The organism is Halopseudomonas sp., assembly GCF_047631575.1.
Lineage (GTDB): Bacteria > Pseudomonadota > Gammaproteobacteria > Pseudomonadales > Pseudomonadaceae > Halopseudomonas.
The window spans coordinates 55,951-113,621 of record NZ_JBLIAB010000007.1 but is presented as its reverse complement, the minus strand read 5'-3'; the positions used below and the strand labels follow the sequence as shown (position 1 = coordinate 113,621).

General features: G+C 55.5%; 37 protein-coding genes, 2 tRNA genes, 1 other RNA gene and 1 pseudogene (1 of these 41 running past the window's edge). 33 read left to right on the top strand and 8 right to left on the bottom strand.

Annotated elements, in window-relative coordinates; genetic code table 11:
* Positions 1-16,538, top strand: partial view of a leukotoxin LktA family filamentous adhesin gene (locus ACJAXR_RS12990; RefSeq protein WP_415058695.1) — the 3' portion only. Its footprint begins 151 nt before the window's first position; only the last 16,538 of its 16,689 coding nucleotides appear in the window; its start codon lies off the left edge, out of view; it ends in the stop codon at positions 16,536-16,538.
* Between the two features lie 43 nt (positions 16,539-16,581).
* Positions 16,582-18,216: a ShlB/FhaC/HecB family hemolysin secretion/activation protein gene (locus ACJAXR_RS12985; RefSeq protein ID WP_415058694.1), complete on the top strand. Its 1,635-nt coding sequence runs from the start codon at positions 16,582-16,584 to the stop codon at positions 18,214-18,216.
* A gap of 353 nt (positions 18,217-18,569) precedes the next feature.
* Here the strand turns inward: ACJAXR_RS12985 and ssrA are convergent.
* Positions 18,570-18,957: a transfer-messenger RNA gene (gene ssrA, locus ACJAXR_RS12980) on the bottom strand.
* Positions 18,958-19,075: 118 nt separating this feature from the next.
* On the bottom strand, positions 19,076-19,558 hold the full coding sequence (gene smpB / locus ACJAXR_RS12975) for an SsrA-binding protein SmpB (RefSeq protein WP_415058693.1): 483 nt from the start codon (positions 19,556-19,558) through the stop codon (positions 19,076-19,078).
* A gap of 110 nt (positions 19,559-19,668) precedes the next feature.
* On the opposite strand from smpB, the pseudogene ACJAXR_RS12970 reads away from it, so the two are divergent.
* From ACJAXR_RS12970 to ACJAXR_RS12960, 3 genes and pseudogenes are all read left to right on the top strand, one after another.
* Positions 19,669-20,849 (top strand): annotated as a pseudogene (locus tag ACJAXR_RS12970) (sodium-dependent transporter).
* 20 nt (positions 20,850-20,869) lie between these two features.
* On the top strand, positions 20,870-21,304 hold the full coding sequence (locus ACJAXR_RS12965) for a type II toxin-antitoxin system RatA family toxin (RefSeq protein ID WP_415058692.1): 435 nt from the start codon (positions 20,870-20,872) through the stop codon (positions 21,302-21,304).
* A gap of 7 nt (positions 21,305-21,311) precedes the next feature.
* Positions 21,312-21,605, top strand: a complete 294-nt coding sequence (locus ACJAXR_RS12960; RefSeq protein ID WP_415058724.1) for an RnfH family protein — start codon at positions 21,312-21,314, stop codon at positions 21,603-21,605.
* 24 nt (positions 21,606-21,629) lie between these two features.
* Here ACJAXR_RS12960 and ACJAXR_RS12955 read toward each other — a convergent pair whose 3' ends face one another.
* Positions 21,630-22,070 carry an outer membrane protein assembly factor BamE gene (locus ACJAXR_RS12955; protein ID WP_415058691.1) on the bottom strand — a complete coding sequence of 147 codons (441 nt, stop codon included), beginning with the start codon at positions 22,068-22,070 and terminating at the stop codon, positions 21,630-21,632.
* A gap of 93 nt (positions 22,071-22,163) precedes the next feature.
* Here ACJAXR_RS12955 and fur point away from each other — a divergent pair, with 93 nt between their 5' ends.
* A complete protein-coding gene (gene fur / locus ACJAXR_RS12950; protein WP_415058690.1) occupies positions 22,164-22,568 on the top strand; it encodes a ferric iron uptake transcriptional regulator in 405 nt (134 codons plus the stop codon).
* 71 nt (positions 22,569-22,639) lie between these two features.
* On the opposite strand, the gene recN is transcribed toward fur, so the two are convergent.
* On the bottom strand, positions 22,640-24,313 hold the full coding sequence (recN, locus tag ACJAXR_RS12945) for a DNA repair protein RecN (RefSeq protein ID WP_415058689.1): 1,674 nt from the start codon (positions 24,311-24,313) through the stop codon (positions 22,640-22,642).
* A 177-nt stretch (positions 24,314-24,490) separates the two neighbouring features.
* On the opposite strand from recN, the gene grpE reads away from it, so the two are divergent.
* From grpE to dapB, 4 genes are all read left to right on the top strand, one after another.
* Positions 24,491-25,069, top strand: coding sequence for a nucleotide exchange factor GrpE (gene grpE / locus ACJAXR_RS12940; protein WP_415058688.1), 579 nt, complete (start codon positions 24,491-24,493; stop codon positions 25,067-25,069).
* A 90-nt stretch (positions 25,070-25,159) separates the two neighbouring features.
* Positions 25,160-27,082, top strand: coding sequence for a molecular chaperone DnaK (gene dnaK, locus ACJAXR_RS12935; protein WP_415058687.1), 1,923 nt, complete (start codon positions 25,160-25,162; stop codon positions 27,080-27,082).
* 132 nt (positions 27,083-27,214) lie between these two features.
* A complete protein-coding gene (dnaJ, locus tag ACJAXR_RS12930; protein WP_415058686.1) occupies positions 27,215-28,345 on the top strand; it encodes a molecular chaperone DnaJ in 1,131 nt (376 codons plus the stop codon).
* A gap of 11 nt (positions 28,346-28,356) precedes the next feature.
* Entirely contained in the window at positions 28,357-29,163 is an 807-nt protein-coding gene (gene dapB / locus ACJAXR_RS12925) for a 4-hydroxy-tetrahydrodipicolinate reductase (RefSeq protein WP_415058685.1), read from the top strand.
* Between the two features lie 84 nt (positions 29,164-29,247).
* On the opposite strand, the gene ACJAXR_RS12920 is transcribed toward dapB, so the two are convergent.
* Entirely contained in the window at positions 29,248-30,000 is a 753-nt protein-coding gene (locus ACJAXR_RS12920; protein WP_415058684.1) for a hypothetical protein, read from the bottom strand.
* Positions 30,001-30,347: 347 nt separating this feature from the next.
* Between ACJAXR_RS12920 and carA the strand changes: the two genes are divergently transcribed.
* The 4 genes from carA to ACJAXR_RS12900 are packed head-to-tail and all read left to right on the top strand — an operon-like array spanning position 30,348 to position 35,622.
* On the top strand, positions 30,348-31,484 hold the full coding sequence (gene carA, locus ACJAXR_RS12915; RefSeq protein ID WP_415058683.1) for a glutamine-hydrolyzing carbamoyl-phosphate synthase small subunit: 1,137 nt from the start codon (positions 30,348-30,350) through the stop codon (positions 31,482-31,484).
* A 33-nt stretch (positions 31,485-31,517) separates the two neighbouring features.
* Positions 31,518-34,733 (top strand): carbamoyl-phosphate synthase large subunit, encoded by a 3,216-nt coding sequence (carB, locus tag ACJAXR_RS12910; RefSeq protein WP_415058682.1) that lies wholly within the window; start codon positions 31,518-31,520, stop codon positions 34,731-34,733.
* A 2-nt stretch (positions 34,734-34,735) separates the two neighbouring features.
* The gene (greA, locus tag ACJAXR_RS12905; protein WP_415058681.1) at positions 34,736-35,209 is read left to right on the top strand and encodes a transcription elongation factor GreA; all 474 of its coding nucleotides are present in this window, start codon (positions 34,736-34,738) and stop codon (positions 35,207-35,209) included.
* Entirely contained in the window at positions 35,206-35,622 is a 417-nt protein-coding gene (locus ACJAXR_RS12900; protein WP_415058680.1) for a DUF4149 domain-containing protein, read from the top strand. The genes greA and ACJAXR_RS12900 overlap by 4 nt, the downstream gene beginning before the upstream one ends.
* Positions 35,623-35,652: 30 nt before the next feature.
* Here ACJAXR_RS12900 and yhbY read toward each other — a convergent pair whose 3' ends face one another.
* Positions 35,653-35,967 carry a ribosome assembly RNA-binding protein YhbY gene (gene yhbY / locus ACJAXR_RS12895; RefSeq protein ID WP_415058679.1) on the bottom strand — a complete coding sequence of 105 codons (315 nt, stop codon included), beginning with the start codon at positions 35,965-35,967 and terminating at the stop codon, positions 35,653-35,655.
* 110 nt (positions 35,968-36,077) lie between these two features.
* Between yhbY and rlmE the strand changes: the two genes are divergently transcribed.
* The 18 genes from rlmE to ACJAXR_RS12805 all read left to right on the top strand — a co-directional run bounded on the left by rlmE (position 36,078) and on the right by ACJAXR_RS12805 (position 53,131).
* Positions 36,078-36,704: a 23S rRNA (uridine(2552)-2'-O)-methyltransferase RlmE gene (gene rlmE, locus ACJAXR_RS12890; protein WP_415058678.1), complete on the top strand. Its 627-nt coding sequence runs from the start codon at positions 36,078-36,080 to the stop codon at positions 36,702-36,704.
* A gap of 165 nt (positions 36,705-36,869) precedes the next feature.
* Complete coding sequence (gene ftsH, locus ACJAXR_RS12885; RefSeq protein ID WP_415058677.1) at positions 36,870-38,813, top strand: ATP-dependent zinc metalloprotease FtsH; 1,944 nt, start codon at positions 36,870-36,872, stop codon at positions 38,811-38,813.
* Between the two features lie 7 nt (positions 38,814-38,820).
* Entirely contained in the window at positions 38,821-39,672 is an 852-nt protein-coding gene (gene folP / locus ACJAXR_RS12880) for a dihydropteroate synthase (RefSeq protein WP_415058676.1), read from the top strand.
* A gap of 75 nt (positions 39,673-39,747) precedes the next feature.
* Complete coding sequence (gene glmM, locus ACJAXR_RS12875; protein ID WP_415058675.1) at positions 39,748-41,088, top strand: phosphoglucosamine mutase; 1,341 nt, start codon at positions 39,748-39,750, stop codon at positions 41,086-41,088.
* Positions 41,089-41,170: 82 nt separating this feature from the next.
* A complete protein-coding gene (gene tpiA, locus ACJAXR_RS12870; protein ID WP_415058674.1) occupies positions 41,171-41,929 on the top strand; it encodes a triose-phosphate isomerase in 759 nt (252 codons plus the stop codon).
* Entirely contained in the window at positions 41,929-42,306 is a 378-nt protein-coding gene (gene secG, locus ACJAXR_RS12865) for a preprotein translocase subunit SecG (protein WP_415058673.1), read from the top strand. Before tpiA ends, secG begins: the two co-directional genes overlap by 1 nt.
* A gap of 12 nt (positions 42,307-42,318) precedes the next feature.
* Positions 42,319-42,403 (top strand) — tRNA-Leu (locus ACJAXR_RS12860).
* A gap of 101 nt (positions 42,404-42,504) precedes the next feature.
* Positions 42,505-42,581, top strand: a tRNA-Met gene (locus tag ACJAXR_RS12855).
* 125 nt (positions 42,582-42,706) lie between these two features.
* Positions 42,707-43,162: a ribosome maturation factor RimP gene (rimP, locus tag ACJAXR_RS12850; RefSeq protein WP_415058672.1), complete on the top strand. Its 456-nt coding sequence runs from the start codon at positions 42,707-42,709 to the stop codon at positions 43,160-43,162.
* A 53-nt stretch (positions 43,163-43,215) separates the two neighbouring features.
* Complete coding sequence (nusA, locus tag ACJAXR_RS12845; protein ID WP_415058671.1) at positions 43,216-44,697, top strand: transcription termination factor NusA; 1,482 nt, start codon at positions 43,216-43,218, stop codon at positions 44,695-44,697.
* 60 nt (positions 44,698-44,757) lie between these two features.
* Positions 44,758-47,295 carry a translation initiation factor IF-2 gene (infB, locus tag ACJAXR_RS12840; RefSeq protein WP_415058670.1) on the top strand — a complete coding sequence of 846 codons (2,538 nt, stop codon included), beginning with the start codon at positions 44,758-44,760 and terminating at the stop codon, positions 47,293-47,295.
* 123 nt (positions 47,296-47,418) lie between these two features.
* Positions 47,419-47,805 carry a 30S ribosome-binding factor RbfA gene (gene rbfA / locus ACJAXR_RS12835; RefSeq protein ID WP_415058669.1) on the top strand — a complete coding sequence of 129 codons (387 nt, stop codon included), beginning with the start codon at positions 47,419-47,421 and terminating at the stop codon, positions 47,803-47,805.
* Between the two features lie 4 nt (positions 47,806-47,809).
* Positions 47,810-48,730: a tRNA pseudouridine(55) synthase TruB gene (truB, locus tag ACJAXR_RS12830; protein WP_415058668.1), complete on the top strand. Its 921-nt coding sequence runs from the start codon at positions 47,810-47,812 to the stop codon at positions 48,728-48,730.
* 117 nt (positions 48,731-48,847) lie between these two features.
* On the top strand, positions 48,848-49,117 hold the full coding sequence (gene rpsO, locus ACJAXR_RS12825; RefSeq protein WP_339844495.1) for a 30S ribosomal protein S15: 270 nt from the start codon (positions 48,848-48,850) through the stop codon (positions 49,115-49,117).
* Positions 49,118-49,203: 86 nt separating this feature from the next.
* Positions 49,204-51,312, top strand: a complete 2,109-nt coding sequence (gene pnp, locus ACJAXR_RS12820; protein ID WP_415058667.1) for a polyribonucleotide nucleotidyltransferase — start codon at positions 49,204-49,206, stop codon at positions 51,310-51,312.
* 147 nt (positions 51,313-51,459) lie between these two features.
* Positions 51,460-52,137 carry a glutathione S-transferase family protein gene (locus ACJAXR_RS12815; protein ID WP_415058666.1) on the top strand — a complete coding sequence of 226 codons (678 nt, stop codon included), beginning with the start codon at positions 51,460-51,462 and terminating at the stop codon, positions 52,135-52,137.
* A gap of 5 nt (positions 52,138-52,142) precedes the next feature.
* The gene (locus ACJAXR_RS12810) at positions 52,143-52,421 is read left to right on the top strand and encodes a YkgJ family cysteine cluster protein (RefSeq protein ID WP_415058665.1); all 279 of its coding nucleotides are present in this window, start codon (positions 52,143-52,145) and stop codon (positions 52,419-52,421) included.
* Positions 52,422-52,495: 74 nt separating this feature from the next.
* Positions 52,496-53,131: an SOUL family heme-binding protein gene (locus ACJAXR_RS12805; protein ID WP_415058664.1), complete on the top strand. Its 636-nt coding sequence runs from the start codon at positions 52,496-52,498 to the stop codon at positions 53,129-53,131.
* A gap of 17 nt (positions 53,132-53,148) precedes the next feature.
* On the opposite strand, the gene ACJAXR_RS12800 is transcribed toward ACJAXR_RS12805, so the two are convergent.
* Positions 53,149-54,246 carry a histone deacetylase gene (locus ACJAXR_RS12800; RefSeq protein WP_415058663.1) on the bottom strand — a complete coding sequence of 366 codons (1,098 nt, stop codon included), beginning with the start codon at positions 54,244-54,246 and terminating at the stop codon, positions 53,149-53,151.
* 448 nt (positions 54,247-54,694) lie between these two features.
* On the opposite strand from ACJAXR_RS12800, the gene ACJAXR_RS12795 reads away from it, so the two are divergent.
* Positions 54,695-55,381 (top strand): nitroreductase, encoded by a 687-nt coding sequence (locus ACJAXR_RS12795; RefSeq protein ID WP_415058662.1) that lies wholly within the window; start codon positions 54,695-54,697, stop codon positions 55,379-55,381.
* Positions 55,382-55,393: 12 nt separating this feature from the next.
* On the opposite strand, the gene ACJAXR_RS12790 is transcribed toward ACJAXR_RS12795, so the two are convergent.
* Complete coding sequence (locus ACJAXR_RS12790; protein WP_415058661.1) at positions 55,394-57,583, bottom strand: EAL domain-containing protein; 2,190 nt, start codon at positions 57,581-57,583, stop codon at positions 55,394-55,396.
* Positions 57,584-57,671 lie beyond the last annotated feature (88 nt).

Sequence of the window (57,671 nt, the reverse complement as noted above, 5' to 3'; positions counted from 1 at the left end):
ACGCCAATACAGCGCTTAAAACCTCTGCCGGCCTAGTTGATGAAATCCGCAACAATAATCTTGTTGGCGGTGTTCCGGTCAACGTATTCAAGCATTTTGTTGTAGGCGAACTCAACACCGTCAACCTGATAGTGCCGAACAATGCTGCCAAGCTGGTCAATATTGTCAAGGGCAGTCAGCCTGAAATCCACGGCATTCTGAACAGCTATGAAAAAAATAGCCTGGGCGGCAACGTGGTATTCGCCAGTTCCCAAGGCTTTCTGGTCGGCCCTTCAGGGGTGGTCAATGTGGGCCAGTTGACGGTACGCACGCCCAGTAGCAGCGATGTCGACGCGCTGATCAGCGGGAGCAAGAGCATTGATGCAGTGTTGGCCGTCTCGCCAACCGGGCTGATTACCATTGAGGGCAAGATCAACGCCAAAGACGGTATTGACCTTCGAGGTGCCCAGGTCAATGTCAGCGACAGCGGTAAGCTGATTGCGGGTAACGCGCTGCAGGCAAACTATGTGGACGAGGCTGCAGTCAACACCGGTGATTACACTGCGCCCCGCGCCTTGATTCAGGATGGAGGCACCATTCACATAGTGGCGGACGGGGGCGTGTTGGGCACCGATGTCCTGATTGCCGGTGAGCTGTTGGCGGATGGCGGAATCACCATCGAGGCAAAAAACGACAATGGCCTCATTCTCGACGGAAGCAGTATAGACATTGCGGCTGGGGCTATCCTGGATACCAGGGACAAAGTCACTACCAACACCAGTGGAAATGTCACGCTTGCTGCGAGCACAACATCAGCGATTGGTTTCGGTATCGCGACGGCTGGCTCATCCGTCACCATTGCGGGCGAGATAAACGCCGGTGATGTTACCGCTACCGCCCTGAGCAAGGCGTCAGCCTCTTTCTATGAAGACCCCGCTGCGGGTCTGACCATCATGGAGTTGGGCCCCTTTACCGGTGCAGGTTTTTATCTGATGGCGGCTGATGCGCAAGCAACGGTCAATGTCGAAGGTGCGGCTAATGTGCAGGCCAGCGGTAATGTAACGCTGGGCTCGGAATCCCATGCGCTGAGCCAGGCTAGCCAAATCAACACCTCCGGTGGCAAGGGATCCCTCTCGGCCATCTATAGCGCCAGTGATGCGACCAGTTCGACCAGAATCAAAAGCGGTGCAACTGTGCAGTCAGGCGGTGATCTGACGGTAACGGCCCACAACGAAGCCTTTATAGCTGCCAGTGCGCTGGATGTGATTGCAGCGGATGCCAACAAGGTGGTTGTAGCCATTGCCGTTGGTGAGTCAGATGTGGATGCAACCGCCGTGATTGAGAGCGGTGCTGTGCTCGGCGCAAGCAGTTTAGTCTTGGCAGCAGAGAATCAGAACTACTACTCGGTCTCGGCCAGCGCCATGGGTCTGAAGGATACCGAGTACGGTATTGCCGTTGCGGTTGGCGATTTCAATACCAATGCCACCGCAGAAATGGGCGCATCACTGGGCTCCGACACCAAGAAGACCGGTGATGTAAGCATCACTGCCCTGGATCGCACCGTGCACCAGCAGGTGAAGTCGGGTGTCACTGTGGGTAGTAATACGCTTTTCCGTACCGTCGGTGCCAAGCCGATTGCGGGCCTCGCGGCTATGCAAAATGGCGTGAACAACCTCATCGATACGAAAAAGCCGGCGGGTACAGAGGTACCCAAAGACGGTGATGGCAAGATCTCCTTCAAGGGCGGGCTGGCCTTCACCATGAACCTGTCCGATCACGAAGCTTATGCCTTTCTGGGTAACAACATTGCTGGACAGGCCTCAGCGCCGAAAATCAACTCCACCGGCAATCTGTTGCTGGCCAGCGCCATTGATCTCGGTACGGATAACGCCTCAATTGCCGGCGGTAACGACAATGCAGCCCATGGCGATGACGAAGGCGCATGGCGCACGTCTGCTGAGGCCGCAGTGGCTTCGCCGAGTAGCCGCACCGAGGGTAGTAATAAGACAGGCTCGTCGGAAAAGAGCCTGGCAGTCGCCTTGAATTTCGCTATCAACAGTGGCGATGCCGTCGCCGAAATCAGCGACTACGTGGAAATTTCAGCGGCCAATGTTGGTGTTCTGGCCCGGCAAAAAGTGCCGATCAGCAGCAGCTATGACACGTGGGATTCTTTCTCTGATGTGCTGAACAAGTTCAACGGCATCGGTGGAATGCAGAACAATATTCTTTCTTCCTTTGCCAATGCGGGCACGTCAGCAGATAATTCTGCTACGGGTGGTTCGCTTAATGTGGTCGTGAACGATCTGGATACCAAGGCCTGGATTGGCGATAACGTCAAACTCACGACCACGGGCACGACTGGCTGGTCTGCAGGCCGGGTGGTTGCCGGTAATCTCGTAGCCCCCGCTATTTTTGATACCACGATCCCTTTCAAAACCATTGATTACAGCTTCGACTTCATCAGTTCGGTGGATGTGCAAGCCTACAACCTCAATGAAAGCGTTCATCTTGCCGGCAACCTGGGCACCCTTGGGCTCTTGCCGAACGGTAATGGCACCAATGAAAAGGGTAAATCCGTCGGCGGCAGTATCAGTTTTGTCCAGCAGACAGCGACTGCCGTTGCCGGGATCGGTGCTTCGACGCTGGCAACACAGGGTGATGTGCGTATTGCGGCGCGTACGGACGAGCGCCACTTTCTGATCACACCGTCTTCCGGTTCGGGCAAAGGTCTAGGCTTCAACGGCGTACTGGCGATTCTCAACAGCGAATCGCTCACCCACGCTTCGCTAAGCAATCAGGCAAGCGTCAATTCCAGAGGTCTGGAAGTACTGGCCGATCATGACTTTGGCAACTGGGCAGCGTCTGGCGCATTCAACAAGTCTGATGAGTCGGCCATGGGTCTGTCTGTGGCGATCAATATAGCCCAGGGCGATACCAAAGCGTTCATCGGCGACAACAGCGGCGAGCAGGCCAAAGTCAGCTTCAAAAATGGTTTTCACCCTGCTCCCGGCGCGCCGACAACGCCTGCGCCGCTTGCGCCGCAGCCCGGTATTCAGACTAACGAAGTTCGCGTACGGGCGCGCAGTGCAGGCACTAACGGCTCGCTGGCCGTGGCAGGTGCCGTCACCACAGAACCTAATAATAACCCAGGATTGGCCGAGAGATTTGAGAACTGGTATGGCACGTTAGGCGCGAAGTCAGCGGCAGGCGCCATAGAGGCAGTCGATGGCGCAGGTGCTGCCTCCATTGGCAGTGCTGCCGGCAATGGCTCGAACGATCAGGCTAGTCCTCCTGCAGGTGGTAGTGCGCCAGTCGATCCCAACAAGACAGGCCTTGCGGCTGCCGGTAGCTTGACAGTGTCGGTCAATAACCTGGATGCCAAGGCGTTTATCGATGGCGCCACGATCAGCGGTCGATCGGGTTCAGACGTTAATGTAACGGTACAGGCCTTGCAAAAAGTGATTTCAGCCTCGGCATCGGGTGGCGCAGCCATTGCCAAGCTGGGCGCTGATTCACCGTCCAATCAGAACACCATCGCCGGTGCAATTGCGTACCAGATCAGCTTCAATGACGCGCTGGCGCGTATCCAGAACAGCAATGTTAGCAATGCCAGAGACGTCAAAGTACAGGCGCTGCATGGCGGTGAACTCACGTCGGTGGCGCTGGCGCTGGCCGTCACCAGCTCGGCGCAGAATACCCAGAACAGCAACAACGGCGCACTGTCGATCTCCGGGGCGCAAATCTACGACGGCACCTCGGCGCGTATCGATAGCAGTTCGATCTCCGGCGGCTTCGGCGGTGGTAAAAGCCTTGAGGTATCTGCCTACAACAATGCCCAGATCGGCGTGGGTGGCGGCTCACTTTATTTGGGCGGCAAAAAAGGTGGCGGGCTGGCCATTACCTTTGCCGAGATCAATGACCCGAGCGCCATGCTGCCGGGGATCAATCCCGACTCAAACAATGTCCTGAGCACGGCCTACAACGAAGATGTCTACAGCGGCTCTGCGGTTGAGGCGGTCATCAGCGGTGACGGAGCACGCAGCACGCTGACCGGCCTCGACACTATTATCGTTTCTGCCAGTGCGGTGAACCGGATTGGTATTGGCGCTGCGGGCGGTGGCTACAATGGCGGCGTGGAAAACTCCCAGGGTTTCACCGGCAGTTTTGCCGTGGGTTCGATTGGTGCCGACACCAAGGCCTTGATCAGCAAGACCGACGTCAATGGCGTGGAGACTCTTAAAGTCAATGCCAGCGGTGAAGACGACGCTGCGCTGGATACGCAGCTCAGTAACCTGGGTAGCAGCACCATCAATGATGATTACGATTTCAGTGGTGCGGACGTCATTGATAATACCTACATATTCACGGCCGAGGATGGCAGCGAGTCAAGCTACAACTACAGCTCGGCCGGCAAGCGCATCATTGCTGTGGCCGGTGTAGTGCAGGCAGGCAAGAGCAATGCAGGCCTTTCCTATGCCCATGCCGATGTGAAGAGTGATACCTCGGCACGCATGGCGGACGTTAGCATTAATCAGGGCGAAGCCAGCACGGCCGATGTGGCCGTCAACGCGCGCGACAACTCCCTGTTATATACCGTGGCCATTGGCGTCGGCGTCAGTACCGGCAAATATGCAGGGGTGGGTTCGGTTGCGGTCAACCGCCTGAATAACCGCATCGTTGCAGAAATCGGCGACTGGGATGGCGCAGACAGCGGCAGCATCAATGCCGAGACGGTTACCGTCACCGCGACCAATGACATGGATATGATCAACGTCGCCGGTGCAGTGGCAGTGGGTACACCGGATTCTACTGGGCCAGCAGGCGGCCTGGCGGTCGCACTCAATTTGGTGGGCACCGACGAGCACTCAACCAAAGCCTATATTGCAAATACGGCGTTGCAGGCTTCGGGCAATGTACGGGTCAAGGCTACCAGTGGCGCCTCTGATGATCACAACCTGCTGGTTGGTAATGCTATTGCTATCGGCGCTACCGGTGGTTCCGGATTGGCCTTTGCCGGCGCATTCGGCGTTAACAATGTGGATCAGCTGGTCGAAGCGGGCATCAAGGATGTAGGGACTAATCGTAGTACCGATGCCAATGTCGACAGAGGCGGCAAGGTCACTGTGCAGGCGTATGATTTTACCGACAGCGTATCGACTGCCTGGATGGGTGCAGGTTCTGGCAGCGGTTCTGCCGGCGGTATCGCCGTGGCAACCAATCGGGTCGATTCGGATGTCAAAGCGGCCGTACTCGGCGACAACGTCTCGGTCGGTAGCACTACGTTGAAGGTGCAGGATCTGATTGTCGATGCCGCACGTGACAACTGGCTGCTGAGCATCAGCGCCGGGGTCGCGGCCTCACCCGAGCAGAGCGCACTCGCCGGGTCAGTGAGTACCGGCATTGTTGATGGTGATGTCAGCGCACGCATCGCAGAAGGTGCAAGCGTTAAGGCCTGGAACAGTGTCTTGGTCAATGCCGACGCGTACAGCGAAAACCTGGTAGGCAGTGGCGCGTTGGGTATTGGTCTGGGTAACGGGGCCGGGGCAGTGGCGATAGCGACTGCGCTGGAGTACGGCAACACCTCCGCGTCCGTCAACAATGCCAACGTCATTGCCGAAGGCAAAGGTGCGAGCATGACCGTAGACAGCGGAGCGCTGGCCAATTACGGCACGCTGCCGGATCTATCGACCTCGGGTCAGGCCGAGGACGACGGTGACGATACCAATGCCAGTCCGGTCGACCGCGACGCACTCACGACTGGTTTTTCCTTGCTCAATCTGGACAAATCCACGCAAAGCGTCGACGGGCTGGCGGTCAACGCTACCAGCCGCACCAAGCAGCAGGCTATTACCGTGGGTGGCGCGGGTGCCAAGTCGTTGGCAATCAGTGTCAATGTGGCGACCAACAGCTCGTCCAGTGAAACTACTGCCGAAATCAAGAACAGCACGATCAATGCCGGTGTCAGCAATCAGAGCGGTGCTGATGTGCTGGTGCGCGCCAGCGCCCATGAGGCCGGTCTCGCTGTATCGGCGGGCGTGGCCATTTCGGGCGGCAATTCAGGCGTCGGCGGTTTCGCCACAAACAGTCAGAAAAAGTCGGCCAAAGCCACTATCGCTAACAGCACAGTGATCGCTGATGCGGCCACAATCAGTGGCAATAGCTCGAAAGTAGCTCAGGCGGTTTCCGCCGGAGTGGGCGCCGGTGGGAACGGTTTGGGCGCCGCCGCCTCGGTAGTCATTACCGAGCAAATGGGCACCACACGAGCATGGTTGCGTGGCGGGACCCTGACCGCCAACAGTTTGAATGTCAGCTCGGATCGTCGCCAGGAAGCCAATGTGGTCGCTGGCGCCGTGGGCATCGGTAGCGGGGTTGGCATTGGTTTTGGCCTTGCCGTCAATATCATCGGCGGCGACAGTAAGGCGCTGATCGGTAACGACCTTGATGACGCAGCGGATACGCGTACCACTCTGGTCAATGTTGGCAGTCTGACAGTAGATGCCCAGCGTTTAGAGAACGTCAACAGCCATGCCTTTGGCGCAGGCATCAGTGCAGGTTTTGGCGCAGCGGCAATGATCGACGTTACCGAATTTCGTGGTGAGACGCGAGCCGGCATTTTTGGCAAGCCTGTTAGTGGTGGATTCAGCACCCGAATTCGCGGCAAGGACGGCGTCGCTGATGCGACCAGTGTGGTCCTCAGTGCGCAGGAAATACTTGATGCCAGACAGTTCGCGCTTGGGGTTGGTGTGGGTGCCAAGGTAGGTATTGGCGCCGTCGCCAACGTGGTGCTGGGACGCAGTCAGGTAGTCAGCGAAGTGGTGGGCAGTGATATCAAGGCGGGTCTGCTGGATATCGATGCCAACTCGCAGCGTCAGACTGATCTGACCAGTATCGCCGGTGCAGCGGGCAAATTCAGCGCAGCGGTCAGCATTGGTGTTGTGCTCTTTGGTCAAGGTGATACCACCGCGGATGATGGCACCAATGCCGAAGACGAATTTGACGTGTCACGGAACGTGGCAAACTCCGTTCTGCAGACGGATACAGCTAGCTTCAATACGCATTTGTCCAGCGATGATGTCGCCGCCATCGAGTCAGAGTCCGGCGCAACCCTCGAGCGCACTTCAGCACCGGCTACTCCCACGGCCACCGATGCCGGCAAGTCACTGAAGTTGTCGGGTGAAAGTGTCACCGCCGCGCGGATCTCCGGTGGCGTGATCGACGTCGATACCCTGAATGTGAACAGCCGTGCCTTGCTGCATAACAATCAATTGTTGGGCGCGGCGCAAATCTCGTTGGCAGGTATTGCCGGCGTGATAGGCATTACCCGCATGTATGACATGAGTGTAGCCACTGTTGACAGCAACCTGACGGCCGATAATGTGGTGGTGGGTGCCACGATCGAGAACGTGTCCGATGAAGATGCTGCCGGTGAATCCAAGTCGGTCGTCATTGGCCTGAGCGGCATCAGTGTGGTAGTTAACTATGCAGATATCCGTGCGGCCAACAGGGTCGTTGCCGGCGTCTCCGCGGCCAGCGGTTCAGATACGGGTGATTTGATCGTTACGGCTATGGATATCACGGAGCTGCGCGTTGGCGATGTCGATTCTGGCCGGCCGGACTCGGCCACTGACGGTTCGCTTAACGTCAATGTGGGTGGTGGCGCGTTCGGCGTGAGTTTTGGCTACGCTAAGAAGGCCAGCGAGGTGAATGCTTGGCTGGGCGAGACCGGCAAGCTGGTCGATGGCTATGACAACATGACCGTCAGCGCCAACAGTTCGGGTCTGGTCAAGAGCACGGCGTTTTCTCTAGCCGGTGGCATTGCTGCAGGTATCCAGGGCGTGATAACTGAAGCCCACGATAACTCCCATGTCAATGCCACTTTGTTCGGTACTATTGGCACCGGCAGCGGGCTGCTTAGCCTGTCTGCGCAGGTGGTGCCGGAGCTTTACTCCAGCGCTTACGGTGTCACGGTATCCGGCGGCTCCTCCATGGGAGGCTCATTCGCCTACGCCATGACCGAAGCCGAAGCACGGGCTACCGTGGCTGATGGTGTGACCTTCACCGGCAGCGGTGACGTGGTGGTTCGCAGTGAAGTCGGCGATGGATCTGATGCCGATTATGAGGCGGCGCATGCCGCCGCCTTCGCCGCCTCCGGCGGCATGATGCTGGGTGTGGCCGGCACCGAAGCTCGCGCGAGCAATAATGCGCAGTCAGTGGCCAGGGTTGGCAATTATGTTTCCATCCCGGATGCCGACTTCGAAGTGTACGCCCGGCATACTGGCGTACAGATCGCTGATGCCGATGGTTTCTTTGTCGGCGCCTTTGCTGGTGGCTATCAGGTTGGTCTGGCGGAGTCTTTCAGCTCGACCCGAGTTGAGTTCGGCAAAGATCCGAATGCCACTCTTGAGCGCACCGGTAATCTGATTCTGGATGCCAGCAGCCAGAATGAAAACCAGTCGTTCACGACCGCGGGTGGTGGCGGTTTTGTTTCCGGGAGCGCGGCGGAAGCCGTGGTCGAGGCGGGCGATCATGCCAACGGCAACTATGCGGCAGCGGTGCTGGTAGATGACTGGTTCAGCGGCTACCGCACAGTACCGATCGATGCCGGGAACGTGATCATTCGTGCCAGTAATGAAGTCAACTTTTTTGCCGGCACTGACTCGACCACGGTTTCTGTGGTGGGCGGTTCAGGCGCCGTTTCGGATGTTGAGGTCAACACCAACGTCAAGGTAGTGCTGGGCGAGAACGTCAGCCTGAATGCGCTGGATATTGATATTGATGCACTGAATCAGGCCCGGCAGATTCAAACGCCTTGGGATTCCAGTTACACCACCAGTGTGTATGGCGCCGGCGGCGGCGGTGCTAACGGTACGGCGGCCCTGTCCAGCCAGAACATCAAGCATTTGCTGGCGGCGGTAGAGGTTGGCGAGAGTGCGGTACTGAAAATTTCAGATCTGGCCTGGCTGTACGAAGGTTATCGCAATGGCATTAGTATGGATGCCGGCACCGAGTTTTTTGTTTATGACAAGGCTGTGATCGAAGTGGGTGGTGCCTTGCAGGGTGCTGGCGCGGAGTCGGATGTCGATGTGCTGGCACGTAACCAGGTTACCCTGGGTGACGGTGTGCAGTTGCGCAATGCCTGGGGCAAGATAGGACTGGGTACCTATTCACGGGGCAGTGCGGCGGCCGAGGCCGATGTCAGCGTATGGGCAGTGGCTGGTGTCGCCGGCGGCGTGTCGGACGTACATATCGATGTCGCCAACAGCGTAACGCTGGGCAACAATATTGTGATTGATGCTTACGATCAGATTAGCGTGTTTGCCGGTCGTGGCTCCGATGGCCTGAATCAGAACCAGCTGGTTGCCGATGCCCGCAGCAATATCTACAACTGGACAGCGGTGCCGATCCCTGCCGGTAATGACGCTGAAGGCGATATCGTTCTGAGCAACAATGTAACCTTCGGTGACAGCTTTGCGATCGGTAGCGATGGCCATGTTGCTATCGGCGCGATTGAGGGCGCACTCAGCGCCAGAGGGACTGGTGTCGAGAAGAATCCCTACCTTGAATTGTTCAGCACCGAGAACACATTTGGCTCCAGCAACAAGGCGGTGAGCAACGTCCTCAACTTTGCTGGCAGCGGCAGTGTTACCGCAGGTCAGTACGCCTATCAGTCAGTGAGTATCAATCAGGCCGGTGGTATTACCCGCCAACTCTATCGTTACGGCACTGCTGAGCAACAGGCGGCCAAGTACTCGTCGCGCGCCGAACTCCAGTTGTACATCGACGATCTGAATGCGCAGATCACCGAGCTGCAAGCCTGGAGCACGACGGAGGCGGTTACCGAGGGCACCACCCTGGGTGACGGCAACGGGGCAGGGACCGGTACCAGCACGGGCACAGACAGTACGGGCATAACCAGCGTCGGCAGCAATCCCTATGCGAACGAGATCAACGAGCTGCAGACTCAGGTGGTGCTTCTGTCGGCTATCGTCAATGACCTCTCGCCACAGGAAAACTTCGCTATCAAGGTGGCTGATGTCCGGGCTTCAGCGGGCAATGTCAGTCTGACAGCGGGTTCTATCACCATGGCAGCCGGTGTTACGCCCACATTTACCGCCAAGGGCAATGCGAATATCAGCATCGAAAACCTGTCCGACCGCCACCTAATGCTGGCGAATCTGGAGATAGCTAACCAGACCGGGGGCAATGTATTCGTCACCGGCGGCGCCAATTTGGGCAGTGCCTTTATCGATGAGCAGGCGGGCAGCCAGTCCGGCATTTACGTCACTCACGCACCGACCGGGGCGAATTTTAAGAGCGCCGACGTCATCGTCAATGGCAACATCACCAACCTGCTGTCGAGCGTGAATATCGCGGTAGCCGAAGGGGACCTGATTCAGCAATCGCTGATTCAGGCGAATGCGGTCAACCTCAATGTAGAGAACGGCAGCCTGCTGCTGAATAACCCGAACATTGAGCAAACCTATGGACGAGACCCCGATGCGCTGGTCAATTACACTCGTCGGTGGAAGCCTACAGACGCCACGGACTTCGTGCAGTTTTATCTGAACGACAAGTATTCCACGGCAATTAGCGCCACGGGTGCTTCTGCATTCAACGACTGGTTTACCGGTCGCGCCCTGAGCATCGGTGGTGTTCAGAATCCCTACTACCAGTCGTCGTCCTACGGCTACGACGAGATGAACATCTATTTCAACTGGGGCTTCAGTGATGCTGCGGAATATAACGGGGCGAATCCTGTGCTGTTCCTCATGGCCACCGACGACAGCTCCCGCGGTGGTCAATACTGGAAGTTCCAGCCGGTACTTGATTACCAGAACAGGCTAACGAAAACCGCAAGCTACGCTCAGGTGAAAAGTCAGCTCGGTTCGACCGGCACCTCGATCATCTCCAACAAGGTCATCATCAACGCCAAGCGGCTGGACATCAACGGCGCCATCGTGGTGGGTACGGACAACAGTTGGTCGGTCAACGTGGGCGCTGGCTTCGATGGCAAGATTCAGCAGTTTGTCAAAGATACAGGTCTGTCGGCAGGCGACACCATCAGCCTGACGCCCGGAGAAACCAAAACCCTGCGGGTGATCAATCCAGCTTATCAGCCGTATCCCTGGCTGGTGAACTTCAACCCGTATTTCTATGTGAACAAGACCTATACGTTCGATATTGCCAAAACCGCAGGTACTTCGGATATCAAGCTCAAGTACGACGTTGGCTCAGGGACGCTGGGAATTGATGATGTGCCGGTCAGCGGCGGCGGTTATGTAGCCATTCGTGCGGCTATCTCCTCGACCGGGGCGGACGGCAAGATCATCGTAAAGGATGGACTGGGCCAGATCGCCATCAACAACGACTCCAATACTCAGCTGAATATCGGCAGGCTGAGCGCTGGCGACGATGCCACGGGTGTGATCCGCATTACCGATCTGAACAAGTCGAGTACGGTATCGCAATGGTATATCCACAACCCGGGCAATCAGATCAGTCAGTATCAGACCGATGCCTGGGCGGTATCGCATCTCGATCCCAAATCGTCGATATTCAAGGGTAATTATGGCGGGACTGGCACCACGTCGAGCATGAACTACAACCCGCTTGCCGGGCAGCTGTACTATATTCGCGAAGGCGCCACTGTGGGTCGATCCTATACCCGCCCGGCAGACGGCTACCTGTCGAAGTATCCGACCACGGTCGGCGACTGGGCTTACACCACGGACTGGAATACCGAGACCAGTTACTTTACCAGTTGTGCCCTCAAACCCGAGGCCTGCTCTGGCGGCGTCGCCGCGCAATATCTGAAGCAGACCTATGACTATGGCAGCCAGTCGGTCACTGGTTTCGGCTGGAATATCAGCTACAGCGCCTATTACGGCACCGGGCTGACTAATGCTGACCCCTATGTACGCATCCCAACCCGAATGGACATGGATGCCCATACCTATGTCAAGGCGGACCACTCGATCCTCTTTCAATTCAACGGCGTGGCAGAGGGTAATATCGACGTCGACTCCCGTGCTCCGATCCAACTGACCGGCAATATCTACAATCCAAGCGGTACCAGCAGCATCTTTACCGATGCCGGTTTCAGCGCATCCAGTGCCTCATCGATCACCTCTGGCATCACCCGTATTCAGGCTAATGGCGATATCGGCAGCAGCGCAAATTCGTTGGCGATCACCACCAACGAGCTTTCCTTGCAGTCGGATAATGGCTCAGTGAATTTCAACGCTACGGCCATGGGCTCGGCTTTGGTCATCGATAAGCTCTCGGCCAGATACGGCATCGTAGGCACCGCAGACAGAAGCATTGTCGCCAAGAATAGCAACACGCTGATTTCGGCCAACACCATCGATCTCACCAGTCTGTCGGGCAGTATCGGTAGTCTGGGTGCCTTGGGTGACCCGGCAACCTACAACTTCGTCAATATCGCCTCTACTGGAGCGGTCTCCCTGAACGCAGCTAACGATATTGTGGTTTCCCAGGCTACGGGTGATCTGCAGGTTGAGCGCATCGAGGCTAATGACAATGTTGTTCTTCGATTGGGTAATGGCAGCCTGACCAATGCGCTTGGTCAGCAACAGAAGTCGGAGCAGGAATTGGCCTATGAGGCCTCGGTATGGGATTCCCTGAACCTGCTCAATGGCACTGCCGGCGAACGTGCCGTGACGGCCTATGAAAATCAATTCAACAGCAAGTACCACACCTACTGGATGCTCAAGCAGCGCTTGGCCGACGCCAGTGACAGTGGCTTTGCGATTGAGGCGGTTTATCTGGATGCGATGAAGATCCGTTACGACACGCCGGATGTCACTCAGCTGACAGCGCGGGTGAAGGCTGAGTACCAGGCACTGGATGCATGGTTCGTTGATCAGGTTGCCACGCCGGATATTTACGCCAATGTGGCCGATGCAATTGGTCAGGAACAAAAAGGCACCTTGGTTGGCTACGACTATGGCGTTCTTTTGACCAGCGCCTACGACGACAGCTTTCGGCTGGATATTGATGCTGCCAGCAGCTGGTATGCCAAGATGGTCGAAGGCTCGACCTGGAAGCAGAGCCAGCTGGATATCAGTATTTCCGCTGCGGCCTTGAGTGCCGATGCGGCGGGGCAGTTGACCGATCGTGAGGCCAATATCGTTTCCTCGAATGTTCATCTGCTGGCTAACAGCGGGAGCGTTGGCAAGAACCTGGCAGATGTGGTTTTCAGTGTGCCGCGTGACAATACGGCAACCATCACCAATCAACAAAAGTCTGCGCTGCTGTCGGCTGGACCGGGTGATATTTCCACTGTTGTTACCGACAGCGAGGTCACTCTGAGGGTCAAACAGGTTGATCCGATTAAGGTTGATACCACCGGCGTGCTCAATGTGGCCGCCCGTGATTCCATCTTTATCGAATCGGCCTCCTCATTGACGGTCGGTGAAATAGCCTCGGCCAATGATGATGTCCGTCTGATCGTGGATGGCGCAATAGCGGCGCAAACCGGGATGACCAATCTCAAGGCCCGTGATCTGTACCTGGCCAACACCCAGGGTGACATCGGTTCGGCTACCCAGGCCATGAGCGTGCAGCTTTCGGGGGCATTGCGTCAGGCAGGTGCCGCCGGTGACCTCTACCTCAGGCACAGTGGCGGCGACTTGCGGGTGGGCTCTGTCGCTGCGGGTGGCACCCTGTCGTTAACCAATGATCAGAATATTCTCGGCTACGACGCTAACCACTTCCTGCAGGGTTCCGGCATCGCGCTGGACGCAGGCTTGAATGATCTGGGCAGCCCGGCTAATTGGTTGAATCTGACGCTCTCCGGCACTGACGGGCTCAGCGTAACTGCCGCCAATGCCTGGCTGAATGTGCGAAATACCACATTCTTCACCCTAGGTGATGTGATGGTAGATCAGCGCTTTGATCTTAAGTCAGCCGGCGCTGTCGATCTTGCTGGCGATCTGACTGCCGCCAGTCTGCACCTCGATCTGGGTGGTGCGCTGAGCGCTAGTGGAGCGCCCCAGGTTATTGTGTCTGACGATCTGGAGATTTCAGCTTCCGCCATTCAGCTGTCTGCGGTGGCAATCAGCGCCGCAAGTGCAGCGCTGGAAGCGACTGGCGGTGCGCTAGGGTTGGGTGATCTGACTACCACCAATGGCGACTTGTCCTTGCTGGCTACTGGCGCACTGAGCACGTCGGGTGTAGTTGATATTCAGGGTGCGCTGATCGCCGATGCACAAAGCATCAGCATGAACAGCGGCTCTGTTTGGCAGGCAACAGGCAAGGGCACACTGACGGCTATCGACGACATGGCCTTGCAAGCGCTGACCTTTGGCGGTGATCTGGATATTGACTCGACGCAGGGCCGCATCATCCTTGATGGTCCTGTGAAAGCGCTGGCCATTGATGTGCTTGCGGCTACAGGTATAGAGGCGCGCTCAACGGTGACCGGTACTTCGCTGCTGCTGAATGCGGGTGGCGGTAATCTGCTGGTGGGCGATGTGTCTGCCACCAACGGCACTCTGACCCTGCTGGCAGGTGGTGCGCTGAGCACGGCAGGTTTGGTTGATGCCCAGGGTGAACTGATCGCCGATGCACAAAGCATCAGCATGAACAGCGGCTCTTCTTTGCAGGCGACAGGCAAGGGCACACTGACGGCTATCGACGACATGTCCCTGCAGGCGCTGAGCTTTGGCGGTGATCTGGATGTCGACTCGACACAGGGTCGCATCACCCTTGATGGTCCTGTGAAAGCGCTGGCCATTGATGTGCTTGCGGCTACAGGTATAGAGGCGCGCTCAACGGTGACCGGTACTTCGCTGCTGCTGAATGCGGGTGGCGGTAATCTGGCTGCCGGGGATGCTTCGAACCTGGCGTCCACTGTGGGCGCAATAACACTGATCGGAAACGGAGTTGCTCTGACCCGCAATTCTCAGTTGAACAGTGCAAGTGACCTTTTAGTGACCAGTAATATCGGCGATATTACCCTTGGCAAAGTCGACGCGAACGCTCGGGTGACGGTCAACAGTGCTGGTAACCTAGCATTCAACAACGCGGTGACCAGCGCAGGTGATCTGGATATTGATGCGGCGGACGAGGTCTCTATTGCTGCCACTACGATGATCGCATCCGGCGCAACAGTTGGTCTGGATGCCGCTAGTCTGACCATGGGCAGCGGCTCGCTTGTGCGCTCTGACAGCGCCATGCGCATGAACACCTCGGGTTCCATGGCGGTGGCTTCCATCGCAAGCGGCGCTGCCCTGACGCTCCAAGCTGGCGACGACATGCTGCTCGGCGGTGATATATCGGCAGTACAGCTGATCAAACTTGACGCAACCGACAGAGTGGCATTGGCTGATCTGGCGGGCATCAATGCCAGCTCTGCGTTGGCCATTAATGCCGCTAGCCTGGAAATGGGCTCTGCTTCGCGTATTGACGCGGCTGGTCAGGTGAGTATCAGTACCAAGGGCAACATGCAGTTGGCAGCATTGCAAACTGCATGGGATGGCGCTGATGCAGTCCGCCTCATCAGTGGCGGCAACATCGAGGGCCGCAGTGATACGCCTGTGCATCTGCGTGCCACCGGACCCAATGCCCAGGGCAGCATCAGCGCCGTGACCGGCATTGGTGATCCGCTGGTAGTTGATATGCCTTGGTTGTCGGCAGAAACTTTGAATGGCGATATCAATATTGTCGCAGAGCAAGGCCTCTATTCGCCCTTCCTGCGGGCTCGCAATGGCAATGTCAAATTGCGCGTCAATGGCAGCCTGACCTTTGGCGAACTGATCGGTAATCCCTACCTGTGGGTGGATGGCGTCATAGACGGCGATTTAATTGTCATGCAGCAAGGCAAGCTGGCATCCAGCCAGGGGCTGAATGTTCGGCAGATTGATTTGAATGGCGGCGGGCCTTTGATACTGGAGGCGCCCACCATCGATGTCGGGGTGGACAGCAAGGGAGCTGCTGACACCTATATGACCCTGAGCGGGTTTGAGGGGGTCAGTGCCGACCAGATCAATGTGCGGGTGGTCAACACCGGCAAGCTCAATGTGGATGGCTACAAGTCAAAAACGGGCTCGTTGAGCGTGGATGGCGAGCTGAATCTGGACGAGGCACTCGTGCTTGAAAGTCTGGCTATCCAAACGGCCAGCCTGACGCTGAACATGAACAATTACGATGCGCGCCCACTGAATGTGAACGGGCAGTTGATGTCGCCCGGTGCAGCGTTCTGGCTTGACACGCTGGGCTTTGAGTTGCGCACCAATGCACTGCCTACACGCTATGCTGATCCGCTGGTGATGTTCCTTTACAAGCCTGGTGTGCCGCAGGATCTGCAAGTGCTCGCCTACCAGCGACTCAGCGCAGAGTACAACATGCAGACACAGCTCGGTGATCCCCGACTTTGGGAGGCAGGCTTTGGTATGCCCGGGTATCCGAAGACAGCGACCTATTCGAGCCCTCTGAAATTCGACACTAATACCGTTAACACGGGTGAACAAAGCGCTAACGAGGACGCTGAGTTATCGCCGGCGGACGAGGAGTTGCTGGAAATTTCTTCCAGATAACCAGCTCGATCACGGACGGTAGTCCCACAACCAGGAATATTGAATGAATTATTGGCGTCTATGTCTGCAGGTGATTTTACTCAGCACGCTCATCCCGAGTGTTCAGGCTCAAACACTCCCGGGGGTGGCTGATCCCGCAGGACGGGAAAGAGAATTGCTGCGCCGGGAGCAGAATCTGCAGGAACGCAGGCAATTGCAGGAGCGTGAAGAGCCGTTGGTTGCTCCTGACGTAATTGAGGCGCCCGATGAGGGGCCTTCATTTGTCCTCAACAGTGTGCGTTTTACCAAATCTGAGTTGCTCTCCGCGCAGGAGCTGAAGTCGATTGTAATGCCCTATCTGGGCCAGCAAACGCGTTTATCTGACCTGAACCGAATGGTTACACAGATCAATACGGCCTATAAGGAAAAAGGCATTTATACGGCCACTGCCCTGCTGCCCAAGCAGGCCGTCACGGACGGTGTTGTGATTGTTCGACTAGTTGAAGGCAAGCTCGGCGAAATGGTTGTTGAGGGCAACAGCTACCTTGCTGAACCCTACGTGCGGGAGTGGGTGCCCTTCGCCGGGGGCAAGACGCTGGTTGATATGAACGCGCTGGAAAGCAATATCCTGGAGTTCAACCGGGTCAACGATGCCCGGTTGCAGGCCGAGTTACGCGCGGGCAAGGACTTTGGTCTAACGGATATTGTCGTGGTGGTTGACGAGCCGCTGCGCAATACAGTGCAGCTGTTTATCGATAACTATGGCTATACCAGCTCCGGTGAGGCGGAGGTGGGCGCGATTTATCGCCGCCAGGGTGTATTCACCGGGAATGACCGGGGGCTGTTGTATGCGCTGGCGTCGGACGGCAACCAGGCGTTCACGGCCATTTATAGCGCGCCAGTGAAGGCCAGCCGGTGGCGGCTTGGTGGCAGCCTTGCCATCAATCAGTCAGAGGTGACCGAGGGTGATTTCAAGGATCTGTCGGTGGAGGGGGACTCCACCAGCATGACGCTCGATGCGTCCTGGCTTGTCATGTCATCCAGTCATTTTTGGCTTAACGCGCTCGGCTCGGCAATGTACTCGAACTCCTCGACCTCGGTGCTTGGAGAGGACATCAGTGACTACACGATCAGCAAGTTGAGTTCTGGCGCTCAATTGACCTGGCTCGGCTCGGGCTGGCAAATATCCGCTCGGCAGCTGGTCGGTTGGGTCAACGCCCAGAATCAGGCCGCCACCGACGGAGACAAGAGCTTTGCGGTGCTGAATGGAGACGCCAGCGCCTATTACCGGCCCGCTCAATCCGATTGGTACGGGCTGATGCAGATGGACTATCAATACACCAATGAGGAAGCGCTTCCAGGCGCTGTAGCCTACTCCATTGGTGGGCCGACATCGGTTCGTGGCTATGCGCCAGGCCTTATCAGCGGTGATTACGGCATCCGGACCAGTCTAGAGACCCACTATAGCGAAATGAGTGCCCTAGGTGGCGATCTCGACCCGTTTGTATTCTATGATTTTGGCACTGTGCTTTCCAAAAATCCCACGCAGACAGCCCAAGCGGCCGGTGTAGGGCTTGGCTGGACAGGAGTTAAGGGCTTTTCGGCTAGCATGACCTATGCAAATGCATTGGACGATATTCTGCCAGACCAAGATGACTGGGTTGTATATGCACGTCTGAGCTGGGAATGGGGTAGGTAGTCGATGCATGCATGATTGCTAGGCAGCTTAAGCAGTTACATGCACTTTCTTTGGCTCTCTAAGGACAACATTTAAAACAAACCCGCTTCGGCGGGTTTTTATTGTTTGGATTTTCAATGACTCAACTATTCAAAACCCTGCAAGCAGGAGGAGTAGTACCGGTGGATTATGGCGTGGTGAAAATGTGAGGGACTGGGTTGCCCTCAATTTCCTTGGCGCTCTCATAGAGTCACTCAAATCGCAGGCAAAAAAAATGTTGCTGAAATGCCGCTGAATCCCACAGGATTCCTCAACACTACTCAGCAACATCTCCCCTCTTTTCTTGCTTTAAACCGCATTATAGAGGGGTTGTTTGGTGGAGCCGGGGGGATTTGAACCCCCGTCCGCCAGTCCTCCACTATCAGTTCTACATGCTTAGCCATCTCAATTAAGTTAACTCCTCACCGCCCGAGTGGCAGGGTGTTTGGAGCGAGTTGTGTAATGTTTAACCGCGTCGTCCACAACGTACTAGGCGGCGATCCTGTTCTATCTGACAATCATTTCGAGTTTACAGACATCCTCTTATGATTGCTGGAGCCGAAGCTACCAGAAGTGCGACTAGGCTGCTTACGCAGCTAGTTGAGCACCGTAATTGTCATCATTGGCAATTATATAGTTTTGCAACAGTGGATTTACGAGTTCTGTTACCAACTCGGCATGCCCTTCAAGCTTTGTAACCGTCGTCGAATCCAAATCGGCCCCAAAACTGATTACCTCATTAATACAGACCCTATCATACTCTAAAGGTTCCGGTTTTGATAGAGTCGACCGTGCTAGAACGGGTATGTCGGGACAGGCGCCGCACGTTGACAGGCACGCATCACCGGCTGTTGTCGCGCACTACTCGCTGTTTCTCTCGGGCCCAGTCGCGCTCCTTCTCGACCTGGCGCTTGTCGAAATCTTTTTTGCCGCGTACCAGTGCAATTTCGCATTTGACCAGATGGCCTTTCCAATAGAGGGCCAGGGGTACGCAGCTGAAGCCCTTCTGCTGCACACCGATCAACAGCTTGTCCAGCTCACGCGTGTTGAGTAGCAATTTGCGGGTACGTGTTGGATCGGCCACAACGTGGGCGCTGGCTGTTTGCAGGGGCGTAATGTGGGCGCCCAGCAGAAAGGCTTCGTTGTTCTTTAGCAGGATGTAGCTATCGACCAATTGCACCTTGCTGGCGCGCAGGCTTTTTACTTCCCAACCGGTAAGTGCCACGCCGGCTTCGAAGCGATCCTCGACAAAATAATCGTGCTTGGCCTTCTTGTTCAGCGCGATGGTGCCGCTGTTGGCCTGGGGTTTCTTTTGATTGCTCATAGGGGTGGCATTATAGAGGGTTGGTATGCCGTTCGGCTATACGGGCCTTGTCCGACTTGATCAAAATCTGGACAATGCCGTTCCTTTTTTCGCCCGGCAAGGGTTCTGCCATGACACAAGACACCGTTTCCATCCATGGCATTTGGGCTAGCCGCTGGGTTTTTATTCTGGCTGCAACCGGATCTGCGGTTGGGTTGGGCAATATATGGAAGTTCCCCTACATGGCCGGGGTATAGGGGGGTGGCGCTTTTGTGCTGGTCTACCTGGTATGTATCGCGCTGATCGGCTTGCCCATCATGCTGGCAGAAACCGTGTTGGCTCGCTGACTGCCGATCCTGTGCGCTTGCTCTTCTGGCACACGCTATTCATGCTGGTGACGGCGTTCATTATTGCCCGGGGCGTGGTGGCGGGCCTGGAGCGCAGTTTGCGCATCATGATGCCGCTGCTGTTTCTATTGCTGCTTATCCTGCTTGGTTACAGTCTGACTACTGGGCACTTCATGTCGGGAGTGAAATTTCTTTTTCACTTTGATCTGCAGAGTGTTCCGGAGGGGATCCTGGCGACCATGGGGCACGCTTTCTTCACGCTGAGTGTGGGCGTGGGATCGATCATGGTCTTTGGCGCCTATATGCCGAAAAAGTCCTCGATCGGCGGGACTATTATTACCGTCGCGTTGCTTGATACAGCGGTAGCCTTGACTGCAGGTCTTGCCTTGTTTCCGATCGTTTTTGCTGCGGGTCTGGAGCCATCGGCCGGACCGGGCCTGATGCTCGTTACACTGCCTATCGCCTTTGGCAATATTGTATTGGGGCAGGTGTTTGGGGTGCTTTTCTTTGTGCTTGTCGCAGTGGCGGCATGGAGTTCTGCAATATCCATGTTGGAGCCGGCGGTTGCTTACTGGGTCGAGCGGAGCGGTTGGACCCGCACGCGGATTACCTGCCTGGTCGCCTTTATTTGTTGGCTGGTGGGGCTGGGCACCGTGTTGTCGTTCAATTTGCTCTCCGAGGCTCGATTCTTTGTAACAGACGCCAGTGGGTGGCACTTCTTTAAATGGGGCGCCGAGGGCGGGCAGACCTTCTTTGAAAGTGTCGACTATGTGACCAGCAGGATCATGTTACCCCTGGGTGGATTGTTGTTTGCGGTGTTCGCTGGCTGGGTGTTGGGGCGCGATGTCTTTCGTGCGGAACTGGCGCTGAGCCATCCCCGACTGTTTCCGGTGGTATATTGCCTGTTACGCTATGTCGCTCCTTTGGGAGTACTGATCGTGTTTGTCACAGAATTGTTCAAGTAACGAGGCTCTATCTACTGCCCATGACGCATATCCAACGCTCGGCCCTGCTGCCCTATCCTGCGCACCGTTTGTACGACCTGGTTAACCGGGTCGAACATTACCCGGAATTTTTGCCCTGGTGCTCGCAGGCGCAGGTGCTGGAGGAAACTGATCTGGAAATGCGTGCACGTTTGACGGTGGCGAAGGCTGGCATGAGTTCGGCATTCACCACGCACAACATTCTGGTGCCCGGTGAACGGATAGAGCTGCGGCTCGAAGACGGACCTTTCAGCGATCTCAAGGGTGTTTGGGAGTTCAAGGCGCTGGGCGAGCAGGCCTGCAAGATTTCACTGGATCTGAACTTTCATTATGCGGGCCCTGTGGTCAAGGCGACGCTTGGGCCCTTGTTCAATCAAGCGGCCAATAATATGGTTGAAGCATTCTGCCGGCGCGCCAAGGAGCTGTACGGTGGTTGATAAGACAATGGTAGTGGAGGTGGCCTATGCGTTACCCCACAAGCAAAAGATACTCAGTTTGAGCGTGAGCGAAGGCGCTACGGTAAGGCAGGCAGTCATCCAGTCGGGGATCGATACCCATTTTCCTGAAGTGGATGTGCAGACATGCGCTGTGGGAGTGTTTGGCAAGGCTGTGACTAAGCCCGAGGAGCGGGTATTGAATTCGGGCGAAAGGATAGAGATTTATCGACCGTTGATTGCTGATCCGAAGGAGATACGCAAGCAGCGCGCCGTTAAAAGTAAGGCGGCTAAAGAGGGCTGAGCAGCCCTCTGCACAGGATTCTGTTTATTCGCCAGTGCCCAGTGGGGCGCCGAGATCGACCGGATAACTTTGCACATCTGCGGAGTTATTGTTGGTGGCCGACTCGCCCATAATTTCCTGTTCACGGCTGGCGCCCGGTACAAAGTCGCCACCCAGGCCGACCAGCAGGTCGTTATCGAACGTCAATACCACGTGTTCCTGTTCCCGCTCCTGGTGGCCTGCCTGCATGCTGTAGAGATAGTCCCAGCGTTCCGGGTGGAAGGTGTCCTGGACCAGCGGCGTGCCCATGATGAAACGGACCTGCCGAGTCGTCATGCCGGGGCGTAGCTGATTGACCATTTCCTGCGTTACTACATTGCCTTGCTGTACATCAATCTTGTAAACCCCGGGGAAGCTGCAGCCGGCAAGGCTTAGCGCGGAGGCACACAAGAGGATACAGAGGATTCGGTATAAGCTGTTTGGCATGACGTGTTAAGATCCATTATCGTGAAGCGGCTCAATAGTCGTGAATCATACCCGACTGATCCCCCTCTGCGAAGCGCTGAGCGAGAAACTGACATGGTTGAAAATCAAGAACTCCGAAAAGCCGGCCTGAAAGTCACCCTGCCGCGCGTCAAGATCCTGCAGATTCTGGACAGTTCACCGGAACGGCACATGAGCGCCGAAGATGTATACAAGGCGCTGATGGAAGCGGGCGAAGATGTAGGGCTAGCAACAGTATACCGAGTGCTTACCCAGTTCGAGACTGCCGGCCTGGTCGAGCGTCACAATTTTGATGGTGGCCACGCCGTTTTTGAACTGGCCGATACCGATCACCACGACCATATGGTCTGCGTGGACACGGGTGAAGTGGTCGAGTTTTTCGATGCCGAGATCGAGCGCCGTCAGCGGGAGATAGTCAAAGAACATGGTTTTGAGATGGTCGATCACAACCTAGTGCTTTATGTAAAAAGAGCCAAGTAATTTTCAGGTAGAAAAAAGCCAGGCCTCGTGCCTGGCTTTTTTTGGCTTTTTTTGGCTTATTGCTGCGCCGTTTAATGCGCTACCGACATCAACTTGCGTGCGTGGGCCAGGGATTCTTCGGTCATATCCACGCCCCCAAGCATGCGTGCTATTTCTTGCACTCGGCCTTCCTGGCTGAGGTGGTCAATACGTGTGCTGGTGGATTCGTCGGTCTGCTCCTTGCGCACGAATAGATGTTGATGGCCGTGGGCTGCGACCTGAGGAAGGTGTGTCACGGTCAAAACCTGACCACTGCTACCCAGCTTGCGCAGCATGCTGCCAACGATTTCTGCTGTGGGACCACCAATGCCAACGTCGACTTCATCGAACACTAGGGTTGGTACCCGCGAAGTTTGAGCAGTAGTGACCTGAATGCCCAAGCTGATGCGCGACAGCTCGCCGCCCGAAGCGACTTTCGCCAGGGGCTTGGGGGGTTGGCCGGGGTTGGCGCTGATCAGCAGTTCTACTGATTCCTGGCCATGGGGCATAAACGCTTGTGGGTCATTGGGCTGTAGCTGGATCTTTACCTGCCCGCCGGGCATGCCCAGCTGCTGGATCTGACGAGTGACTTCTTCACCCAGACTGATGGCGGCTGTGTGCCGAACAGCGCTGAGCTCCGCGGCTAATTGCCGGTAATGCTCGCGAAACGCTTCGAGCTCTTCAGTGAGGCGTTCGGCATCCAGGTCCTGCTGCTGCATGCTTTCCAGTTCGTCGATCAGTTTTTGTTGCAATGCCGTCAGCTCATCTGGATTGACGCGGTGCTTGCGCGCCAGATCATGGATAAATCCGAGGCGCTCTTCCACCTGCAGCTGGCGCTCTGGGTCCGCCTCGAAGTGGTCGAGGTAGCGGGTCAGTTCGCCGACGGCCTCCTCAATCTGGATCTGCGCGCTGGCGAGCATGCCATTTGCCTCTTCCAGGCTGTGGTGGTTGTTTTTGAACGCGGCGAGGCGCTGCTGGCTGGCAGTCAGGGCTTGCAACACGCTGCCGCTGTCGTTCTCGCTGCACAAGTTGATCACCTGTTGGCAGGACTGCATGATCTGCTCGGCATTCGCCAACTGGCGCTGGTCATTCTCGAGCTCCTGGATCTCTCCTTCTTGCAGGCTGAGGTTGTCCAGCTCTTCAAGTTGATAGGTTAGCAACTGGAGTCGCGAGCTTTGCTCTTCGCCCTTCTGGCTGGCTCTGTGCAATGCCTGTTCGGTCTGTTTGCAGCGTTGTGCCGCCAGTTGCACCTGGCGTGACAGCTCGCGGCTGCCGGCGTAATCGTCCAGCAGGCGGCGATGGGTGTCGGGTTTGAGCAGTGACTGATGCTCGTGCTGGTTGTGAATATCGATCAGCATGCCGCCCAGTGCTTTCAGGTCTTGTTGCGGGCAAGGACTGCCGTTGATATAGCCTCGCGAACGGCCTTCAGCGGTGATTACGCGGCGCAGAATAACCTGTTGATCCTCACTCGCCAGGTCGCGCTCGGCAAGCCAGGCAGTTGCCTCCGGAATCTTGCTGATATCGAAGGTGGCAAGGATATCGGCTTTATCGGTACCCGGGCGGACAGCACCGCTGTCGGCCCGGTCGCCCAGGGTCAGCGATAGGGCGTCGAGCATGATTGATTTGCCGGCACCGGTCTCGCCGGTGATCGCGGTCATGCCACCGCCGATTTCCAGTTCGAGGTGATCGACGATGGCGTAATTGTTCACCGCCAAGTGTACCAGCATGGTTGCATTCCCCAAAGAGTTAGTCTGGTTATTTATACAGTAGTTTTCCGCTTATCTACAAGTTCTGCGCAGCGGGTCGGGTTCTGCCCCTTGAAGCTGCACCGAAAGACCCCATATATGGTGCTGATACCAGCCAACGGGCGTTCGCACGTCCCGCAGTGAGAACAGGAGACACAGATGGTAGACGAACACAGACAGGATCCGAATGGTGCCGAGGGAGCTGAAGACGTGCTTTCTACCGGGCCTTCCGAGGATATGGCTGCGCGGCTCGACGTCCTTGAGGAGGAGTTGGCTGCTGCGAAGGATCAGGCTCTCAGAGCTGCTGCGGATGTACAGAATGCGCGTCGGCGCTCGGAGCAGGAGGTTGAGAAAGCGCACAAGTTCGCCTTGGAACGCTTCGCCAATGACCTGCTGCCCGTACTCGAAAGCCTGGAGCGGGGCGTTGAGCTGGCGGATCCGGAAGATCCGGCAATCAAGCCGATGCGAGATGGTATGGAGCTGACGCTGAAAATGTTCAGCGAAACCCTCGCACGCTTCCAGATTGTAGCGGTTGATCCGCACGGTGAACCCTTCAATCCAGAGTTGCACCAGGCGATGGCCATGGAAGAGCGCGATAGCATCGAGCCTAACACCGTGATTCGCGTGTTCCAGAAAGGTTACACGCTGAGCGGCCGGCTTTTGCGCCCGGCAATGGTCGTGGTGAGCAAGACCCCCACAGACAAACCTGACTCGCCCTCGATTGACGAGCAGGCTTGAAATTGATTTGAGTGACCCCCATCAAGGGTGCATAGACAGACCAACCCCTGCCGCCGGTAACCCGCGGCAAGCTGAACCGGAGACTTATACATGGGCAAGATTATCGGTATCGACCTCGGGACCACCAACTCCTGCGTAGCAGTGATGGAAAACGGTGTGGCCAAGGTAATTGAAAACTCGGAAGGTGCGCGCACTACACCCTCCATCGTTGCATACACCAATGACGGCGAGACACTGGTTGGCCAATCAGCCAAGCGCCAGTCGGTGACTAATCCGCAGAACACGCTCAATGCGGTCAAGCGTCTGATCGGTCGCCGCTTTGAAGAAGAAGTTGTACAGAAAGACATCAAACTGGTTCCTTACAAGATCGTCAAGGCTGACAACGGTGATGCCTGGGTTGAAGTGAAGGGCGAAAAGATTGCACCGCCGCAGATTTCGGCCGAAGTGCTGAAGAAAATGAAGAAGACTGCCGAGGACTATTTGGGTGAGGCAGTGACTGAAGCGGTTATCACCGTTCCGGCCTACTTCAACGATAGCCAGCGTCAGGCAACCAAGGACGCGGGCCGTATTGCGGGTCTGGACGTTAAGCGGATCATCAACGAGCCGACTGCCGCAGCACTGGCTTACGGTATGGACAAATCCCGTGGTGATTCCACTATTGTGGTGTATGACCTGGGCGGCGGTACGTTTGACATCTCCGTAATCGAGATCGCCGAAGTCGATGGCGAGCACCAGTTCGAAGTGCTGGCGACCAACGGTGACACCTTCCTGGGTGGCGAAGATTTCGATATGCGTCTGATCGATTATTTGGCTGATGAATTCAAGAAAGAAAACGGTATCGACCTGCATACCGATCCGCTGGCACTGCAGCGTTTGAAAGAAGCTGCCGAAAAAGCCAAGATCGAGCTGTCCTCGAGCAACCAGACTGACGTCAATCTGCCGTATATTACTGCTGATGCGACCGGTCCCAAGCACCTGAACGTCAAGGTGACCCGGGCCAAGCTGGAGTCGTTGGTAGAAGAGTTGGTCAAGCGCAGTATCGAGCCTTGCCGTGTGGCCATGAAGGATGCTGGTCTGGACGTTTCCGAGATCAATGATGTGATCCTGGTCGGTGGTCAGACCCGTATGCCGCTGGTACAGAAGACCGTAGCCGAGTTCTTTGGCAAAGAGCCGCGCAAGGATGTCAACGCTGATGAAGCGGTTGCCGTGGGCGCTGCGATTCAGGGTGCCGTACTGGCCGGTGACGTGAAAGACGTTCTGCTGCTCGACGTGACCCCGCTGTCGCTGGGTATCGAAACCATGGGCGGCGTCATGACCACGCTGATCGAGAAGAACACGACTATCCCGACCAAAAAGTCGCAGGTGTTCTCGACCGCAGACGACAATCAGACTGCGGTGACCATCCACGTGATGCAGGGCGAGCGCAAGCAAGCCACACAGAACAAGTCGCTGGGCCGCTTCGATCTGGCTGATATCCCGCCTGCACCCCGCGGTGTACCGCAGGTTGAAGTGAGCTTTGACCTGGATGCCAACGGTATTCTCAACGTATCGGCGAAGGACAAGGCGACTGGCAAGCAGCAGTCGATCATCATCAAGGCCTCCTCGGGTCTAAGCGATGAAGAGATTGATCAGATGGTGCGTGATGCCGAAGCCAACGTTGAAGAGGATCGCAAGTTCGAAGAACTGGTGACCACGCGCAACCAAGCTGACCAGTTGGTCCATGCGACGCGCAAGACTCTGACCGAAGCGGGTGACAAGGCCACCGAGGAAGAGAAAACCGCAATAGAATCTGCGCTGTCAGATATTGAAGTGGCCATCAAGAGCGATGACAAAGCGGAGATCGAAGCCAAGATCAATGCACTGTCTGAAGCGTCCGCGCCGCTGGTACAGAAAATGTACGCCGAGCAGGCCCAGGCTGATCAGGGTGGGGAAGCCCAGGCCGACAGTCAGCAGGATGCTGGCGATGACGTGGTGGATGCCGAGTTCGAAGAAGTGAAAGACAACAAGAAGTAAGTCTTTCAGCGTCAGGTAGTCACTCGCATTAGAGCGCGTGACATACCATTGCAAGGCAACGCGGGAGCTCATCCCGCGTTGCTGTTTGTGTAACAGGGGCAAACAAACGCCCCGGTAAAGGAAATTTAAACGATGGCCAAGCGTGATTTTTATGAGGTGCTGGGTGTCGAGCGCGGCGCTAGCGATGCGGAGCTGAAAAAAGCCTATCGCAGACTGGCAATGAAATACCATCCCGACCGCAACCCGGACGACGAAGGGGCGATCGAGAAGTTCAAGGAAGCTAACGAAGCATACGAAGTGCTGACCGACGGGCAGAAGCGTGCGGCTTATGATCAGTATGGTCATGCCGGCGTAGATCCGAGTATGGGTGGCGGTGCCGGTGCTGGCGGTAACTTCTCCGATATTTTCGGTGACGTATTCGGCGATATCTTCGGCGGAGGAGGTGGTGGCAGGGGTCGTTCCAGCGTGCAGCGTGGTAGCGATTTGCGTTACACGCTTGAACTGGATCTTGAAGAAGCTGTGCGCGGTACGACCGTGACTATTCGTGTACCCGCCCTGGTCGAATGTAGTCCATGCAGCGGTAGCGGTGCTAAGAAGGGCAGCAGCCCTGTGACTTGCACCACCTGCGGTGGACACGGTCAGGTGCGTATGCAGCAGGGTTTCTTCTCTGTGCAGCAAACCTGCCCCCGTTGCCACGGCACAGGTAAAATGATTACCGATCCGTGCAGGGAATGCCAGGGTCAGGGTCGCGTCGAAGAGCAGAAGACGTTGTCGGTCAAGGTGCCTGCGGGAGTCGACACCGGTGATCGTATTCGTCTTGCCGGTGAGGGTGAAGCTGGCGTCAACGGTGGTCCTGCGGGTGATCTGTACGTGGTGGTATCGGTACGAGAGCACAAGATATTTGAACGTGATGGCAAGAATCTGTTCTGCGAAGTACCGATCAGTTTTGCTGATGCAGCGCTGGGTGGTGAGCTGGAAGTGCCGACACTCGATGGTCGCGTCAAGCTCAAGATTCCAGATGGCACGCAGACTGGCAAATTGTTCCGCTTGCGAGGCAAGGGTGTAACGCCAGTTCGCGGTGGCTCGCCCGGAGATCTGTTGTGCCGCGTTGTAATTGAGACGCCGGTGAACCTGACCAAGCATCAGCGCGAATTGATTCAGGAATTACGCGAAACCTTGCAGGAAGAAGGTTCCAATCAATCGCCACGGGCCAAAAGCTGGTTTGATGGCGTGAAGAACTTTTTTGAAGACATGAAATTCTGAGCGGAGCCGGCATGAAAAAAATAGCGGTGATTGGCGCCGCCGGGCGCATGGGTAAAACGCTGATTGAGGCGGTAAGCCTGGCTGAAGGGTCGCAGCTGACCGCGGCCATTGAGCGGCCTGACAGTTCCTTGGTAGGTGCTGATGCTGGCGAACTGGCAGGTGTTGGGCGCAATGGCGTCACCATAGCCGGAAATCTGCAAGAGGTGCTTGGTGATTTCGATGTACTGATCGACTTCACCCATCCGACCAGTACTCTGGCCAACCTGGCGTTGTGTCGCGGCGCCGGCAAGTCGATGGTCATCGGCACTACCGGCTTTAGCGATGCCGAAAAGCAATTGTTGCTCGAAGCTGGTCAGGATATTTCTATCGTCTTTGCACCTAACTTCAGTGTTGGCGTCAATCTTTGCCTCAAGCTGCTGGATATGGCCGCCCGGGTCATGGGTGATGATGCGGATATTGAAATCATCGAAGCGCATCATCGGCACAAGGTCGATTCGCCCTCGGGTACCGCGTTGCGCATGGGCGAAGTGGTGGCCCATGCGCTGGGTCGCGATCTCGGCAAGGTGGCAGTATACGGTCGCGAGGGTCAGACAGGTGCTCGTGAGCACGATACCATTGGCTTTGCCACGGTACGGGCGGGTGATGTGGTGGGCGATCACACGGTGTTGTTTGCTACCGAAGGCGAGCGTGTCGAGATCACCCACAAAGCCTCAAGTCGTATGACTTTTGCCAAGGGCGCGGTACGTTCTGCCCTGTGGCTGCATGGCCGATCTGCCGGTTTGTACGATATGCAGGATGTGTTGTCGCTCAAGGACTGATAAGCGCTGAGACGTAAAAAAGGGCGAAGATTTTAATCTTCGCCCTTTTTTTGAATACGTTGGTTGTGATCGGCCCGTGATCGCCTAGGTTTCTATTTGCTCGCGGGCCATCTTGTTCAAGGTTTCAATGTTACGTTGCAAATAAAACGCCGCAATGGTTGGTACCCAGTCATATAAAGGGTTTTGCAGCCGTGGCTGAACGAACTGGTATTGCTTTTCCATCCGGGAAAAGGCGCCAGACTGATCAGGATAAAGTTTTTTAAGCTGTTCGGAGCGGGCAACAATGCTTTGGTCCAGCGTTTCGAAAAGGCCTTCCTTGTTTACCAGAAAGTAAACGCCGATCGAACTGAACATGTTGTTTTGGTATAGCGTCAGGATCTGGCTGGTTTCCAGGCTCTGTTGATGTAATGTCAGCAAGTCATCGCTTGCCGCGCCTTTCAGCTCTTCGTACATCGCCGCTGTTGCCTCATCAAGGGCTCCATGTGCCTTCATGATGCGGTTGACCGTGGCCAGCCCGTAATGGGCTTCTTCCCCAGGCAGTGCTTCAAGCTCGCGAATCAGATCGACGAATGTATCAAACGGCACTCGCAGTTGAGGCGGGCTATCCATTTGACGCAGTAGATTTTCCATTCGCGACAGAGCTTCGCGATAGCTCTCCCGATTGCCGGGCTCGCGAACGCGTTCAAACAGGTTGTTATCGATCAGCAGGTAGGTGCCGACGGTGTAACCCTCGCTGCGAAATTCGTGCACGGTTTGCAGTTGCTGGAGATTAGCGTGAGCCAGAGGTGCCAGGCACAGCAGAGTAAGTGCAATCAATCCTTTCAGGCGCAATAACATGGTGTATTCCCCGAATCCTTTTTTGTTGTTCTAGACCATTCGCTCCCAGGGACTGCCCTGATCGTGGGTAAGGCAGACTTGAACGATGGGGCGTGGCCGGCAGAGGGCTTTCCAATTCACTTTTTAACACAGTTCCCTGATATGTGGAACATGGCGCCTGATGACGCGCTTATACAAGCCCGTATACGCTGGATATTCTCTGGGCAAGTCGTTACAATTGCGCGCTAATCTGTGTATACAGCGCGCATCTGACAATGCATTGCGGCGGGATGAAGTGTCACGCACTCCATTCCCGCTTTTGTGCAGCCCGCGTTTGGTAAAATGTGTCAGCCCTATCGGAGGTTTTCTTGTCCAAGCCAGCCATTCTCGCCCTTGCCGACGGAAGTATTTTCCGTGGTGAGGCCATCGGCGCCGACGGTTATTGTGTTGGTGAGGTCGTCTTCAACACGGCCATGACCGGTTATCAGGAGATCCTCACCGATCCTTCCTACGCCCGCCAGATTGTTACCCTCACTTATCCGCACGTTGGTAATACAGGTACCACGCCGGAAGATGCAGAGTCCGATCGTGTTCAGGCCGCCGGTTTGGTGATTCGTGATTTGCCACTGCTGGCCAGCAGCTGGCGTAACAAACAGCCGTTGGGCGCCTACCTTCGCGACAACAATGTGGTGGCGATTGCCGGCATTGATACCCGTCGCCTGACGCGCATCCTGCGTGAGAAGGGATCACAGAACGGTTGCATCCTCGCCGGTGAAAACATTACTGACGAGCAGGCGCTGGAGCTGGCGAGAAGCTTCCCCGGTCTGAAGGGGATGGATCTGGCCAAGGAAGTCAGCGTCAAGCAGGCTTACCAATGGCGCTCGAGTGTTTGGGATCTGGCCACTGACAGCCACCCTGAAATCGCCGATGCAGATTTGCCCTATCACGTGGTGGCCTATGACTACGGTGTGAAGTACAACATTCTGCGCATGCTGGTCGCCCGTGGTTGCCGCCTGACTGTTGTGCCAGCGCAAACGCCGGCCTCTGAGGTTTTAGCCATGCAACCCGATGGTGTGTTTTTGGCTAACGGCCCCGGTGATCCCGAGCCTTGTGATTACGCCATCCAGGCGATTCGTGACGTGCTTGAAACCGATATCCCCGTCTTTGGTATCTGCCTGGGTCATCAGTTGCTGGCGCTGGCCTCCGGGGCGAAGACAGTAAAGATGGGTCACGGCCACCACGGCGCCAATCACCCTGTGCAGGATCTGGATACCGGCGTGGTGATGATTACCAGTCAGAATCATGGTTTTGCGGTTGACGAAGCATCCCTACCAGCCAATTTACGGGTGACGCATAAATCGCTGTTTGACGGCACATTGCAGGGCTTCGAACGCACTGACAAGCAGGCCTTTAGCTTTCAGGGTCACCCCGAAGCGAGCCCTGGCCCGCACGATGTCGAGCCCCTGTTTGACCGTTTCATCGAAGCTATGGCCAAAAGCCGCTGAGCCGCCGGTACCCCCAAGGATTTGTAGACGACTATGCCAAAACGTACAGACATTAAAAGTATTCTGATCCTCGGCGCTGGCCCCATCGTGATTGGTCAGGCTTGCGAGTTCGATTATTCCGGCGCCCAGGCGTGTAAGGCGCTAATGGAAGAGGGGTTCCGCGTCATTCTGGTGAACTCTAACCCAGCCACGATCATGACCGACCCGTCCATGGCCGATGCGACTTATATCGAGCCAATTAAGTGGCAGACAGTCGAGAAGATCATCGCCAAGGAGCGTCCGGATGCGGTGTTGCCGACCATGGGTGGCCAGACGGCACTGAATTGCGCGCTCGATCTGGAAAAGCACGGCGTACTGGAAAAATACAATGTTGAAATGATAGGTGCCAATGCTGACACCATCGACAAAGCGGAAGATCGTTCGCGCTTTGACAAAGCGATGAAGTCAATCGGTCTGGACTGCCCGGTGTCGGGTATTGCTCACGACATGCAGGAAGCCTATAAGGTCCTTGATAAAGTGGGCTTCCCGTGCATTATTCGTCCGTCTTTCACTATGGGCGGCACGGGTGGCGGTATTGCTTATAACCGCGAAGAGTTCGAGGAAATCTGCAACCGCGGACTGGATCTGTCGCCGACCAAGGAATTGCTGATCGACGAGTCGCTGATCGGTTGGAAAGAATATGAAATGGAAGTGGTGCGCGACAAGAATGATAATTGCATTATTGTCTGCGCGATCGAAAACTTTGATCCGATGGGTGTGCACACCGGTGACTCTATTACTGTAGCGCCGGCCCAGACGCTGACCGATAAAGAATACCAAATCATGCGTAACGCCTCACTGGCAGTACTGCGTGAGATCGGTGTAGAAACCGGTGGTTCCAACGTTCAGTTCGGCATCAATCCGGTCGACGGTCGCATGGTCGTGATCGAGATGAATCCTCGGGTATCGCGCTCTTCGGCGCTGGCTTCCAAGGCGACCGGCTTTCCCATCGCCAAGATCGCTGCCAAGCTGGCTGTGGGTTATACCCTGGACGAGCTGCAGAATGATATTACCGGCGGCCGAACACCCGCGTCTTTTGAGCCGTCGATCGATTACGTGGTTACTAAAATCCCGCGTTTTGCTTTTGAGAAATTCCCTAGCGCCGATGCGCGTCTGACCACCCAGATGAAATCCGTCGGCGAGGTCATGGCTATCGGGCGCACATTCCAGGAATCGCTGCAGAAAGCCCTGCGTGGGCTGGAAGTGGGTGTCAGCGGCCTCGATCCCAAGCTGGATATGGCGGCTACCGATGCCAAGACCGACCTGATCCGTGAGTTGACTGTGCCAGGTGCAGACCGTATCTGGTACGTCGCTGATGCCTTTCGTTTTGGTATGAGCATGGAAGAGATTTTTGAGCTGACCAAGATCGACCCCTGGTTCCTGGTGCAGATCGAAGATCTGATCAAGGACGAGGAGCGCATCAAGACGTTGGGGCTAGTAGATGTGGATCGCGATCTCATGTACCGCCTCAAGCGCAAGGGTTTCTCGGATATCCGCCTGGCGGATCTGCTCAGTGTCAGCGAGAAAACTCTGCGCAGCTTGCGTCACAAGCTCAAGGTGTATCCGGTCTACAAGCGCGTGGATACGTGCGCTGCGGAGTTTGCAACCGACACCGCCTATATGTATTCGACCTATGAGGAAGAATGCGAAGCCAATCCCACCAGTCGGGACAAGATTATGGTGTTGGGCGGCGGGCCTAACCGGATTGGTCAGGGCATTGAGTTCGACTATTGCTGCGTGCATGCCGCATTGGCAATGCGTGAAGACGGCTACGAGACCATCATGGTCAACTGCAACCCGGAAACGGTATCCACCGATTACGATACGTCCGACCGTCTGTACTTTGAGCCGGTCACGCTGGAAGACGTACTGGAAATCGTCCGGGTTGAACAACCCAAGGGTGTGATCGTGCAGTATGGCGGTCAAACGCCGCTAAAGTTGGCGCGTGCGCTGGAAGAAGCCGGTGTACCTATCATCGGTACCAGTCCGGAAGCGATCGACCGGGCGGAAGATCGCGAACGCTTCCAACAGATGGTCGAGCGTCTCAATCTGTTGCAGCCGCCTAACGCGACGGTGCGCAGTGAAGAAGAAGCCATCCGTGCGGCCGGCAAGATCGGTTACCCGCTAGTGGTGCGTCCGTCCTACGTGCTGGGCGGCCGGGCGATGGAAATTGTCTATCAAGAAGAAGAGCTCAAGCGTTACCTGCGCGATGCGGTGAAAGTTTCCAACGACAGTCCGGTGCTGTTGGATCACTTTCTTAACTGCGCCATCGAAGTGGATATCGACGCTGTGTGCGACGGTACCGACGTAGTCATCGGTGCGATCATGCAGCATATTGAGCAGGCTGGCGTGCACTCTGGCGACTCCGCCTGCTCGTTGCCGCCATACTCGCTGCCAGCCAACATCCAGGATGAGATTCGTGATCAAGTGGCCAAGATGGCACTCGAGCTGGGTGTGGTCGGGCTGATGAACGTGCAGATGGCCGTTCAGGGCGAGAAAATCTATATCATCGAGGTTAACCCGCGCGCCTCACGCACAGTGCCGTTCGTCTCTAAATGCATCGGCCAGTCACTGGCCAAGATTGCCGCGCGGGTCATGGCTGGCAAGACACTCAAGGAAGTGGGCTTTACCCAAGAAGTAGTGCCGACCTACTTCAGCGTTAAGGAGGCGGTATTCCCATTCTCCAAGTTCCCGGGTGTCGATCCGATTCTCGGGCCGGAAATGAAATCCACCGGTGAAGTCATGGGTGTGGGTGATAGCTTCCCTGAAGCCTTTGCCAAAGCCATGGTGGGTGCGGGTGAGACGCTGCCAAGCGGCGGCTGTGCTTTTATCAGCGTACGCGAAGACGATAAGCCATTCGTTGTCGACGTAGCGCGCGCGCTGATCGAGCTGGGCTTTGAAGTGGTCGCGACCAGCGGTACGGCCAAAGTGATTGCAGCTGCCGGGCTGAATGTGCGCCGGGTCAATAAGGTGACTGAAGGCCGGCCGCATATTGTCGACATGATCAAGAATGACGAAATCAGCCTGGTGATCAACACCACTGAAGGCCGTCAGTCGATGGCCGATTCTTACTCAATCCGCCGCAACGCGCTGCAGCACAAAGTGTGTTCTACCACGACGCTGGCAGGTGGCGAAGCTATCTGTATGGCATTGAAATTTGGTCCGGAGAAGACGGTTCGTCGTCTTCAGGACTTGCACGCAGGAATTTGAATATGAAATATCCGATGACCACGCAGGGTGCAGAAGCCTTGGAAACCGAGCTTAAGCATCTGAAAAGCGTTATGCGCCCGCAGATCACCCAAGCCATCGCTGAAGCGAGAGAGCTGGGCGATCTGAAGGAGAACGCTGAGTATCATGCTGCGCGGGAGCAGCAGGGGATGGTCGAAGCGCGTATTCGCGATATCGAAGGCCGTCTAGGTAACGCTCAGGTGATTGATGTGGCCAGTATCCCACCCACCGGGAAGGTCATCTTTGGCACGACGGTCGAAATCGTCAATGTGGATACCGACGAGACAGTGGTGTACCAGATTGTTGGCGACGATGAGGCTAACATCAAAATAGGTAAGATCTCGGTCAGCTCCCCCATTGCCCGGGCTCTGATTGGTAAGGAAGCAGGCGATGTTGCGACCGTTAAAACACCTGGCGGTGTGGTTGAATACGAGATACTTGAGGTGAGTCACAAGTGACCTCCTCAGCTCAGCGGCCCATATTGCGTGGTGGTCGCGTTGCATGGCAGCTGACTCAGACGCTGTGGGTTGGCGCAATTTGGGTAACCCATTTTATTTTGTTGCCCGCACTCGGGAAAATGGGATTAGCGCCGCTGCTGATAGATGAGATTGCTGGCTTTATGCGGCCTCTAATGGTCGGTTTTGCGGGCGTCTGTGCACTATTGCAGTTGCTGGTGATAGGGGCTGCACTGGGTCGAGGTTGCTGGCGGGATCTGCGCACACAGTTGTTGCTGCTGGTAGTGGTCACCGTGGCAGTCGTGTTTGCTTTGACTCGCGTCGCGGGTACCGAGTATCTGCAATTGTTCGGCTATCTGGTTGTCGCCTTCGCCGGATTGGTATTGATTCTGCAGCCGCGTCCGGACGAAGGCTGATTGAGTCCGCCCGGGCGCGCCTGTAGTCCCTCAGATTTCCTTGAAACGCGTCAGGTTTGATAAATTGGGGTTGGCTTTCTTGTTGAGTCGTAACAGGATTGCCATCTTGCCTATCACCTGAACCAGTTCGGCGCCACTCGCCTTGCATACCTGAGCGATAAGAGCTTGCTTGGTGTCGCGATCGGCGACGCTGATGCGTATTTTGATCAATTCGTGATCGGTCAGTGCGCGGTCAAGTTCAGACAGTACGCCCTCACTGGCGCCCTGATCACTGACAATAACCACCGGCTTGAGATGATGGCCAATACGTTTGTAGTCTTTCTTCTGCGCTGAGCTGAGGGTCATAATGATCGGATGCTTACCAGTATTGAATGAGAAATTTAAATGTAACGCTGCTGTCCAATTAGACAGTACGCAGTTTAACAGGCAGCGCGCTTCGCTGCATGGGGTATTCCGTGGCACAGAGCAAGACCAGTAAAGGTTGGCTGAAAGAGCACTTTGATGATCCTTTCGTCAAGCAGGCGCAAAAGGACGGTTATCGTTCTAGGGCCAGTTATAAGCTTCTCGAAGTGCAGGAGAAGGATCGTTTGTTTCGTCCCGGAATGACAGTCGTCGATCTGGGTTCTGCGCCGGGGGGCTGGTCCCAGGTAGCCAGCCGACTGATTGGCGAGCAGGGCCGCATCATTGCATCTGATATTTTGCCGATGGACAGCATCGCTGATGTCACCTTCATCGAAGGGGATTTTACTGAGGACAGCGTATTCGAGGCGATACTAGCGGCGATTGGTGATCAGCCCGTTGACCTTGTTATTTCGGATATGGCCCCCAATATGAGTGGGACGCCTGAAGTTGATCAGCCCGCGGCTATTTATTTGTGCGAGCTGGCGCTGGATATGGCGGAAAGAGTCCTGAGACCGGGTGGGGATTTCCTTATCAAGGTGTTCCACGGTGAAGGATTCGACGATTATTTCAAGTTGATGCGTAGCCGTTTCGACAAGGTGGTGACCCGCAAGCCTGACGCCTCACGAGGTCGCTCGCGGGAAACGTATCTGCTAGGCAAAGGCTTCAAGGGCCAGGAGTGATCTCTGGTCTGTCAGATAAAAGGGACGCGTACCGGCAATCCGGCGACACAGAGCGTTACACTGGCTTATCTGCAGTAGGCCTGTAGATTGGTGTAATGTATCTAAAAGCAGTTCAGACTCAGTCAAGCTTTTGCTGCACGCGCAGCGGGGCAAGAGGGTAGCAATTTGAATGATATGGCGAAAAATCTCATCCTGTGGTTGATCATCGCGGCAGTGTTGGTCACGGTCATGAACAATTTCAGCGGGCCTAGCGAAACCACCAATACGCTTGTTTATTCCCAGTTCATCGAGCAGGTGAAGCAGGGACAGGTCGAGAAGGTGACGGTCGATGGGTTCGAGATATCCGGGGTCAAGAATGATGGCAGTCAGTTCAAGACGGTGCGGCCCGCCATCCAGGACAGCGGTCTGATTGGTGACCTGCTGGAAAACGACGTGGTTATCGAAGGCAGGCAGCCGGAGCAACAAAGCATCTGGACACAACTGCTTATTGCCAGTTTCCCGATCTTGATTATTATTGCCATTTTTATGTTCTTCATGCGTCAGATGCAAGGTGGGGCAGGTGGCAAGGGTGGTCCGATGAGCTTTGGCAAGAGTAAAGCCCGGATGCTGACTGAAGATCAGGTCAAGACCACATTTGCTGACGTCGCTGGCTGTGATGAAGCGAAGGAAGAGGTCGGTGAGCTGGTTGAGTTCTTGCGCGACCCAGGTAAATTTCAGCGCCTAGGCGGGCACATACCGCGCGGTGTACTGATGGTGGGCCAGCCGGGTACGGGTAAGACACTGCTTGCTAAAGCCGTAGCCGGCGAGGCGAAGGTACCTTTTTTCACCATATCCGGTTCGGATTTCGTCGAAATGTTCGTCGGTGTAGGCGCCAGCCGTGTCCGTGACATGTTTGAGCAGGCTAAGAAGCACGCGCCGTGCATTATCTTTATCGACGAAATTGATGCGGTTGGTCGTCATCGTGGCTCCGGAATGGGAGGTGGTCACGATGAGCGTGAGCAGACCCTCAACCAGCTGCTTGTCGAGATGGATGGCTTTGAACCTAACGACGGCGTCATAGTTGTTGCCGCGACAAACCGACCTGACGTACTCGATCAGGCACTACTGCGCCCCGGTCGCTTTGATCGTCAGGTAGTGGTGGGGCTTCCAGATATTCGTGGTCGCGAGCAGATTCTCAAGGTTCATATGCGCAAAGTCCCATTAGGTGACGATGTGATGGCGGGTAACATTGCCCGCGGCACTCCCGGATTCTCTGGCGCCGATCTTGCTAACTTGGTTAACGAGGCATCCCTTTTCGCCGCGCGTTTTGGTAAGCGCATAGTGGAAATGAAAGAATTTGAAATGGCTAAAGACAAGATCATGATGGGCGCCGAGCGCAAATCCATGGTTATGTCCGACAAGGAAAAGCTCAATACGGCTTATCATGAGTCCGGTCATGCCATTGTCGGTCGTCTAGTACCTGAGCACGACCCGGTCTACAAGGTGTCCATTATCCCCCGTGGTCGCGCCCTCGGCGTGACAATGTTTCTGCCGGAAGAAGATCGCTACAGTCTTTCCAAGAGAGCTTTGACCAGTCAGATCTGTTCGCTCTTTGGCGGACGTATTGCCGAAGAGATGACGCTAGGTTTCGACGGCGTTACTACTGGCGCCTCTAATGACATCATGCGCGCCACCCAGTTGGCCAAGAATATGGTCACCAAATGGGGTCTTTCCGAAAAACTTGGGCCGCTGATGTACGGCGAAGACGAGAATGAAGGTTATCTTGGTCGTCAGGGTGGAGGCCAAGCTGGGGGTATCTCTGGTGAAACGGCAAAGCTGATTGACCAGGAAGTACGCCGGATTATTGATGAGTGTTATGCGACTGCGCAGCAACTGCTCAAGGATAATCGCGATAAGCTCGACCTTATGGCGCAGGCTTTGATGAAGTATGAAACCATCGATGCCGATCAGATCCAGGACATCATGACGGGTAAGCCCGCCCGTGAACCAAAAGACTGGAGCTCTGATGACAAGGCTGGTCCTGGTGCTGCAGCAAGCTCTGAGTCGGCTGACGAGCCTGCGGACAAGCGTAGCGATACCATCATAGGTGGTCCGGCGGGCGAGCACTGATCAGGATATGCCTACAGTGAACTCTGGTTCCCGATTGCCCTGTGGCGATCGGGAACTTGATCTGTCCCATGCTCATGTAATGGGTATTCTCAATGTGACGCCCGACTCCTTCTCTGACGGCGGTCGCTATCTGAGACTTGACCAGGCACTGCGTCATGTCCAGCAGATGCTTGAAGAGGGGGCGACTCTCATCGATGTGGGGGGTGAATCCACCCGGCCGGGTGCTGATCCAGTCAGTGCCAGTCAGGAGCTGGATCGCGTACTCCCTGTGGTTGAGGCCATCAGTCAGCGTTTCGATACGATCATTTCAGTCGACACCAGCACACCCCAAGTCATGTGCGAGTCAGCTTCAGCCGGCGCTGGCATGATCAATGATGTGCGCGCATTACAGCGCGACGGTGCATTGATGGCCGCGGCCCAGACGGGATTGCCTGTGTGCCTCATGCATATGCAGGGTGAGCCACAGCACATGCAGCAGACCCCGCAATACGCCTCCGTGATCGATGAAGTCAGTGCCTTTCTTATCGAGCGTGTTACTGCCTGCGTGCAGGCGGGCATTCCGGCTAATCGGTTATTACTCGACCCAGGCTTTGGTTTTGGCAAGACCCTGGAGCATAATCTTCAGTTGTTTGCTGGCATAGAGTCTTTGCGACCTGCGGGTATTCACCTTTTGGTGGGTGTGTCGCGCAAGAGCATGATTGGCCAGCTATTGGGCCGCTCTGTGGATCAGCGGCTCGCGGGGGGGTTGGCGCTGGCTGCGCTGGCAGTGAGAAGTGGTGCACGCATTATTCGCGCCCACGATATTGCTCAGACATTAGATGTTGTGCGGATGACCGAGGCGGTCATGTCGGCTAGCTGAGACTTTTGATGTGGCCGGGGTGCTCCCTATTTGCGAGCAGTCATTAAAAAAGAACTAGATCAGGATTTTGCGTACATGGAAAAGAAATACTTTGGCACGGATGGCATACGCGGCCAAGTAGGAACCCATCCTATCACCCCCGAGTTTATGCTCAAGCTAGGGTGGGCTGTAGGAACGGCCTTTAAAAAGCAGGGCGAGTGCCGGGTGGTGATCGGCAAAGACACACGGATTTCCGGATATATGTTTGAATCCGCGCTGGAAGCGGGCTTGTCTGCCGCAGGAGCTCACGTTCAGCTCCTGGGTCCAATGCCAACGCCGGCGATTGCCTATCTCACGCGCACTTTCAAGGCGGATGCGGGTATCGTTATCAGTGCCTCGCATAACCCGTATTACGATAACGGCATCAAGTTTTTTTCTGCTTCGGGAAGCAAGCTTCCAGATGATCTGGAACTCGAGATCGAACGTCTGGTCGACTCGCCCATTGTGGTGGTTGATTCTGCATCGCTGGGTAAGGTATCTCGGGTAGAGGATGCCTCGGGTCGCTACATCGAGTTCTGCAAGAGCAGTGTGCCGACCAGCACTAGCTTCAAGGGCCTGAAGTTAGTGCTTGATTGTGCTCACGGCGCAACCTACAAGGTGGCACCCAGTGTGTTTCGGGAGCTCGGCGCCGAGGTTATGGTCATCGGAGCGCAACCCAATGGCGTTAATATAAATGATGGCGTTGGCTCGACGGATCTCTCCGCCCTGCGTGACCAGGTGCTGTCGAATGGAGCTGATCTGGGCATTGCTTTGGATGGCGATGGCGACAGGGTCTTGATGGTTGACCATCAGGGGGTCGAGGTTGGCGGTGATGAGTTGCTTTACATCATGGCGATGGAGCTGCATCGACGGAATGTCTTGCGCGGAGGGGTGGTCGGAACGTTAATGAGTAACCTCGGTCTTGAGCTTGCGCTGCGCAAAGAGGGTATCGAGTTTGTGCGCGCCAGGGTGGGCGACCGATATGTTATGGCCGAGCTGCGCGCGCGTGACTGGGTGTTAGGTGGTGAGGCATCGGGTCACCTGGTATGTCTGCATCACAGTAGTACCGGTGACGGCATCATTGCGGCGCTTCAGGTGCTCAAGGCGCTGCGGAGTACCGGTTGCACGCTTTCTGAAGCGCGGCAGGGTATGGAAAAATGCCCGCAGGTATTGATCAATGTGCGCTATCAGCGAGGCACAACTTCGCCTTTAGCCGATCCAGGATTGCAGGCTGCGGTACGTGCTGCGGAAGCGCGTCTTGGCCAGAGCGGGCGAGTTCTGTTGCGTTTGTCCGGTACCGAGCCGCTTATCCGGGTGATGGTTGAAGGTCAGGATCCGGCCCAGGTGTCGGCCGAAGCGGAGTCTCTCGCTGCTGAAGTTCGAGCTTTATTTGCCTGACTCAAAAGCATAATGAAAATGCGGTTGTGTCGCCGCGGCAACTTGGTTAACATTGGCGCCCGCTCGAACTGAGAGGTTGAGGATGCGTCGTCTGCTCGTCGCCGGTAACTGGAAAATGCATGGGACTCGGCAGTCCGTTGACAGCCTTCTTCAAGGGTTGAATCAGCAGGACTGGCCAGACAACGTGGATCTCATGGTTGCCCCGCCATCGCTGTATATACAGCATTGCCTAGAGCGCCTATCCAGATCACCGCTATATGTGGGTGGTCAAAGTTGCGCATACCAGGCTGAGCCGGGTGCGCTGACAGGCGAGATATCTGCTGCTCAGTTACGCGATGCGGGATGTGAATTTGTACTTGTGGGCCACTCCGAGCGGCGCAGCCTGTTTGGTGAGACCGATGAGGTAGTACGCAAGAAGTTTGCCGCAGCATTGGCGTGTGGATTAAGGCCTGTACTGTGTGTCGGTGAAACGCTGGAACAGCGCGACGCTGGGCTGACCGCCGAGGTAGTGGGTAGGCAGTTGAAGGATATTTTAGACGCTTTTGGGGTTGGCGGTTTGGCCCAAGGCGTTGTGGCTTATGAGCCGGTTTGGGCAATAGGTACCGGATTGACAGCGGAGCCTGAACAGGCTCAGGATGTGCACGCGATGATCCGGGCCCGCTTAGCCATGCTTGACGATGAGCAGGCACGGTTAGTGCAGATTGTTTACGGCGGTAGTGTCAAGGCAGATAACGCCGAGGCTCTCTTTGCCATGCCGGATATCGATGGGGGGCTAGTGGGTGGAGCCGCTCTCAATGCAGATGAATTTGGTGCGATAGCACGTGCCGCAGGACGAGTGTAATGATTGAGACCGTGGTAGTGGTTATTCACCTGATGGCAGCGTTGGCGTTGGTCGGCCTGGTTCTGATCCAGCAGGGCAAGGGTGCTGAAACAGGCGCCTCCTTCGGTTCCGGTGCTTCCGGTACCGTGTTTGGTAGTCAGGGTTCGGCAACGTTTCTCAGCCGCTTGACGGCTGTGCTGGCTGCGGTATTCTTCGTCACTTCTTTGGGACTGGCCTTTTACGCCAGCAACAAAGCATCGGTGGTTCGTGATGCGGGCTTGCCTGCTCCGGCGATGCAGCGCGACGCTGCGGTGCCTACCATAGAAGAAGATGTACCTGTTCTTGAAGAGCAGGCTCCTCAGGCTGATACGACAGACGGCGTGCCGTCCGTCGAGTAAGCAAACAGTTTTGCGGAAGTGGTGGAATTGGTAGACACGCTATCTTGAGGGGGTAGTGCCTTAGGGTGTATGGGTTCGAGTCCCATCTTCCGCACCAATCAAACAGGGCCTGCATTTGCAGGCCCTGCATATTTCAGGGCTAATTACGCCGGTTGTCTTGTGGGATAACCAAGCGTATAATAAGCGCCCTAGATTCGACGCGGGGTGGAGCAGTCTGGTAGCTCGTCGGGCTCATAACCCGAAGGTCGTAGGTTCAAATCCTGCCCCCGCAACCAGTTTTAAGGCCCCTTTTCAGGGGCTTTTTATTAGCCGTTAGTATCACGCAAGCGGTGCAAGACAGTATGGGCTTTAATGCCCATTTTTTATTGGCGACTATTTCTGAGAATGAGAGGCGGTTAATTTGTCCGGCAAAGTGACTGAGTTGGAGGCCCTGGCGGTCCCGATTGTCGAAGCTTTGGGCTATCGTTGTTGGGGTATCGAGTACCTGTCCCAGGGACGGCATAGTCTATTGCGTGTGTACATCGACCACCCTGAAGGTGTCAGTGTTGAAGCCTGCGCAGCCGTTAGTCGTCAGGTTAGTGCGGTGCTGGACGTAGAGAATCCGATTTCAGGTGACTACACTCTGGAAGTCTCCTCGCCCGGCATGGACAGACCTCTCTTTACCCTCGAGCAGTTTGCCAGCCACGTGGGTGAACAGGCCAAAATCAAGTTACGCGTTCCCTACGAGGGACGGCGGAATTTTCAAGGTGTCATCCGTGGAGTTGAAGGTGACGAGATCATATTGCAGGTAGATGAGCATGAGTACCTGCTGCCGATCGACACCATCGACAAAAGCAATATTATTCCACGGTTTTGAGCATTATTTCGGGCTCCAGTGGCCCCAATGGATGGCGTTAGGCGAGGCATACGATGAGCAAAGAAGTGCTGCTGGTTGTGGAATCCGTTTCCAACGAGAAGGGCGTACCGCCCGGCGTGATTTTTGAAGCGTTGGAACTGGCATTGGCCACAGCTACTAAGAAGCTTTATGAAGACGAAGTGGACGTGCGCGTGGCGATTGATCGTCACACTGGCGGCTATGAAACGTTCATGCGCTGGGCTGTGGTGGCCGACGAAGATTTCGAAGAGCCCGGCATGCAACTGACCCTGGATCAGGGTCAGGAGCGAGATCCGCAGATCAATATTGGCGACATGATCGAAGACAAGATCGAGTCTGTCGAGTTTGGGCGTATTGCCGCGCAGATCGCCAAACAAGTCATTGTCCAAAAGGTACGCGAAGCCGAGCGGGCGCAGGTAGTTGATGCGTATCGCGACCGTCTGGGCGAGATTATCAGTGGTACGGTCAAGAAAGTGACTCGCGACAGCGTTATTGTCGATCTGGGCAATAACGCCGAAGCGGTGTTGCCGCGCGAGGAAATGATCCCGCGTGAAACATTCCGTACCGGTAGCCGTATTCGCGCCTTGCTGAAGGATATCCGCACTGAGAATCGTGGCCCTCAATTGGTGCTCTCGCGTAGCTGTCCGGAGATGATCATTGAGCTGTTTCGTATTGAGGTGCCGGAAATTGCCGAGGAGCTGATCGAAGTCATGGGTGCAGCCCGGGATCCGGGTTCACGTGCCAAGATCGCTGTTCGTTCCAAGGATAAGCGTATTGATCCTCAGGGCGCTTGTATTGGTATGCGCGGATCACGAGTACAGGCTGTATCCGGTGAGCTCGGTGGCGAACGTGTTGATATCGTGCTTTGGGATGATAACTTTGCCCAGTTCGTGATTAACGCGATGGCCCCTGCAGAGGTCGCCTCGATTATTCTGGATGAAGACGCTCACACGATCGATATCGCCGTGGCCGAAGACAACCTGGCCCAGGCAATTGGTCGCAGTGGTCAGAACGTTCGTCTGGCCAGCATGCTGACCGGCTGGACCCTGAACGTTATGACCGAAGACGACATCCGGGCCAAGCAGGAAGCTGAAACCGGTGACATTCTGCGTACCTTTGTCGACGAACTGGATATTGATGAAGATCTAGCGCAGCTTCTGGTAGAAGAAGGCTTCACCTCTCTTGAGGAGATTGCTTATGTACCCATGGAGGAGATGTTGGCGATTGATGGGTTTGACGAAAATATCGTCACCGAGTTGCGCTCGCGGGCCAAGGACCTGTTGCTGACCAAGGCACTTACCAGTGAAGAGAAGCTAGACGAGGTTCAGCCTGCAGACGACCTGTTGAACATGGAGGGCATGGACCGCGCTCTGGCGTTTCATCTGGCCGCAAAAGGCATTATCACCATGGAAGATCTGGCAGAACAGTCGATTGATGAGCTGCTGGATATCGAAAGTATTGACGAAGAACGTGCCGGCGCCTTGATTATGGCCGCACGGGCACCCTGGTTTGCATAACCGGTCGGTAAGCGAATTTATCCTGATCTTGAGCAGGAACCCGACTGAGGAGAGAATTGAATGGCGGAAGTAACGGTCAAAGAGTTGGCCCAGGTGGTGGGTACACCCCTGGAGCGTCTGCTACAGCAGATGCATGAAGCCGGTTTGCCCCAAACCAGCGCGGATCAGCGCGTGAGTGATGAGGAAAAGCAGGCACTACTGGCTTATCTGAAGAACTCACACGGCGGAGAGACCGCCGGCGAGCCTCGCAAGATAACCCTCAAGCGCAAGACAGTGAGCACCCTGCGGGTTGCCGGCAGCAAAACTGTCAATGTCGAAGTACGCAAGAAAAAGACTTACGTTAAGCGCGATCCAGTTGACCTGGATGTCGAGCGTCAACGCGAGGCAGATGAGTTGCGCGCAGCGGAGGATGCACGTCAGGCCGCCGTCGAGGCAGAAGCCAAGCGCAAATTTGAGGAAGCAGAGAGTGCCGCTGTTCAGGCTGAGAGCAAAGCGCCTGAATCTCCTGCCCCTGCCCCTGCCCCTGCCGCCGAGGAGCCGGCCAAGGTCGAGCCCGCAGCGCCGGTTGCGGCACCCGCGCCGCCAGCCGCCCCTGTGGTTATTGCGCCACCGGCCGACAAGCCCGACCATTCCAAGAAAAAAGATGCGCATCGCAAGCCGACACGTGCCGAGGAAGAGGAAGAGCGGAGTCGCAAGCGTGCTGGGAACAGTGCTAAAGGTCGTAACGCGCCTCGCGTCAGCGATGACGATGATGCTGGCTCACGCCGCCGTGGCGGTGGTGGCAAGCTGAAGGCGAACAAGAAACGCAATGTACACGGCTTCGAGAAGCCGACAGGACCGATAGTGCGAGAAGTGGTAATTGGCGAGACCATCACTGTGGCCGAACTGGCTCAGAAGATGTCCATCAAGGCAGCTGAAGTCATCAAGTACATGTTCAAGTCAGGCAACATGGTGACGATCAACCAAGTGTTGGATCAGGATACGGCGAGCATCATTGCTGAGGATCTGGGCCACAAGGTCAAGCAGATCAGCGACAGCGATCTCGAGGACGCTCTGGTATCAGAGTCTCATGCACATGAAGGTGAGTTGGTCAGCCGGGCGCCGGTTGTTACCGTCATGGGTCACGTTGACCACGGTAAAACGTCGCTACTTGACTACATTCGACGTGCCAAGGTGGCATCCGGCGAAGCTGGCGGTATTACTCAGCACATTGGTGCCTACCACGTCGAGACTGATCGCGGCATGGTTACCTTCCTCGACACCCCTGGCCACGCTGCGTTTACTGCAATGCGTGCCCGTGGTGCCAAGGCAACGGATATAGTGATCTTGGTAGTGGCAGCTGACGATGGCGTAATGCCCCAGACTGAAGAAGCTGTGGCGCATGCCAAAGCTGCCGGCGTTCCTATGGTGGTCGCGGTCAACAAGATCGACAAGGAAGATGCTGACCCGGATCGCATCAAGAACGGTCTGGCGGCATTGGATGTGCTTCCCGAAGAATGGGGCGGTGACACCATGTTCATGCACGTCTCGGCCAAGGATGGTACCGGTATAGACGAGTTGCTTGAAGCTGTGCTGTTGCAAGCAGAAGTGCTTGAACTGCAGGCCCAGCCGTCGGCTCCAGGTCGCGGTGTGGTAGTCGAGTCCCGTCTGGACAAGGGTCGTGGCCCGGTTGCTACGGTCCTGGTACAGAACGGTACGCTGCGTCAGGGCGATATCGTTTTGGCTGGCGTCAATTACGGCCGCATTCGTGCGATGTATGACGAAAACGGCAAGCCGATCAAGGAAGCAGGTCCATCCATCCCGGTCGAGATTCTCGGTCTGGACGGTACGCCTGGCGCCGGTGATGAACTCACTGTTGTCACCGACGAGAAGAAAGCGCGTGAAGTTGCTTTGTTCCGTCAGGGCAAGTTCCGCGAGATCAAGTTGGCGCGTCAGCAGTCCTCCAAGCTCGAGAACATGTTTGATAATCTGGGCCAGGACGAAAAGAAGACGCTCAACATCGTACTCAAATCCGATGTGCGCGGCTCCTTAGAGGCTCTGCAAAGCTCGCTCAGCGAATTGGGTAACGACGAGGTTCAGGTCAAGATCATCTCCGGAGGCGTGGGTGGTATCACCGAAACCGACGCCAACCTGGCATTGGCTTCCAATGCCGTTATCTTTGGTTTCAACGTTCGAGCTGATGCTACTGCACGCAAAATTGTTGAGTCGGAAAGCATTGATCTGCGTTACTACAGTGTCATTTACGAGATCATCGACGACGTCAAGAAAGCCCTGGGCGGTATGCTGGGTAGTGATGTTCGTGAGCAGATCCTCGGTGTTGCCGAAGTACGTGACGTGTTCCGTTCACCCAAGTTTGGTGACGTGGCGGGCTGTATGGTCATTGAAGGCACAATCTACCGTAACCGCCCGATCCGTGTACTTCGCCAGGACGTCGTTATCTATGAAGGCGAGCTGGAATCCCTGCGTCGCTTCAAGGATGACGTTGCCGAAGTGCGTAATGGCATGGAGTGCGGTGTCGGTGTGAAGAACTATAATGACGTTAAGCCGGGTGACCGCATCGAAGTCTTCGAGCGTATCCAGGTCCAACGCAGCCTGTAATAGCTGCAGGCAGTGAAATACGGCAGGCATCGGGCTCAGCGTAAGCTGATCCGGGTGCTTGCCGTTCACGTTTGCGACGTTCCGCTTTTTTAGGCCACCTGCGGGTGGCCAGAGACAGATTTTATGGCTAATGAAAACAGTCGTACCCACCGCGTAGCGGACCAGATGCAGCGCGAATTGGCGCTTTTGATCCAACGTGATATCCGTGATCCGCGGCTTGGCATGATCACCATCACAGCTGTCGACGTGAGTCGGGACCTAGCCCACGCCAAGGTCTACATCACGCTGATGAACAAGGATAGTGAAGAAGATATTGCCGAGAATTTGGCGATTTTGAAAAACGTCGCTGGATTCCTGCGTATGCAGTTAGGCAAAGTTATGAAGTTGCGTAGTGTTCCACAACTGCATTTTCATTACGATGAAAGCGTGCGCCGTGGTGTGCATTTGTCGTCGCTGATCGAGCGTGCAGTGGCCGAAGATCGCGAGCATAAAACGGATGGCGAGGAGTAGAGTTTTGTCGGCACCCCGCATCAAGCGTCGCGATATTGACGGCGTACTGATTTTTGACAAGCCGCTGGGCATGACTTCCAATGCCGCTTTGCAAAAAGTGCGGTGGCTGTTCAATGCCGCCAAGGGCGGTCATACCGGCAGTCTGGATCCGCTTGCTAGTGGCGTGCTGCCATTATGCTTGGGCGAAGCCACCAAGTTTTCCCAGTATTTGCTGGATGCAGACAAGGCGTACGTTACCGAGGCGAGGCTGGGCTTGACGACCACTACCGGCGACGCTGAAGGTGAGGTGCTGCTAAATCGACCCGTTAGCGTCACGCTGGAGCAAGTGGAAGCAATTCTTCCTCATTTCAGTGGCCCCATAGAGCAGATCCCGCCAATGTATTCTGCTCTCAAGCACGAGGGGCAACCGCTGTACAAGCTGGCTCGGGCGGGGGAAACAGTGGAGCGCAAGGCGCGATCTGTTACCATCAACAAATTGAAGATTCTGGGTCTTGAGTCTGATCGCCTGCGCCTGGAGGTGCATTGCACCAAAGGCACCTATATCCGTACCTTGGTAGAGGATATGGGTGAAGCGCTCGGGTGTGGTGCCCATGTGTCGGAATTGCGTCGTACGCAGGCTGGGCCCTTTGATTTGACCCAGAGCGTGACACTGGAAACCCTTGAACAGCTCCATGCCGAAGGTGGGCATCTTGCGCTTGATCATCTGTTGTTACCCAGCGACAGTGGATTGGAAGATTGGCCCTTTGTCGAACTTACCGAGCAGACTGCTTATTATCTTAATCACGGTCAGGCGGTCATGGTCCCAGGCAGTCCGGCATTTGGTATGGTCCGGCTACGCGACCATACGGGACAATTTATTGGTATCGGCGAGATTACCGACGATGCCCGCGTAGCACCGAAACGCTTGATGCGTTTTCACGGCTAGGCAAACGAAGTTGACCCATCAGGGTCACAACGAGGGTGGCTGTTAACAGGCATGGTCACTCCTCGATTTAAAACACGGGATTAGGTTCCCGGCCTGTTCACTCAGAGGAAAGCTATCATGGCACTGAGCGTCGAAGAGAAAGCTGCAATCGTAACCGAATATGCCCGTGGCGAAGGTGACACCGGTTCTCCTGAAGTCCAGGTAGCGCTGTTGACTGCAAACATCAACAAGCTCCAGGGTCACTTCAAGATTAACAAGAAGGATCACCACTCACGTCGCGGTCTGATCCGGATGGTAAACCAGCGTCGTAAGCTGCTGGATTATCTGAAGTCGAAAGACATACCGCGTTACAGCAGCTTGATCAGCAGTCTGGGTCTGCGTCGCTAAGCGACAAGTCCCGTTTGGACATGATCGGGTCCGAAACCCGGTCGTGCCCAGAGTTTCCCCAAAGGCAAATACAGAGAGAGCACACCGTGAAACCGGTTATCAAACAATTTAAATTAGGCAATAACACCATCACCCTGGAAACGGGCCGTATTGCCCGCCAGGCTTCTGGTGCCGTATTGGTCAGCATCGACAATGCCGTCAGCGTGCTGTGTACCGTCGTTGGCGCCAAGAAAGCCGACTCCGGTCGTGACTTCTTCCCTCTGTCTGTGCATTACATCGAGAAGACCTACGCCGCAGGCCGTATCCCCGGTGGCTTCTTCAAGCGTGAAGGTCGTCCTACTGAAAAAGAGACCTTGACCTCACGCCTGATCGATCGTCCGATCCGCCCGCTGTTTCCTGACGGATTCATGAATGAAGTCCAGGTGGTGTGTACTGTCGTTTCCACCGATAAAACCACTGACCCAGATATCGCCGCGCTGATCGGCACATCCGCCGCCCTGGCAATCTCTGGCATACCGTTTGACGGCCCCATCGCTGGCTCACGGGTTGGTTTTGATGCGAACAATGGCTACATCCTTAACCCCACCTACGAACAGCTCAAAGACTCACGTCTGGATATGATCGTAGCCGGTACTGAAGACGCCGTACTGATGGTTGAGTCTGAAGCCAAAGAGCTGACCGAAGACCAGATGCTGGGCGCAGTACTCTTCGCTCACATGGAGTTCCAGCCGGCTGTTCAGGCCATCAAGGAACTCGCCGCTGAAACTGGCAAGGCCCGTTGGGACTGGACGGCTGCTCCGGAAAACACTGCTTTGCTGGACGCCATCAAGTCTCAGTTTGGTGCCGGTATTGCAGAGGGTTACACCGTTACCGACAAGATGGCTCGCTATACTCACCTGGGTGAGTTGCGTAACAAGGCTATTGACGCATTGTCCGGCAGCGAAGAGGGCAAGCCCTCAGCCAGCGATGTTAAGGACGCATTTGGTGAGATTGAGTACCGCACCGTGCGTGAAAGCATTGTGAACGGCAATCCACGTATCGACGGTCGTGACACCAAAACGGTTCGCCCGCTGAACATCGAAGTCGGCGTACTGGATCGCACCCATGGCTCAGCTTTGTTCACACGTGGTGAAACCCAGGCTCTGGTTGTGACCACGCTGGGTACTGCCCGCGACGCACAGTTGCTGGACACATTGGAAGGCGAGAAGAAAGATCCCTTCATGCTGCATTACAACTTCCCTCCTTACTCCGTAGGCGAATGTGGTCGTATGGGCGGCACCGGTCGTCGCGAAGTTGGTCACGGCCGTCTGGCTCGTCGCAGTATTGCCGCGGTCATGCCGAACATGGATGACTTCCCTTACACCATTCGCGTGGTATCGGAAATCACCGAGTCTAACGGTTCCAGCTCCATGGCTTCCGTGTGTGGCGCGTCCCTGGCTCTGATGGACGCCGGCGTACCGCTGAGCGCACCGGTTGCCGGTATCGCCATGGGTCTGGTCAAGGAAGGCGAGAAGTTCGCCATTCTGACGGATATCCTGGGTGACGAAGATCACCTTGGCGACATGGACTTCAAGGTGGCTGGTACCAGCAAGGGCGTTACCGCTCTGCAGATGGATATCAAGATCAAAGGCATCACCGAAGAGATCATGGAAATTGCGCTGGGTCAGGCACTGGAAGCCCGCCTGAACATTCTCGGTCAAATGAATCAGATCCTTGGCGAGTCGCGCAAAGAACTGTCTTCCAACGCACCGACTATGATCAGTATGAAGATCGACTCCGACAAGATCCGTGATGTGATCGGCAAGGGCGGCGCTACTATTCGTGGTATCTGCGAAGAAACGGGTGCTTCTATCGATATCACCGATGATGGTTCAGTCAAAATCTTCGCGCCCACCAAGGACGCTGCCAACGCTGCCAAGGCACGGGTTGACGAGATCACTGCAGAAGCCGAAATCGGTAAGATCTATGAAGGCAAGGTAGAGCGCATCGTCGACTTTGGCGCATTCGTTAATATCCTGCCGGGCAAGGACGGCCTTGTGCACATTTCTCAGATCGCCAACCAGCGCATCGAGAAAGTGACTGACGTTCTGACCGAAGGTCAGATGGTTCGCGTACTGGTACTGGACGTGGACAACCGCGGTCGTATCAAGCTGTCCATCAAGGATGTTGAAGGTGCCGAAGGCCAAGATGCCTAAGTACGAGCATCACGTGCAGTAACAGGAGCCCAGCTAATCCCTGGGCTTTTTTATTGTGTGGATATTTTGGAGTGGGTGGTTGAGACGGTTTGCATTGGATCGCCAAGTCCTAGATGCTAAGTGTTGACCCAAACGATGGAAATTAAAATGATCAAACTGCACGGTTTTTCTGCCAGCAATTACTACAATGTTCCAAAACTTGCCCTTTTGGAAAAAGGTATTGAGTTTGAAGAGGTTTTGTCCTACACCGGGGTGGGTCCACAGTATAAGCCCGAATATCTCGATAAGAGCCCGCTTGGCAAGGTGCCGGCACTTGAAACAGCCGAAGGCTACATCAGCGAATCACGTGCGATTTTAGATTATATTGAAAGAGCTTATCCGCAACATTCACTGCTGCCGGATACACCCTTCGGCGTTGCTAAAGTGCAGGAGTTGTCACAGTTCATTGAGCTTTATTTCGAGCTTGTTGCCCGCCGCCTGATCCCGAATCTGTTACTCGGTACCGAGCCTGATCCAGTCGTGTTGAAAGAAGTTGAGAACAGCTTCAACAAGGCCGTTGTAGCGCTGGCAAAGCTGTCGAGCTTTGAGCAGTTTGCCTATGGTGACCAATTTACTCTGGCCGATATCGCGGCGATTTTGAACCTGCCGATTGTCCGCAACGTGGGGATAAAGTTTCTGGGCAGAGATCCTCTGTCAGAGGTACCTGGACTGGATGCATACTGCGCACGGATGGAGGCGCGCCCTCAGGTCAAGAAGGTTCGCATGGATTCAGTAAGCGATCGCCCAGGTTTCATGACGCACCTCAAAGCCTTGTATGGTGTTTGATCTCAATGATTGAAGTGACCAATCTGCCTGGCAATGATGTGACCTGCGCAACCTGCCGGGCAAATTGTTGCCGTTTGGAGGTGATGCTTATTACAGATACAGGGGTGCCGGAAAAGTATGTAGCGTTTGATCAGTGGGGCGGTATGACTATGGCTCGTCTAGACGATGGATGGTGTGCTGCTTTGGATCGACACACCATGCTCTGCAGTATTTATGATAAACGCCCCTTTATCTGCCGTGAATTTGAAATGGGTGGTTATGAGTGTCTTGTTGAGCGCGGCTAGAATTGCAAACACAACGCTTACAATCTCATGTCAGACAGCCGGCTCTTACCGTAGAAAATGAAAGGAAGAATCTTATGGTGCGCGCAGGGTGGGTTGCATGGGGCTTTCTAACAGTGATATGCGGAGCGGGTAACGCTATGGCGGCTGAGGAGGCAGAGTACACAGTTGTACTCAAAGAGGAGTCCTTCGAGTTGCGCCGCTATGAGGCACACATACTTGCTGAAACCGCGGTTGACGGCGACTTTGATAGTGCAGGTAATAAAGCCTTCGGCAAGCTCTTCAAATATATATCTGGCGAGAACAAGACGCGAGAGACAGTTGATATGACCTCGCCAGTAGGCCAGGAGGCCGCAAGCGAGCAGATCGACATGACTTCACCCGTTGGTCAACAACAGGATAACGGGCGTTGGATGGTCAGCTTTATGATGCCCGCCTCCTTCACGCTAGAGACTCTACCAGAACCCAAGGACTCAACCGTCATCCTGCGACAGGTCCCCGCTCGACATATTGCAGCGATTCGTTATTCGGGCTTGTGGAGTGAAAAAGGCTATCTGCGGAACAAGGAAAAGTTGGATGCATGGGTACAGGATAAGGCCTTAAGTGTGATCGGAGAGCCGATCTGGGCTCGATATGACCCTCCATTTATGCCCTGGTTCATGCGGCGTAACGAGATTTTATTGCCGGTCATGAATCCATCGAAAAAAGAGTAAGCATAGGTATTTTGGCGTTATTCGTCTTTGAATGCATCGCGATGAAATTCCGCCGCTTGTGTGACTTCGCGCACGCCACATTCAGTTAACTCCGGAGCCTCGCCGCCGGCCATTATCGTCAACATCGTATGCACACCTCGGGAGAGGGAGGTGAGGTTGTAGCCGCCTTCCAGCACCAGAACCAGCCGGCCGTTGCAGTGCTTGTCGGCAATGCCTTGAACAATGCTGGTGAGCACGGCAAAGCCGTCGTAACTCACATTCAAGGCCATGTCGTTATGGTGTGGATCGCAACCGGCGGAGACAAGCACCAGATCAGGTTTAAAATAGTTTGCGGCAGGAATCAGTATTTCGCGGAATGCTTTCTCAAGGGCGATATCGCCGGTGGCTTCCGGAAGCGGGACGTTAACTGTATAGCCTTCGCCAAGGCCCGCGCCGATCTCTTCCATAAGGCCCGAGTTCGGATAAAACGGCGCGGCACAATGGGTGTCGAAAAACAGCACATCCGGATCGGCCCAGAATATATCCTGCGTACCATTACCATGGTGGGCATCCCAGTCGACGATCAGGATACGCTCGCAACCCAGCTGTGCCTGTGCGTGTGCGGCAGCCACAGCCACATTGTTGAACAGGCAAAAGCCGCGCGCTCGAACCGGTTCGGCATGGTGGCCTGGGGGGCGGACTAGCGCGAAAGCGCTTTGCGATTCACCTTTGACTACGCACTCGACCGCAGCGATCGCGTTACCTGCAGCGGAAGTTGCGGCATGAACACTGTCTGGCGAGACGGCGGTAGTATCCCTGTCCAGCCAGGCACGTTGGCCTTTTAGGGAGAAAATGTGATCCAGGTGGGCCGTGGTGTGCACGCGGCTCAGTTGCTCGTAAGTAGCGTGTGGCCCGGCCTTGATTTGCACACCGGGGATCGGGTGTTCGTCGAGCCAGTCCATGACTGCGCTAAGCCGTCCAAGGTGTTCAGGGTAACTCCATTTAAAGTTCAGCCCTTGCAGAATATCTCTTACACGCTTTTCTACTCGACTGGGCAAAAAGGGCAAATCCACCTGGGGATTATGGCCGAGCATGACTTCGTCATAAAACACGGTGACGCTACGAGACTCTGCCATTCGGGAATTCCTCACTATTGTTGCCGGTCACTGCTTGCTTTGGTATACGCACGCTCGCATGCAGACGGATAGGCTGCGCATTACGCAAGCGCCTAACCGGTGGTGTTATCGTATTGGGTATAGATCATATAAGCAAAATCAACAAGTTACCGTGGACTCATTAGCTTTTTCTTAGAGCAAGATAGGCTAGGGGTGATTTCTGTCTTTCCCTATCCAACGATTGGAGCCTCCGTATCGTGCGATAGCCTATCGCTGATAACGACCGAGTCCCATGACTGGGTATACTCCCTGCGACATTCATGGGTGGAATAATCATTGTCTGCGGGGGCGGTATCTGGCTGCATGCAATCTCGATTCCTGGCGCGAGAATGCTTGGGCCTGGATTGCAAGCTGGCGAGCATTGAAAGAGATGTGTTGTCAGCCATCATATTTGACGAGGAGATGAAGGGTGAACTACGAAGATGTTGTACTCGGGCGTCGCAGTATTCGCGCTTTTCAGCAGCAATCAGTTCCGCGTAGCGTTATTGAGGAGGTCATTGCGCTGGCCATTCGGGCGCCATCGTCCATGAATACACAGCCTTGGCACTTGCATGTGCTCTCGGGGGAACCGCTGGATCGTATTCGGGCCGATAATACCGAGCGCATGCTGAACGGTGTTCCGCCGGCCAAGGATAGCCGTGATGTGGGTAACTATCAGGGTGAACACCGGCAGCGCCAGGTTGAGATCGCGGTACAACTGTTTCAGGCGATGGGGATCGCCCGCGATGACAAGGAAAAACGCCAGGACTGGATACTGCGTGGCTTCCGGCAGTTTGATGCGCCTGTCTCTGTCGTGGTCACCTATGATCGTGCCTTACGCGAAGGCGATGTCGCTCAGTTCGACTGTGGCGCCTTGGTCAATGGCCTGGTGAACGCGGCCTGGTCCCGAGGTCTGGGCTGTGTTGTAAACAGCCAGGGGATCATGCATTCGTCGGTTGTTCGCAAGCATGCGGGTATTCCAGATGATCAAGTCATCATGATCTGTGTTGCGATGGGCTACCCAGATGAGCAATTTCCCGCCAACGCTGTGGTCTCGAAGCGTCGGCCAGTAAACGACGTGGCCAATTTTGTGGGTTTTTCCGACGCAGCTGAATAGGGGAGTTCAGTGCTAAGCTGATGTACTGACCAGCAATTGACAGAATGCCGTCTCGGCCACTGCGCGGCTGAAGTAATAGCCTTGATAGGTATGGCAGTCCTGTTGTTGCAAAAAAGCCAGTTGTTCGGCTGTTTCCACGCCTTCGGCAATCAATTCAAGCTTCAGGCTCCGGGCCATGGCGATGATTGCACGCACAATTTCGGCGTCATTACTGTCATGGGTGCAGTCGCGGATAAATGATTGATCGATTTTAAGCAGATCCAAGGGTAAACGCTTGAGGTAGCTCAGGGAGGAATACCCGGTACCGAAATCGTCGATGGCAAAGCGGATGCCTATGCCACGAAGTTCGTTCATCTTTTCCACGGTGTCGTTGATGTTGTGGATCACGATACCCTCGGTAATTTCCAGTTTCAGGCACTGGGTAGGAATCTGGTGTTCTTTAATGGCGGCTGCAATCTGGGCAACAAAGTTGGGCTGACTAAATTGCCGGGGGCTTATGTTGATGCTGAGACTGAACTGCCCGATATCAATCAGCCCCCGTTTTATCAGGCGGGCAATAAAATCACAGGCCTGACGTGCGACCCAGTGGCCTGCCTCAAGAATCATTCCGCTTTCTTCGAGTACATGCATAAAGCTCATGGGGCCGACCAGGCCTTGCACCGGATGATTCCAGCGTATCAAGGCCTCAGCGCCGATGATGTGCTGTGTCCGGGCGTCAACCTGTGGTTGATAATGCAGCTGGAATTCTTGGTTGAGTATTGCCTGGTGGAGTTCGGCTTCCAATTGCAGGCGCTGGCTGACCGCCACCTGCATATCCGGTTTAAAAAAGGCAATATTGTTTCGGCCGCTTGCTTTGGCGCCATACAGAGCCGTATCAGCATGCTTGAGCAGATCTTCTGGGGTACAGCCGTGCTCGGATGACAGGGCGATGCCGATGCTGCAGTTCATCTGTAATCCATGGCCCTCTATATTCATGGGGGTGGAGAGGTTCTCTAGTAATTGGGTTGCATGTGTTCTGGCGTGCTCGGCAATCTCTTGAGCATTGCCGGGTAGGCCGGTGAGCAGAACGACAAACTCATCGCCGCCCAGCCTGGCTACTGTGTCGACGTTACGCACGCCTTCGAGCAGGCGACGACTGATCTCTTGCAACACGGCATCGCCGCAACTATGGCCCAGTGAGTCGTTAACACGCTTGAAGTGATCGAGGTCAAACAGCAGGACCGCGCATCCCAGGCCGTGATTCTCGCCGAGTACCAGATGCTGGTTAAGCCGGTCTTGAAGCAGCAATCGGTTGGGCAGATCGGTGAGTGCATCGTGATAGACCTGATGTTTCATACGTGCTTCGATCATCTTCTGTTCGGTGACATCTTTGAAGCAAGACAGCGTGCAGCGCTCGGTACCGATCAAAATGAAATTACTGGATATCTCACAGTTCAACACGCGACCGTCCTTGGCGATAAAATCGATCGGTTCATTGCGCAGGCAGCGCTCGCGAAGCAGTTTATCTATGATGCTCGGGCGCTTTTCTGGATAACGCCAGAGCCCGATATCTTCAGCTGTTTTACCGATCACGTCCTGCGGCTGAAAGCCAAAAACGTAGGTGAAGCGATTATTGATTTCGACGATTTGTGCGTTGTGCTTGGCGAACAACACGTAAGGCTCGGGCGAGTCGATAAACAGTGCGGAAAACTTGGCTTCGCTCTGCTTCAGTGCCAGCTCCGCTTCGGCCCTCTCCGATATGTCGTGGGCCATGGACAGGCGACAGGCCTGGCCATTCATCTCAATATGCCCAACATAGACCAGGCACGGTTTGATCTGTCCGTTGCTGCAGCGAAAGCTTAATTCGCATTGATTGATAGTGCCGGTGTCTGAAAATTGGTCGAGAAAGGGGTCCCTTTGGTGTAAATCTGTCCACAGGGGCATTTTGGATGAATGCTGGTTGACGATCTGTGAGGCACCCCAACCAAACATCTGCTCGCAGGCAGGATTGACAGCGAGTACGCTACTGTCGGCTACCCGAGTCAGTACACAGGCGATAGGCAGCCTGTGAAACAGGAACAGAAAATCATCGTCTTGTGTCTTGCGGCTGTTCACTCGTGCTGGCGCCCAGACATGTTGAAGATTGAGGCTTGCGAATTCATTCGGTAGGCTCTTTTTCTTTTTATCAAAGTAGCTCTTTGCAGTTGCAGTTACAAGGTGCATCTGTGGCCCCTCCCGCTCACCAACAGTATGACAGTCGGGCCGCTTTCCAGCATTGGACGATATATGAAGATAGAATATTCCAGACACG

Excerpts from the sequence above, each read along its gene's own strand:
- ACJAXR_RS12985 (WP_415058694.1), top strand. The coding sequence starts at position 16,582 with ATGAATTATTGGCGTCTATGTCTGCAGGTGATTTTACTCAGCACGCTC.
- smpB (WP_415058693.1), bottom strand. The coding sequence starts at position 19,558 with ATGAGCAATCAAAAGAAACCCCAGGCCAACAGCGGCACCATCGCGCTG.
- ACJAXR_RS12965 (WP_415058692.1), top strand. The coding sequence starts at position 20,870 with ATGACGCATATCCAACGCTCGGCCCTGCTGCCCTATCCTGCGCACCGT.
- ACJAXR_RS12960 (WP_415058724.1), top strand. The coding sequence starts at position 21,312 with ATGGTAGTGGAGGTGGCCTATGCGTTACCCCACAAGCAAAAGATACTC.
- ACJAXR_RS12955 (WP_415058691.1), bottom strand. The coding sequence starts at position 22,070 with ATGCCAAACAGCTTATACCGAATCCTCTGTATCCTCTTGTGTGCCTCC.
- fur (WP_415058690.1), top strand. The coding sequence starts at position 22,164 with ATGGTTGAAAATCAAGAACTCCGAAAAGCCGGCCTGAAAGTCACCCTG.
- recN (WP_415058689.1), bottom strand. The coding sequence starts at position 24,313 with ATGCTGGTACACTTGGCGGTGAACAATTACGCCATCGTCGATCACCTC.
- grpE (WP_415058688.1), top strand. The coding sequence starts at position 24,491 with ATGGTAGACGAACACAGACAGGATCCGAATGGTGCCGAGGGAGCTGAA.
- dnaK (WP_415058687.1), top strand. The coding sequence starts at position 25,160 with ATGGGCAAGATTATCGGTATCGACCTCGGGACCACCAACTCCTGCGTA.
- dnaJ (WP_415058686.1), top strand. The coding sequence starts at position 27,215 with ATGGCCAAGCGTGATTTTTATGAGGTGCTGGGTGTCGAGCGCGGCGCT.
- dapB (WP_415058685.1), top strand. The coding sequence starts at position 28,357 with ATGAAAAAAATAGCGGTGATTGGCGCCGCCGGGCGCATGGGTAAAACG.
- ACJAXR_RS12920 (WP_415058684.1), bottom strand. The coding sequence starts at position 30,000 with ATGTTATTGCGCCTGAAAGGATTGATTGCACTTACTCTGCTGTGCCTG.
- carB (WP_415058682.1), top strand. The coding sequence starts at position 31,518 with ATGCCAAAACGTACAGACATTAAAAGTATTCTGATCCTCGGCGCTGGC.
- greA (WP_415058681.1), top strand. The coding sequence starts at position 34,736 with ATGAAATATCCGATGACCACGCAGGGTGCAGAAGCCTTGGAAACCGAG.
- yhbY (WP_415058679.1), bottom strand. The coding sequence starts at position 35,967 with ATGACCCTCAGCTCAGCGCAGAAGAAAGACTACAAACGTATTGGCCAT.
- folP (WP_415058676.1), top strand. The coding sequence starts at position 38,821 with ATGCCTACAGTGAACTCTGGTTCCCGATTGCCCTGTGGCGATCGGGAA.
- glmM (WP_415058675.1), top strand. The coding sequence starts at position 39,748 with ATGGAAAAGAAATACTTTGGCACGGATGGCATACGCGGCCAAGTAGGA.
- tpiA (WP_415058674.1), top strand. The coding sequence starts at position 41,171 with ATGCGTCGTCTGCTCGTCGCCGGTAACTGGAAAATGCATGGGACTCGG.
- secG (WP_415058673.1), top strand. The coding sequence starts at position 41,929 with ATGATTGAGACCGTGGTAGTGGTTATTCACCTGATGGCAGCGTTGGCG.
- nusA (WP_415058671.1), top strand. The coding sequence starts at position 43,216 with ATGAGCAAAGAAGTGCTGCTGGTTGTGGAATCCGTTTCCAACGAGAAG.
- infB (WP_415058670.1), top strand. The coding sequence starts at position 44,758 with ATGGCGGAAGTAACGGTCAAAGAGTTGGCCCAGGTGGTGGGTACACCC.
- rbfA (WP_415058669.1), top strand. The coding sequence starts at position 47,419 with ATGGCTAATGAAAACAGTCGTACCCACCGCGTAGCGGACCAGATGCAG.
- rpsO (WP_339844495.1), top strand. The coding sequence starts at position 48,848 with ATGGCACTGAGCGTCGAAGAGAAAGCTGCAATCGTAACCGAATATGCC.
- ACJAXR_RS12815 (WP_415058666.1), top strand. The coding sequence starts at position 51,460 with ATGATCAAACTGCACGGTTTTTCTGCCAGCAATTACTACAATGTTCCA.
- ACJAXR_RS12810 (WP_415058665.1), top strand. The coding sequence starts at position 52,143 with ATGATTGAAGTGACCAATCTGCCTGGCAATGATGTGACCTGCGCAACC.
- ACJAXR_RS12805 (WP_415058664.1), top strand. The coding sequence starts at position 52,496 with ATGGTGCGCGCAGGGTGGGTTGCATGGGGCTTTCTAACAGTGATATGC.
- ACJAXR_RS12800 (WP_415058663.1), bottom strand. The coding sequence starts at position 54,246 with ATGGCAGAGTCTCGTAGCGTCACCGTGTTTTATGACGAAGTCATGCTC.
- ACJAXR_RS12790 (WP_415058661.1), bottom strand. The coding sequence starts at position 57,583 with ATGCACCTTGTAACTGCAACTGCAAAGAGCTACTTTGATAAAAAGAAA.